Below are 57,671 nucleotides of genomic sequence, written 5' to 3' on the forward strand. Positions count from 1 at the left end.
CCGTCCAGCGCCAGCCAAGCATTTCGCCGTGCGGGCCGTCCCAGGATGCGTCGCTCGGCATTTGCCGGTCGTGATAAGCGCGGATGCGGTCGGCGGCGAGCTCAAGTGCCGCGCGTTCCTCTGGCGACACCTTGGCGATTTCGGTCTCGATCTCGTCTGCGCTGAAGGCGAGCGTTTCGGGTGTCAGCTGCATCCGGTCGAACGTCGCGGTCAGCTCGATCACCGCCGCGTCGCCGCGGGCGCGCACGTCCGCAATAATGTCGGCCACGGTGGCGTCCACATCCGGGCTGTCCTCGCGCTTCATCGTCAGAAGGCGCGCGAAAGCGGCATCAAAATCGGCATCTTTGCTGTTCAAAAACATCGGCATGAGCGTGTCATATAGCGCGCGCGGGCGGGGCTCAACGACCCAAAGCGCGCACCATGAATAAATCGTCTACGCCCACGCCGTCGCGCATCACCGCATTGGGGAGCTTGCCGTACTGGACATAGCCCAGTTTTTCATAAAACCGGATCGCCACTGCATTCTGCCCTTCGACATAAAGCTCAAGCTGGGTGACCCCTTCAAATATCGCATGCGCCTCAAGCTGCTGCATCAGCCGCGCCGCAAGACCCAAGCCACGCGCAGCAGGGCGCACGTAGACCGCGCCAAGCTCGGCCCGGTGGCTGGTCAAGTCCTTCCCGGACTTTCGGCCGTAGGCCACGACCGCCATCAACGCACCGTCGACAAAGCCGCCAAGGACCTGGCCCTTCGCAAGCTTCGCCGCCACGCTCGCATCACTTTCCGCAAGAAATTCGTCCAGCGTCGTCAGAAAGGCGCTTGGGCAAAGGCGCAGTCCCTCCGCGCGGATATCGCGCCACGCGGCGAGATCCTCCGCCCCGAGCCAGCGGATCATTCCGGGTGCTCTGGCGCCTGACCGGAGGGGGCGACATAGGGGCGTGTGACGTCTTGCAAAGTCACGTTGATGCACTCGACATCCAACGCGAGAGCACCGTCGCCCGCCAGGGTCAGCTCGAACCGCCCTGCCCCGTCCTCGCCAGGCAACCATGCTACTGAAAGCAGCGACAGGACCAAGCCCGCATCGGAGCGATCAAGCCCGCTGGACGCAACCTTTTTCACGTCATCAAACGCGAGAACCGAGCGTACACGCTCAAATTCGCGCCCCAATCGTCTGGCCTTTGGCGCGTCCTCCCAGCGGAAGCGATTGAGCAACAGGGCGAAGCGCCGCTTCGACGGGGTCCACGACATCTCACCCACGGGAAACACGGCGTCCTGGATCAGGGAGGATACGACTTTCAGGTCCTCCGCATCCTCAGCCCGCAGCCGCAAGCCGCGCTCCGCACCATCCTCGAACCGGGCGTCATCGCTCATTCGGGCACCCTTTTGATCAAGGCCCCGACCCCGCTCAATTTCTCTTCGATCCGCTCGTAGCCACGGTCGAGGTGATAGACCCGGCCCACCGTCGTCTCCCCCTCTGCCGCGAGACCCGCAAGGATCAGCGAGACCGAGGCGCGCAGATCCGTCGCCATCACCTGAGCGCCTTTCATTTTTTCAACGCCGGTCACTTTCGCATGCCCGCCCTGCACGTCGATCTGAGCGCCCATCCGGATCAGCTCTGGTGCGTGCATGAAGCGGTTCTCGAAAATCGTCTCATGCAGCTCGGAGGTGCCATCTGCCAGGCACAGCGCCGCCATCATCTGCGCCTGCAAATCCGTCGGAAATCCCGGGAACGGCTCGGTTTCGACATCGACGGGGCGCAGACGATCGCCATTATGCGACACCTTAAGCCCGCGATCCGTTTGAGAAATCTCGACGCCTGTGGCCTCCAGTTTATTGCAGAAAGCATCAACGAGATCACGACGCCCGCCGATCAGTTCCACCTCGCCGCCGGCAATCGCCGGCGCGATCATGAAGGTGCCAAGCTCAATCCGGTCTGGGATCACCTCGTGGGTGGCGCCATGCAGACGGTCCACGCCCTCGATTGTGATCTCGGACGTTCCGGCACCGCTGATCTTGGCGCCCATCGCGCTCAAACACTTGCACAAATCAACCGTATCCGGCTCGCGCGCCGCATTCTTGATCACGGTCGTCCCCTTCGCGAGCGTCGCCGCCGTGATCGCGTTCTCGGTCCCGCCCACGGTCACGAACGGGAATTCGATCACCGCTCCGGCCAGCCCATTGGGCGCGCTGCAATGCACGTAGCCTTCGTCCAGCGTAATCGTCGCCCCCAGCTTTTCCAAAGCCATCAGGTGCAGGTCGACCTTGCGCGCGCCGATAGCGCAACCGCCGGGCAGCGACACCGTCGCCTCGTGCTCGCGCGCGACCAAGGGACCCAGAACATTGAACGAGGCGCGCAGCTTGCGCACCATCTCGTAGTCCGCCTTGCGATTAGTGATCTGCCCCGCGGACAGCACCATCACGTTGCCGCCGTTCAGCAAGGCCACCTCGCAACCAAGGCTTTCCAGCAGGGCCGACAAGGTCCCGATATCCGACAGGCGCGGCACATTGGTCAGGGTCAGCGGCTCGTCGCTGAGAAGTGCCGCCGTCATCAGTTTGAGACAGGTATTCTTCGCGCCCGAGATGGGGATTTGCCCCCGCAAGGGGCCATTGCCCGTCACGATGATCTTGTCCATATTTCACTGCCCTTTTTGCTCGTTATTGCCCGCGTCCGCGGGGGATTTTCTGGCCCGTGCCTGCTGCTTGCGCCGCCCCATATTGGCCTTCAGCGCAGCCTTCAGCCGGGCCTTCCGCGCATCCGCCGCGCTGGAAGGTCCCGATTGTGGCTTGGCGGGCCGCTTCGGGGGCGTCTTTTCGCTCATGCGACGGTGTTACCGCAAGCCGCCAAAAGGGTCCAGATAAGGGTTGCACCCAGCCAGATTTGGTCTTATCCAGCCGCTCACACGCAGGTGGAGATGCTGTGGTAGCTCAGTGGCAGAGCACACCCTTGGTAAGGGTGAGGTCGAGAGTTCAATCCTCTCTCACAGCACCATCTCGACCCTCCAATCCTCGAAAATTCTGAGAACTCGCCTGGCTGGCTAAGTTATTGCATTAGCTTAACTCGCCATTAAGAGCCCGGTCGCTATGGGTGTCTGACTGATAGCGACAAATCAAGCGTTTCCATGACCTCCGAGCGTTCCGCACATATGAGCCTCAGGCGCATTTTTCTCATGTACCTCGCGGCCCTGGCCGTTTTGTTTACGAGTGTGACGGCCTCGCTGTTTCTGACCGACAGGGTGACGAAACAAGTCGAGGTCGACGCGTCCGAGATCAATATCAGTGGGCGCCAGAGGATGCTCAGTCAGCGAATTATCTATCTGTCTCAGGACCTTCTGACCTCTGATGGGGCCGATACGGAAAACACGCGCATGGCTTTGCGCACCGCCATCGAAGAGCTGGAGGCAGCCATAGACCTGTTCGAAGCCTCGCATATTGCTCTGAGCACCCGAAGCGATCTGGATGCAGCCCGGGTCGAGCTGTATTTCGCCAGCATCGACGGGGCCACACCTCTGAATGCCCGCGTGAAAGACTACCTCGTGCAGGCGCGCAAGATCGTCGACGGAAACGACACCGCGCAGAGCCTGCAACGCCTCAAAGAGATTGAGCGCGGTGGGCTTTTGGCGGATCTTGATAAGGTTGTCGCGGCAACCGAGGCCGCGTCGCTGCAACGTCTCAACACGATGCGGGACTTGGGGTGGTATTCGCTGATCATTGCGCTTGCGATCATTGTGGTGGAGATACTTTTGGTGTTCCTGCCCGGTCACCGATTGATCCAGGCGACTCTGGACACGTTGCGGGCGCGCAACGTGCAGCTCTCTGACGCTCACAAGAGCCTTCAGGCCAAGACCCAGTCCCTTCTCGCTAAGAACGAGCAAATCGCATCGGATCGAAAGCGTCTCGAGGACGCCTGGCAGGAAAGCGAGGCGCTTCGCCGGGAGCAGTCCGATTTCACGTATGCGGTCTCACACGACCTGAAATCACCCGCAAATACGATGCATCTTTTGCTCAACGAGATGTCGCTCGAACACGCACCGAAGATGGATGAGGACGGAAACCAACTCCTCGAGATGGCGCTCGGCACGGTGAAGCGCATGGAGATGCAAATCGAAGACCTGCTGCAATACTGCTGGGCCACCAATCCACAAAGCGAGCCGGAAACCCTTGACCTGAACGAGTGCGTTTCTGATGTGCTGGTCGAGTTCAACGACGAAATTTCTCAAAGGGATGCCCGCATCGATGTGGAACCCCTACCGCAATTCTTTGGACATCCGATGCAAATCAAGGTCCTGCTGAAAAACCTTGTTCAGAACGCGCTTAAATTCCAACTCGATGGTGCCCAGCCGCAGATCACGATCGGCGTAAATGACCTTGGCCCGAGCGGAGTGATCGAGCTTTGGGTCCGTGACAACGGTATCGGGATTTCGCCAGAGAACCATTCAAAGATATTCGGCTTGTTCCAAAGACTGCACGTTCGCGAGAGTTATCCGGGAACCGGCCTTGGGCTGACGACATGCCACCGCATCGCAAGAAATCACGGAGGCAACATCATGGTCGAGTCGGAAGAAGGCGCCGGAAGCTGTTTCATTGCGACCCTGCGTCCGGCCGCCCTTCGCCCGAGTACGATCGAACTTGACGACGAGCTATCCATAACAAGGAGCGCTGCATGAACTCCAAAAGCGATCCGGGCCTGGGACGGGTGATGCTGGTCGATGACGAAAGCTTCGATCAGATGATGTACAAACGCATTCTCGGGCGCTCGAAAATGGCGCAGGAAATCCTGTCATTCACCTACGCAGACGAGGCTTTGGAGTACTTGTCGGATCCGGCCAACCCACCAGTTGATTTGATATTGCTGGATATCAACATGCCACGCATGTCCGGCTTCGAGTTTCTCGAGGCAGCAGAACTCCAACTAGGTCCCAGGTTTCGCGCGGCTGTTGTCATCATGTTGACGACATCGCTTAGTGTCGCCGATCAGGCACGAGCCGCGCAGTTCAACGCCGTGAAAGCCTATTTCAACAAGCCACTGGAGCCGTCCGATTTGGAGGTCGCCGCGAAACTCGTGCAGGGGGCGATGCCCGCTGCTTGATCGACAAATATTGTGCCTGCGCGCAAATCCAAGGGTCCGGAAAACCGGCCAAGGGGCTGATCAAAGAAAAATGGCCGCGGATCAACGCGGCCATCTCAATTCATTTTTAAATCAGGCAGCCCATTCCCATGGACGGGTGAAGGATCCCAAGACTTCTTTCACCTGATCCTCGGACGCGTCGCCTTTCTTGGCCACTTGTGCGACCAGACCGCGCTTCTTGTCCTCGAGAACTGCGATGACCTCGGCTTCGACATTCGCCTCGTCGAGCGCCGCATTGTAGATCCTCGTGATCGCCCGCTTGCGCAGATCAGGCTTGAAGATTTTGCCCACAGCGGTTTTCGGCAGCTCGTCCATCAATTCGATATACTTCGGATGCGCGGCGCGCTCGTGGACCTTATCCTTCGCGTATGCCATCAGATCATCAATCGACGCTTTTCCGCCGGACACCAGCTCGACATAGACGCACGGAATTTCGCCGGCATGCGCATCGGGTTGTCCAATGGCACCGGCGAAGGCGACGTCGGGGTGGCCGGCAAGGGCCTCTTCGATCTCGGCCGGGTCGATATTGTGACCGCCGCGGATAATCAGATCCTTCGCGCGACCCGTGATCCAGAGGTATCCGTCCCCGTCCAGGCGACCAAGATCGCCGGTGCGCAGGAAGGTCTCGTCATAGTAAAGGTCCGCGTTTTTGTCGGCCTCGGTATATGTGTTCCCTGCGAACACACCCGGGTTGCTCACACAAATCTCGCCGATCTCGTCGACACCGCAGACGGATCCATCGGCGACATTGCGGATCGAGACATCACAATACGGGAATGGGATCCCGATCGAGCCCACCTTCTTCTCCCCCGACGGCGGGTTGATCGAGACAAGGCAGGTAGCTTCGGTCAGCCCGTAGCCCTCGACGATCGTGACCCCGCAGGCTTTCTCGAAGCGGTTGTACAGCTCGACCGGCAGCGGTGAAGAGCCCGAGAATGCGATCTGAAGCGACGAGATATCCGCATCAACCGGCCGCTGCATCAGCGCGGAAATCGCTGTTGGCACCGTGATCATGAACGTCACCTTGTAGCGTTCGATAAGCTTCCAGAAGTTGTCGAACACCCCCTCGCCGCGATAACCTTGCGGGGTCGGGAAGACCACATGCGCGCCCGACGCAATCACCGACATCAGCACCACGTGTGATGCGAAAACGTGGAAGAGCGGCAACGGGCACATCAGCACATCCTGCTCGGTGAAGAGCAGTTTGCGCCCGAGCCAGCCATTATAAATCACCCCGGAATACTTGTGCTGGGCAACTTTGGGCATGCCCGTGGTGCCGCCCGTGTGAAAGTAGAAGGCGACGCGATCCGTTCCGCTGTCCTCGAACATCAGGTCGGTCGATTTCTTCGACGCCTCGGCCACGAAATCGAGCACTTTCGCGTGGTGCGTCGTAGTGGTTTTAGGGCGCAGGAACGGAACGATGAATTTCTTCAGACCACCCAGGTAGCGCAGCAGATCAACCTCCAGAATGTGCTTCACATTCGGGGCGTGGGCGACCGCTTGGGCCACCTTTTGTGCGAGATCGGTTTTGGGAAATGGCTTCAGGGTCACGACGACCTTTGCGCCGGTTTCGCGCAGGATCGCGCTGATCTGCTCTGGCTCGAGCAGCGGATTGATCGGATTCACGATGCCCGCGATTGAGCCACCAAGAAGCGTGTAGGCGGTCTCGGATGCGTTGGGCAGCACGTAGGCCACTACATCGTTCTCGCCGATCCCGAGATCGCGAAACAGGTTGGCGGCCTGCATGCATTTGCCGTGAAACTGCGTCCAGGTCAGCGTCTCGTTCTTGTCGGTGGCGCCCGATGTCAGCTGATAGGAGAACGCGTTGCGCGTCGGAAACTTGTCGCGCGTCGCGGACAAGAATTCGTACATTGTGCGCGGCAGATCCCGCTCCTCCCAGGCACTTTCGGCCTGAATCGCATCACGGTCCGCCTTATTCGCGAAATTTCCCATAGAGTCCTCCCTTGGTGGGCCTTTGTGACCGGCCCTTTTCCTCCGCCCAAAGGTGGGAGGAATTGTCGCGTCGCGCAAGTCTGACGCCACGCCAAAACTCAAAAAAAAGGGGCCAGACCGGCCCCTTTTCGTTGAGATGGTGTCCCGATCAGCCTTGCGGGATGCGCAAAACCTGGCCGGGGTAGATTTTGTCAGGGTGGGTCAGCATCGGCTTGTTGGCCTCAAAGATTTCTTCGTAGCGCGCGCCATTGCCTAGCGTTTTGGCTGAGATCCCCCAGAGCGTGTCGCCCTTCTTGACCGTGTGGAAGACCGGATCGCCGCCCGAGACCTCGTCCTCTACCGCGGCGACGCCTTCGACATTGCCTACTGCGAGAATGATCTTTTCCTTCACCTCTTGGCTGACCGCATCGCCTACGACCTTCACCTTGTCCCCCTCGACCGAGATATCGAGGCCGGTGGCGTCCAGTCCCAGGTCACTGATCTCTTTTTGCAAGGTCTCCGCGTCCGGCTCCGCGGCTTCGGCTGCGCCGAACAGCGATTTTCCGGCGTCTTTCACAAAGCTCCATAGTCCCATGATCTTCTCCCCTTCCTTGTTTTGTTGGCACGGCTATTCCGCGGCCAATCCTTCGGTAAACTGCAATCGGGCCAGCCGCGCGTAAAGCCCGCCCTCGGCGACAAGTGCATCATGCGTGCCGGTGGCGACGATGCGCCCGGCCTCGAAGACCACGATACGGTCGGCCTTTTTCACGGTCGCAAGCCTGTGCGCCACGACCAGCGTGGTGCGGTCCTTCGACAGACGCTCGACCGCCATCTGCACCGCCGCCTCGCTTTCCGCATCAAGCGCCGATGTCGCCTCGTCGAGCAACAGGATCGGCGCATCGCGCAAGATCGCCCGGGCCAGCGCGATGCGCTGCTTCTGCCCGCCCGACAGCATCACGCCGCGCTCGCCCACATAACTGTCATAGCCATCCGGCAGGCCCACCAGGAACTCGTGAGCCGCGGCGGCCTTGGCGGCCTCTTCCACGTCTGCATCGCTGGCGTCAGGCCGCCCGAAGCGGATGTTTTCGCGAGCAGACGCCGCAAAAATCACCGGGTCTTGCGGGACAAGCGCCACGGAGCGGCGGAAATCGGCGCGGTCGATCTCGCGCAGGTCGTGCCCATCCAGCCGGATGGATCCCGCATCGGGGTCATAAAACCGCAAGATCAGCTGGATGATCGTCGACTTGCCCGCGCCCGAAGGCCCGACCAAGGCGACAGTCTCCCCCGGTTTGACCTCCAGCGACACACCATCAAGCGCCGCGACCGTCGGGCGCGCGGGGTAGTGAAAGACGACGTCCTCGAACGTCACACGGCCTTCCAAGCGGCCCAGTTCCGGCGCGTCCTGCGGATCCTGTACCGTGTCTTCGGCCGACAGCAATTCGACCAGCCGTTCGGTCGCGCCTGCGGCCCGTTGCAGCTCGCCCCAGATTTCCGACAGCGCGGCGACGCCGCCCGCGACCATGATGGCGTAGATCAGGAACTGCACCAACTCGCCCGGCGTCATCGCCTCCGACTGCACATCGCGCGCCCCGATCCACAGGACACCGACAATCCCGGCGAAAACCAGAAAGATCACGATCACCGTCATCACCGCGCGCGTCGCGATACGTTTGCGCGCGGCGTCAAATGCAGCCTCGGTGAAGCCTGCGAAATGTGCGCGAGACGGTGCCTCATGGGTAAAAGCCTGAACCGTCTGCACGGATAACAGCGCCTCGGACGCATTGCCCGATGAGGCCGCGATCTGGTCCTGATTCTCCCGCGAGAGCACCCGCAGACGGCGCCCCAGCACGATAATCGGCACGATCACCGCAGGGACGATCAGCAAAACCAACGAGCTTAACTTGGCCGAGGTCAGCAGCATCAGCACCAAACCACCGATGAAAATCAATATGTTACGCAAAGCGATGGAGACAGAAGAGCCAATCACCGACAAGATCAGCGTGGTATCGGTCGTGATGCGCGACAGCACCTCGCCGGTCATCACCTTCTCGAAGAACGCAGGGCTCATCCCGATGGTCTTGTCGAACACCGCGCGGCGGATATCGGCGACGACCCGCTCGCCGAGCCGGGTCACGAGGTAGTAGCGCAGGCCGGTTCCGACGGCCAAGATCGCCGCAATGCCCAGAGCAGCCCCGAAATATTGATTGAGCAGCGTCGCCTCGCGCGCGTCGAAGCTGTCGACGACCCGGCGCACCGCCATGGGCAACACCAAGGACACACAAGCGGTGACCGTCAGCGCCACGAGCGCCGCGATCATCAGGCCCAGATACGGCTTCATGAACGGCCAAAGCGCCTTCAACGCGCCGATGCGCTTGGACTTCGCGCGCTCGGCCTCGCCGCCCGCGGCAGGGCCCATCGCCGGGCCGGATGCGTCTGACATGGTCTCTCCCTTGGTCGTCCTACCGGATTAAAGGAGCGTGGCGACCTCGGCAAGCGCCCTCTGGACGCCACTGGCGCGATGGCGCAGGGTCTGTGCACGAGACGTCCGCCGGAGCCCCCCATGTCTGCACTTTCCCTCGGCCTGATCGCCGCCCTGTGCTGGGGGCTGCACGACGTTCTGGTGCGCCGCGTCAGCCAGTCGGTCGCGATCCTGCCAGCCCTGCTGATGGTCCTGACCGCAGGCACCGTATTGCAGGTCGCGCTCCTGCCCGTCGCACCGGAGCACGGCGCGGTGACAGGACCCGCGCTTGCCGGTGCTTTGCTCGCCGGGGTTTTCTATCTGCTGGCCTCGGTCGGGCTTTACGCTGCCTTTCAACGAGGACCGGTGCGGCTCGTAGCGCCGCTCATTGCCAGCTACCCGATCCTTTCAGTTGGCTACGCGGCGCTATCCGGCGCGCCGGTCTCGGCGCTACAGTGGATGGCCGTCTTCGCGATCATCATCGGCGTGTCGATCGTCGCGGCCATGTCCGATGACGGCGCCATGGATGTGCCATCAAAACCGCGCACGATCGTCTATGCCCTGCTGGCCGCCGTGGGCTTTGCCGGCACATTCGCTCTGGGACAGGCCGCGGGCGAGGTTGCGGGCCACCTGACGGCATCCTTGATCACCCGGGTGACCTCGATTGCCCTGCTGGCGGCCTATCTGACATCCCGACGCCTGCCCTTGTTGCCGCCATCGTCGGCTTGGCCGGTTCTGATCGTGATGGGCCTGCTCGACGGTGTCGCGCTTTACGCGGTGCTGTCGGCGGGCGGTCTGCCCGACGCGCAATATGCTGCGGTGGCGGCGTCTACTTTCGGGCTGCTTACGATCGTCCTGGCATGGGTTTTCCTCAAAGAGCGCATGACTTCACCGCAATGGGCGGGCTGCGCGGTGGCGTTCGGCGGAATCGGCTATCTGGCGCTCTGATCGTTGGTCGCGGCGTCGTCCTCCTCGAACGCGAGAAGCTTGATCTTGCGGCGTGAGCGCATTTTCGACGGCGTCATGCCATATTCGTCCTTCACCGCTTTCGACAGCGTCGCGACCGAGCCAAAGCCCGTCGCCACCGCGATTTCGACCATCGGCATCAGGGTCTGCTCGATCATCGAGCGCGCGCGTTTTGCCCGCACCCGCTTGTAGAACCGCGCGGGGCTGTCGTTGAACACCTGTCGAAACACCCGTTCCAAATGACGCGACGATAGACCTACCTGTGCGCAGAGCTCGGCCATGGACAGCGGCTCGGCAATCGTGTCCTCCATCAGCCGGATCGCCTCGGTCACGCGGTGATCAAAGAGGCTTTTGTCGTCAGCGATGCGCTTGGGCTGCTCGGCATCGCTCTTGCGGATCGACTGCAACAACAGGCGATTGCCAAGCTCTGCGACCTGCGCCGATTTCAGCTGCGGGGCGATCAGGCCGATCACAAGCTCCGGGGTCGCCGCGGCCCCTGCGGCCGTGATGATGCCGTTCGACACCTCCGAGAAATGCGAGGTCAGGTTCGGGTAATAACCGGTCTCTTCCAGTGCGGCGAGATCGCGCCAGTGGGTCGTCACATAGCCTTTGGGCGCCGTCGTGGCCTTGATGTAGGCGGTCGCCGCGTCGGACAAGAGTACCACCGCCCGACCCTGACGCTGCATGGCGCGGGCGCGGCTCAGCCATGCGGGCTTGTCTCCCATCGGGCCGCCGATCACGATCATCACGTCTGAAAATCCGTGATCTGCAATCGCAGGCTCCGCGCGTACCAGCATGCCGGAAATACCCGTGACGAGGCCCGGTGTGTCCGACACGAAGCGCCACGAAAACCGATCTTCCGCCAGCATCAGGTTTGCGGCGATCAGCGTGTGTGTGACGGCGGACAGCTCCATCTCCGTGAAGCGGCGCGACACGTATAGCTCGAAGCTGCGGCGCACCGGCCCCGGCTCTGAACGGTCAAAATCGGCGTCAGGGCGTCCCATCGCGCGCGCATCTCTCCTGAAAATTTCGCAGTCGCAGAAGTTTAGGCCATCCGCGACCGCGATGCCACCACATGCCGCCGCGCGCTGGTCCTGCGCACCCGCGCTAGATCGCCCGACCTTCGCGCACCCGCGCAGCAACCTCGTCGACCTCTGACTGGCTCAGCCCGTAGGTCTGCATGGCCGTCTCGGCTGATATGTAGCCAAGCGCAAGATCGCGCATCACTGCGTCGCGGGGGCGCTCTGACGGGTCGCCGTAGCCCGCCCCGCCCGGGAAAGCCATCATCACTTTGCGGCCATGTGGCACGAACTGCTTTCCCTTGACCTGCATCTTGGCCCCATCGTCCCGCGCGATGGTTGTCCGCGCGCCCGGAAGACCGCCGCGCCTGCCCCTGGCCGGATAGGTGCCGCGGTCGAACATGGCTTGGATGTCGAATTCGTGGCCTTCTTGCGCACCGACCTCCATGTATTGCCCCAAACCGCCGCGCGTCTTGCCCGCGCCGCCGCTATCAGGCCGCAGCTCTTTGCGCCAGATTATGACCGGGCCTGCGTGCTCGGTCGCCTCGATGGGCATGGTCATCACACCGGACGGGAAGGCGGTGGCGTTGAGCCCGTCCACCTCGGGCCGCGCGCCGGAGCCGCCGGAGTTGAACGTCAGCACCTCGGAGCGGCGCGCTGTCGCGGGCGCTGGCGCATCGGTGCGCGGGCGCAGCGAGACCTGGAAGTTGCAAAGGCACCCTGCCCCCTCTGCGGGCACCAGCCCGGGCACGATCTTGTCGAACGCGTCAAACACCGCGTCGGGGACGAAGTGGCCCACGATATGACGCAGGGCTACCGGTGCCGGGTGCAACGCGTTGACAATCGTGTTCTCGGGCGCGGTCACCTCGAACGGGGCGAGCGAGGCTGCGTTGTTGGGGATTTCGGGCGCAATCGCCACTTTGAGCGCGTAGCAGGCATAGGCCTTGGTGTAGACCAGCGGGCAGTTGATGCCTTTCTTGTCGACGGCGGATGTCCCGGTGAAGTCGGTCACGATCCTGTCGCCCTCGACGCTGATATTGACCTTCAACGTGATCGGCACGTCGAAGCCGTCCATAGTCATCTCGCCCGCGGCAGAGGTCTGCGGCAGGGCCGCGATCCGCTCGAGTGTCGCGCGGCGAGAATTGTCGAGGATGAAGGCGGCGATGCCGCTCAAGTCTTCCAGCGCGAACTCGTCCATCATCTCGATAAGACGGCGATGACCGATCTCGTTGCAGGTCGCCAATGCATAGATGTCGCCGATCAATTGATCCGGCTCACGCACATTGCCGCGAATAATGCGGGTCAGTGTCTCGTCGACGCGGCCCCGCGCCGCGAACTTCATGATCGGGATGTAGAGCCCTTCCTCGTAGACAGACTGCGCATCCGCCCCGAAGCCGCGCCCGCCGATATCGACGATATGGGCGGTGCAGGCAAAAAAGCCGACATGCTGGCCCTTGTGGAAGGACGGCGTGACCATGGTGATGTCATGCAGGTGGCCGGTGCCCTCCCACGGGTCGTTGGTGATGTAGATGTCGCCGTCGAGGATATTGTCGCGCCCGATGCGACGGATGAAATGCGCAACCGCGTCGGCCATCGCGTTGACGTGGCCCGGCGTGCCGGTGACGGCTTGGGCCAGCATGCGGCCTTGGGTGTCGTAGACACCCGCCGACAGATCCCCTGCCTCCCGCACGGAGGTCGAAAAAGCGGTCCGCACCAACGCCTGCGCCTGCTCTTCCACAACCGAGATCAGGCGGTTCCACATGACCTGAAACGCAACGGTGGAATGGCTGGTCATGGCGCGACCTCCTTGCGGGTCAGATCGATGCATCCGTCGGGCTGGATCACCGCTCGTCGGCTTGAGGGGATAACGATGGTGGTCTCGGACTCGGTGATCTTGCCGGGGTAGTCGACATGGCAGCCAGGCTCTAGCCCGTCACGATCGTAGCGGTAGCCCGAAACGAAGCGCCCCTCAGCCGGGTCAAAGACCGTGCATTTGCCGCCGATCACGGCTGTTTTCAGCTCAGTGACCTCGTCGATACGTGCAACCGGCGCAGGCGGCGTGCTGGCATTTACCGCCCAGACCGTGATCTCGATGTCCATACCCTCGACGGTGCGGGAGAAGAGCTTGGCGTATTCTTCTTCGAACCGCGCTTTGAAGGTCGCGGCATCGGGGGTCAAAGCCTGCTCTTCGGACAGGGTGATGGGGATTTCCCAGCCTTGCCCCGTGTAGCGCATGTAGACCTTGAAATCGGCCAGGATCGGACTTTCCGCGTCGCAGGTCCGCACGAAGCCAGTGGCCTCGTCACGCAACTCGCGCAGCAGCGTGCTGATGGCCGCGCCATCGAAATCGGACAGGGCCATGTAGACAGAGCGATTGGCCTCGAACGAGAACGGCGCGCGCAGGAACCCGATGGCACTGCCCACTCCGGCGCCGGGCGGGATCAGCAGGCGGTCGATGCCCAACTTTTCGCACAGCCGCGCGGCGTGCAACGGAGCCGCGCCGCCGAAGGCAATCATGGTGTAGTCCGACAGGTCCTCGCCGTTTTCGACCGCGTGTACCCGCGCGGCGTTGGCCATGTTCTCGTCGACCACTTCTGACAGACCGTGCGCGGCCTGCTGGTGATCCATGTCGAGTGCGCCACCGATATGCGCGTTCAGCGCGGCCTCTGACGCGCCGCGGTCCAGCGTCATGGTCCCGCCCGCAAAATCCTCTGCCTCGAGTCGCCCGAGGATCAGGTCCGCATCGGTCACCGCGGGCCGCGCACCGCCACGCCCGTAGCAGGCAGGCCCGGGCTCGGAGCCCGCACTCTCCGGCCCAACCCGGATCTGGCGCATGCTGTCTACATGGGCCAGCGAGCCACCGCCCGCCCCGATCTCGACCATGTCGATCACGGGGATCGAAATGGGCATGCCGGATCCCTTCTTGAACCGGTAGGTGCGAGCCACCTCGAAGACGCGACTGGTCTTGGGGCTCTGGTTCTTGATCAAGCAAATCTTGGCGGTGGTGCCGCCCATATCGAAGCTCAACACCTTGTCGAGCCCGTATCGCGCCGCGATATGGGCGGCAAAGACCGCGCCACCTGCGGGGCCGCTTTCGACCAGCCTGACAGGGAAATCGGCGGCGTTCTGGATCGAAATGATCCCGCCGCCCGAATGCATAAGGAAGATGCGACAGGTCACGCCTTCGGCCTTCAGGCGGTCCTCGAGACGACCGAGATAGGAGGCCATCAGCGGCTTGATATACGCATTGGCCACGACCGTGTTGAAGCGTTCGTATTCGCGCATCTGCGGGCTGACCTCGGACGAGATCGAGACAGCGACATCTGGCAGTTTTTCGGTCAGCACGTCGCGCACCAGCTCTTCGTGGGCCGGGTTGAGGTACGAGTGGATCAGCCCAACCGCGACGCTTTCGAACCCCGCTTCGGCGATCCGGTCCACGACCGCCTCGACCTCGGCTCGGTCGATATCAACCAGAACGGCGCCATTGGCATCTATGCGGCCTTGCACAGTGAAGCGCATATGGCGCGGCAGTAGCGGCTCGGGCAGTTGCAGGTTCAGGTCATATTGCTCGAAGCGCGACTCGGTGCGCATCTCGATCACGTCGCGGAAGCCTTCGGTCGTGATCAGCGCGGTCTTGGCCCCGCGCCGCTCGATCAGCGCGTTGGTGGCCAGCGTCGTGCCGTGGATGATCTGGTCAATGTCGCCCGGCGTGATCCCGGCCTTCGCGCAGACCTGATACATTCCGTCGATGATTGCGGTTTCCGGAGCCGCATAGGTCGTCAGCACTTTGGTTGAATAAGATGCCCCGCCTGTTTCCAGCACCACATCGGTGAACGTCCCGCCGATATCGACGCCCAGACGGGTGGTTGCGGCTGTCATGGAGGCTCCTGTTTCCGAGTGCGCGGTCAGGAAGCCGAACTCCGCGCCGGAAAGCAAACGGATTTATGCGAGCGGTCAGTTTTCGCGCTTAAAGACGATCGACAAATACGTATCATGGGAGCATCGAAAACGATGACGCTGGACCTGCTGGATGCTTTGGAGCGGGTAGCGGGAATCGAACCCGCACCTTAAGCTTGGAAGGCTCTTATGATACCATTTCACCATACCCGCTCAGAGTGGTCCGGTCGTATTTTATAGCTCGGCAGGCGTCAAGGCCGCGCGCACGGCTTGACCGGAAAATCGCCGCTGGCGTCAATGCGCTTCAGCCGACAGAACTCCGTGCAGGATCATGTCGATATGCGCATCGAAATAGCTCTCGTAGGCCAAGGGCTGCGCCTCGCGGAACATCATGTTGTGGATCGAATAGTACACCGCAGGCGCGATGATGACATGGGGGGTCGCTAGCACGGCGCTATCGCGCACCTCGCCCCGCTCAAGCCCGCGGGACAGGATCGCCGAAAGCAAGGTCGATCCGCGGCGGATCGTCATTGCGTGGTAGCTGGCAAGCACGTCGGGGATGCGGTCCCCTTCAGTGATCAGGATGCGGAACAGGGCCTGCGCACGGCCCTCGGCGAAGCGGGCATACATGTTGCGCAGCAGCTTGGTCAGAAGCTCTCGCGTCGTTCCGGCCTCGGTGGCCAGATCGGCCTCGGCCTCGCCCATGACGGCTGCGACATGCTCTTCGATGGCCGCCAGAAAAAGTGCCTCCTTGGACGGAAAATATAGATAAATCGTGCCTTTGGAGATACCCGCCGCCTTGGCGATGCGATTGAGATTTGCGCCAAGGAAGCCGTGCGCCTCGAATTCCTCGATCCCGGCGGCCACGATTTCGCTCGGGCGCGCCTCTTTGCGCCGCCTCGGCCTCGCCCGCTTGTTTTTGCCGCCCGCGTCCGTTTCCATGTCTGACACTTTCCTGAAGGCGCTTTGTGCACTGAGCGACCTATATCATGCGCCGGCCCGGTAAAATCAAATCGATGCCTTGAATTCAGGGGTGAACAACACAGTTTACTTCGTACTGACCAGCTGGTCATTAGCGCGTCACGGAGTACGTGAAATGAAGAAGCTTCTGGGATACATGACGACCGCCTTGCGCGAACTGTTCTGGATCGTTGTGGCCATCGCGATCATCGGCGGCGGTTATGCCGGGTTCCAGTATCTTGGCGCAAATAAGGAGGTGGTCGAGGCAGAGCCCGCCCCCCGCCAGCCCACGCTGGTCGAGACCGCGGATTTCACGCCCGTCTCACGGCCATTGCCCATACGTGGCGAAGGTTTCGTCGAGCCATTTCGCACTGTTGCGGTCTCTGCGCCGACCGGAGGACGCATCGTGATGCTGCATCCCGCGATCACAGACCGCGGACCCTTCGACGAGGGTGACATCCTCGTCGAGATCGACGCGAGCGCCGAGCGCGCGCAGATTGAACAGGCCCGCGCCTCGATCGCCGCAACAGAGGCCCGGTTGGACCTCGTGACGACCCAGCTTGATCGCGCGCAAAGCCTACGGGACCGCAATGCCGTGTCGCAGGCAACCGTGGACGATTTGCTTGGCCAGCAAAACGAAATCCGCGCCAATCTGGAAGGCCAGCGCGCGCAGCTCTCTTCCGCCGAGATTGCGCTGGAGAACAAAATCGTGCGGGCGCCATTTGATGGCTCGGTCCAATCCAAAGAGGCCGAAATCGGCAACGTGGTCGCGGGCGGTACACCGATCGCGCAAATCTACACCGACGACCGCATGGAGGTCAGTATCGCGATCCGCGAACTTGACGCGACCCTGATCCCGGGGCTTTTCGAAGGGAACGCGGCGCCCGCGTCGGTCTCTATCGAATTCGCGGGCGAACAGAAGCGCTGGAACGCGCAGGTCGTGCGGGTCGACCCGGCGCTTGATCCGCAAACTCGCACGCTCACCGTTACCGTCGCCCTGCGCGACCGCATTGAAAGTACAGCGGAATTCGCCGCCGGTGCTCCGCCCGCGCTGATCAACGCATTCGCCAAGGTTGTCATCGACGGGATCGAGCCGGACAACACCTACGCAATCCCCTCAACAGCCCTGCGCGGCGGCGACCGGGTGTGGCTGTTGCGGGATGGCGCGCTGGCCTTTCATCCCGCCGAGCGGATCCATGTGGATGGTGAGACGTCCTATGTGCGGATGACGGGCCTTGAGCCCGAGGACCGCCTGATCCTGACGACCCTCTCCGCGCCGCAACCGGGCGTGGCGTTGCAGGACGTGGCCTCACCCGAGGTCCAGACCACCCTTGTGGTCGACTAGCGGGAGTATGGGGTAATGAACGCAGCAATCAAATGGATGACCGAGCATCCCGTCGCCGCGTGGCTGGCAATGATGTTGATGGTCGGGGCCGGTGCGCTAACGGCGATGAACCTGCCGCAAAAGACCTTTCCGGAATTTGCGCTCGACTCCGTGTCGATCTCGGTCAGCTATCCCGGCGCGTCACCCACGGAAATTCAGGCCAGCATCGTGCGGCCGATAGAGGACGAGCTGAGCGGCGTAGATGGCATCGACGACATCACGGCCAACATCTCCGAAGGGCGCGGCGGTATCACGGTCACCTTCCTTGATGGCGAGGATATCGAAGCCAAGCTCGATGAAGTGAAAACAGAAGTCGAAGGCATCACCGTTTTCCCGGACGACGCGGATGACCCGGTCGTCGTGCGCTCTGACAACTCTACCCGGGTGCTCGAAATCGCAGTCCACGGCGACGCGTCCGAACAGGTGCTCAAGGAAGAGGCCCGCCGCCTCAAGAACGAGTTGATCGCCATCGACGGCATCTCGTTTGCGGAAGTCAGCAATGTCCGCGACTACGAGATCAGCATCGAAATCGACCGCGACACGCTGCGTGCCTACGGCATGACCCTGGGCGAAGTGGCCCAGATCGTCGGGCTGAATTCACTGGAATTGCCCGGTGGTTCGATTGAGACGCAAAGCGTGGCAATCCCGATCCGCACCGTGGGGCGCAACTACACGCAGGCCGATTTCGAAAATATCGTGATCCGCGCCAATGACACCGGGGCGCAGGTTCTGCTGCGCGACGTGGCTACCGTGCGCGACGGGTTCGAGGACAGCGACCTGTCCTCGACCTTCAACGGCGACCCGTCTGTTTCGGTCAATGTCTACCGCGTCGGCGACGAGCAAGTGTTGGAAATCGTGGCCTTGGCAGAGGCCCATCTGGCCCAGGACTTCCGCCCCTCTCTCGAGCAAGGGATCGAAGCGACCATCTGGCAGAACGAGGCCACACAGCTGCAATCGCGCATAGACCTGCTCACCGAAAACGCGGCCATCGGCCTGTCGTTGGTGATCTTGTGTCTTGCGCTCTTTCTCGACATCCGGCTGGCTTTTTGGTCGGCCGTCGGCATCGGTATCAGCTTCGCGGCGACCTTCATCGTGATGGGCATTTTGGGCATGTCGATCAACATGATCTCGCTTTTTGGGTTCATCCTCGCTATCGGGATCGTGGTCGATAACGCCATCGTGGTGTCCGAGAACATCTACAAGAACGGCGAAGACGGCGCGGCCCCGCTGGAGGCGGCGGTGAAGGGCACTCAGCGGATCGCAGTCCCGGTGGTATTTTCCACCCTGACCACGCTCGTTGCCTTTTGGCCGCTTTTGCAGATGCCTGCGCCGCTTGGCTCGTTTCTGGGCGACATCCCGACCGTGGTGATGATCGTCCTGACGCTGTCGATGCTGCAGGCCCTCCTGATCCTTCCGCGCAACCTGTCGAACCTTGATATCGGACCAGACTACCGGCCTAACATCGTCTTTCGCATGATCGGGGCCGTGCGCCGCGTCATCGACCGTGGCTTGCAATGGTTCATTCGCAATCCTCTCGATGCAATCCTTCGCTTCTGCGTCACCCGCTTTCTCGTGCCGATTGCGGGTGTCATCGCGCTGATGACCATCACCATCGGGCTGATCACCCACGGTTACGTGCGGTTCAGCTTTTTCCCAGAGATCCAAGGCGAATTCGTCACCGCCGCGGTCGAGATGAACGATGGCACCACTTTTGACCGCACCGAAAACGTGGCCGAGACTTTGCGTCTCGCCGCGATCCGGGCGGGCGACCGCCTGCAGGAAACACTGCCCGACGACGCGCCAGATGTTGTGATTGGTCAGTATGTCGTGGTCGGCATCGGCGCCGGCGGCGGCGGGCCCACGGGCGATGCCGCCCCCACCGCACCAACGCTCGCGCAAGTCGTTGTCGAAGTCACCAAAGCCTCCGCCCGCGATTGGGAGACCGCCGCCTATGAGGCGCTGTGGCGCGAGGAAGTGGGCCAGATCGCCGGGGTCAACACTTTGACAATCTCGTCCTCGCTCGTCGATGCGGGCGATGCGATTGCGGTGGAGCTGTCCCTGCCGGGCGAGCAGGACATCTCTCCCATCGTCTCCGAGCTGCGCGAGGGGCTGTCCTCGGTCCCGGGCATATTTCAGATCCTCGATGACAACTCGTCGGGCAAGCTTGAATACAAACTGGAGCTTAAGCCCGAAGCGCGCCTTTACGGGTTGACCTTGCAAGACCTCGCCACCCAGACCCGCAACGGCTTTTTCGGGGTCGAGGCCACAACAGTTCAGCGCGGACAGGATAGCGTCGAGGTCGTGGTGCGTTTCCCGTCAGACGACCGCGACAGCCTGTCGGACCTCCTCGACACGCGTATCGCGACCGCGTCAGGCGATCTCATTCCACTTTCCACCGTCGCGCGGCTTGTCGAGGGGCTGTCCCCATCCGAAATTCTGCGCCAGAACGGGCGGCGCGTGACGACCGTCACGGCGGATGTGGATGAAAGCGTCATCACCAATGGCGAGGCCAATCGCATCATCCGCGAAGATCTGCTGCCCCCTCTGCTCGAGGCGAACCCGGGCCTGAACGCCAGCTTCGGCGGCGAGCAGGAAACGCAAGGCGACGCGCAAGCGGCGCTTGGACAGGCACTAGGCATCGCGCTTTTCGTGATCTTTGCGCTGCTGGCAATGATCTTCCGCAGCTTTGTGCAGCCACTCGTGGTGATGATCGCGATCCCGCTGGGCCTGATCGGCGCGGTGACGGGGCATGTGATCCTTGGCATCCCCCTGGGCCTGCTGAGCTTCTTCGGTATCATCGGATTGGCCGGGGTGGTGATCAACAACAGCCTGGTGATGATCGATCTCTACAACGAGTATCTCGACCGCGGCTACGCGGTGAAGGATGCGGTGGTCGAGGGAACGAAGGACCGCTTCCGCCCGATCCTGCTGACGTCGATCACCACTTTCCTCGGGGTCTACCCGTTGATCATGGAAACCTCTTTGCAGGCCCAGTTCCTGATCCCGCTCGCCGTATCCATCGGCTACGGCGTACTGATCGGGACCGGCGTGATCATCCTTGCGATCCCCGCGGTGTTCATCCTCGTGCACCACATCTCCACCGGGGTGGCGTCTGTCTTGGGCGGCCTGACCGGCACGTCGAGGACGCCGCGCAAAGAAAAGGCCCAAGCCGCCGAGTAGGCGAGATACGACGCGCGCCGTGTCGTCGGGTTTCGCGTCACGCGCGTTGATTTCCAACGGCGAATATGTTGCGCTCCCCGCAGTCTAGAGGCCGCAGGAGGGCACATCATGGACATACTGGTCACCGTCGTCCTGCCTCTGTCCCTGGCGGTGATCATGTTCAGCCTCGGCGTCGGGCTGGTGCCCGCAGACTTCCGACGCGTGGCCGAGCGCGGCTGGGTCTTCGCCATCGGGGCGCTGTGCCAATTGGCGCTGATCCCGCTGGTGGCCTATCTCGTCATCATGATCTTCGGGCTGAGCGGCGCAATTGCGGCGGGTGTCATGCTGCTGGCGCTCTGCCCGGGCGGGGTCACCTCCAACGTGGTCTCAAGGCTTGCGGGCGGCGATGTGGCCTTGTCGGTCTCGCTCACCGCGCTGATTTCACTGATATCGATCGTCACCGTGCCGCTGCTGGTCGGCTGGTCGGTGCGCCATTTCATGGGCGAAAGCGCGCCGGACTTCTCGGTCACGTCGCTGGCCCTCGCGATGGTCCTGATCACCGCCCTGCCCGTCGCGATTGGCATGGGCGTACGCGCGCTGGCGCCCGATTTCGCCAACCGGGCCGAGCCTGGGCTTCTGAAGCTCGCAAGCGCGCTCTTCGTGCTGATCATTCTGGCGGCGATCGCGTCCAACTGGGACCTGTTCGTCGAGAATTTCGCCTCTCTCGGTCCGGCCCTGGCAACCTTGAACATCGTCACGATGCTCGGTGGTCTCATGATCGCCGCCGCGCTCGGGCTGACCCGGGCCGAACAGAAGACGATCTCCATCGAGGTCGGCATCCAGAACGGCACGCTCGGCATCACGCTGGCGCCGATCATCGCCGGGGTCGCAAGCGGCATTCCGACCATCGGCCTGCCCTCGGCAATCTACGGCGTGGTCATGTACCTGACGGCAACCCCCTTCGTTTTATGGCTGAGGAGACGCGCGTCATGAAGGCCGATGTCGTCATTATCGGCGCGGGCCTCGCAGGGCTGGCCGCCGCGGCCGAACTGGGCGATCGCGGCAAGTCCGTGGTGATCGTCGACCAAGAGGGTCCGCAGAACCTTGGCGGTCAGGCCTTCTGGTCGCTGGGTGGCCTGTTCATGATCGACACGCCGGAGCAGCGGCGCATGGGCATCAAGGACAGTCATGCGCTGGCTTTAAACGACTGGATGGGATCGGCCGGGTTCGACCGACCCGAAGACGCTTATCCGCGCAAATGGGCAGAGGCCTATCTGGATTTCGCGGCAGGCGAGATGCGCCCATGGCTTCACAAGATGGGCCTGCGCTGGTTCCCTGTTGTCGGGTGGGCGGAGCGCGGCGGAGGCTTTGCTGATGGCCATGGCAACTCTGTCCCGCGCTTCCACATCACATGGGGCACCGGGCCGGGGGTGTTGGAGCATTTCATCCGGCGTTGCAAAGCCCATGAGGATGCAGGCCGGATCACCATGCTCTACCGCCACCGTGTCGACCGCATCGAGATGCAGGGCGGTGCGGCGAAGGGGATAAGCGGTGCGACCTTGGCCCCCGACGACGCCGTGCAGGGCGCGCGTACCAACCGCGAGGCGGTGGGCGATTTTCGGGTCGACGCCTCCAGCGTGATCGTCGCCTCCGGCGGGATTGGCGGCAATTTTGAGCTGATCCGCGAGATCTGGCCGAAAGAGCGTCTGGGCCGCGCACCCGAGACCATGCTCTCCGGCGTGCCAGCCCATGTGGACGGTCGCATGATCGCAATTTCCGAGCAGGCGGGCGGCCAGGCGATCAACAAGGATAGGTTGTGGTTTTACACCGAGGGCGTAAAGAACTGGGACCCCATCTGGCCGGAGCACGGCATTCGCATTCTGCCGGGGCCGTCGGCGATGTGGTTTGACGCGACGGGCCAGCGGTTCGCGCCGCCCGCCTTGCCCGGTTTCGACACCAATGGCACGTTCAAGGCGATCCTCGACAGCGGCTATGATTACAGTTGGTTCGTGCTGACACAGAAGGTGATCAAGAAGGAATTCGCGCTCTCCGGATCGGAGCAGAACCCCGATTTCACCTCCGCCAAATGGCGGGAGGTCATCAAGCAGCGCATCCTGTCCGGCACACGGGCGACCGGCCCGGTCGAGGCGTTCAAGGAGCATGGCGAGGATTTCGTCGTGGCCGACACGCTCGACGAGCTGGTCGCGGGTATGAACGGGCTGGCGGGCGCGCCCCTGATCGACGCGGCGCATCTGCGGGCCCAGATCACGGCACGCGACGCGCAGGTCGACAATCCGTTCAGCAAGGATGCACAGATCACCGCAATCCAAGCGGCCCGTCACTACCGCGGCGACAAGCTGATCCGCACCGCCAAGCCGCACAAGTTTCTCGACCCTGCCAACGGCCCGCTGATCGCCGTCCGGCTCAATCTGATCACCCGAAAGACGCTCGGCGGCTTGCAGACGAACCTCGACAGCCAGATGGTCGGAGCGGATGGCGCCGTGATCCCGGGGCTCTTCGCGGCAGGTGAGGTCGCGGGCTTCGGCGGAGGTGGCTACCACGGCTACAACGCGCTTGAGGGTACATTCCTGGGCGGTTGCATCTTCTCCGGCCGAGCCGCCGGGCGCAGCGAGGCAATCGGCTAGTCGGACGTACGCAAAGTAAGAACCGACCAAACTTCAAAACTCAATGGGCCCGATTCATCAGCGAAGCAACTCGTTTCACCGCCAGACACTCTTGGTCGAACCTAATCCACGAGTGCTTTTGGGTTCCGCAGGATGCAACCGCAGACTTTGCCGCGTTTCGCATTTGGGTGACGTCGCACATTGGCGAGGGCCTCGTCCCACCGGCCTCCTCACGGCGCGCACCTATGCCAAAATCCGTGTGAAACGGCCCACGCCTTGTAGGTCACGCGGCACGGTGTCGGGGTCGGCATAAGCGCGCGCGGTGGGCCACGTAGCGCTCTTGCGTCCGGCGCGGACGGGGCCAAGCTCCGGGAACCGCGCGATGAGGTCCAACGCCGCCTCCTCGCTGAGGGCTTTCAGCGCCTCGGGGCCGGGATACAGGCTCTCGGTTGCGCGGCCATTGGCGAAAATCACCTGATGCGCATCGAAGAGCAGGTGCACGTAGGTCACCTCCCGGCAGCCGCGCATGCGGCGGACCTTGTGGCCAGATCCGCGGGCCAGATGCACCGCACGCACCAGCTCTTCCCGCCCGCCATGGCGCAGCAAGACGGCATGCTGGGGCGAGACGACGAGTTCGCGCGCCTGCCCAAACGCGCCCGCGCCCAGCAGCACTGGCTTGAGTTTAGGATGTGCCGTCAGCTCTGCCCGCCCCAGACGGCGCGACGCGACCCACACAAGCGGTTGCGGTCCGTGATCGAGCGTCTCCACCAGATCGCCCGGGCGCAAACGCTCGACCGATACCTCGCCTTGCGGCGTCGCGATCAGGGTGCCCGCAGCAAAGCAGGCCACGCCGGTATTGTCGCTCGAAAAGCTCTCCCGGCTTGCGCCCTGGAACGTCACACCATCGCCGGAGGCGAATTCAGCATTGTCGGAATAGTCGACCGCATTGCCATTTTCGTCGGTCGTGTTCGACTGGTTCAGTACGCCATCATCGTCGAAATCCGCGCGCAGCTCGCGCATGTTATCGTAGAAGCCCGACAGGTCGATGAAGTCGTTATTGGTCGTATCCCCGTCGCGCAACGCGCCGGTGTTGCCAAAGTTGAAGTCGGTAATCGTATCGGCGCCGTCGCCCACGGCATAGGTGAACACATCGTCGCCGTCGCCACCGGTCAGCGCGTCATCGCCGGTCCCGCCCGACAGCGTATCCGCCTCGACACCGCCATCCAGGCTGTCAGCGCCGGCACCCCCCTGCAACGTATCGTTGCCCGTACTGCCGATCAGCGTGTCCTGACCGTCCCCGCCATCGACGAAGTCGTCACCATAATCGGCATCGATGCTGTCATCGCCCGCACCGCCCGCGATCGTGTCGGCACCCCAGCCGCTTTGAACGGTGTCATTGCCGCCGCCCGCATCAAGATTGATCCCCGGGTGATCCCCGAAATTTCCATTTTCGACGGCGGTGGCATCGACGCTGTCATTCTGGTCACCCAAGACCACGCGCTCGATCTGGGAGAAGGTGACCGTGTCGGTGCCGTCGGTCACCGTGCCCGCTTCCGCGCCGGAATAGGTGACCGTGACAGGGTTGGTCAGGGCGGACAGGTCAAGCACGTCGTCATCGGTGCCCCCTTCGCCGCCGGTGATCGTGTCATTGCCCCCCAGCGTCGTGACCACCTGGGTGTCACCCGACATGGTCATGGTGTGATTGCCGGTCAGATCACGGAGGCCGCCCGTGTCTGCATCGGGAATCCAGCCCGCGACCAAATTGGGGTTGGAGGTGTCCGCCTCGTGGTCGCCAGCGTCCGAGACGACCTCCGCCGGGGTGCGGACATCATCGAAGATCGAGACGTTGTGGATGTCGCCGACGAACACCTGACCCGGATTGAAGCCGCCGCCAAGGCTGTCCTGCTCCTGACCCAGAACGAACGTGCCGCCTTGGTCAATCGTGTCCCCAGCCGCGAGCGTTCCCGAATAGATCGAGGCGCCATCAGCATAGATCTCAAGCGCGCCAGTGGTGCTGTCCCATGTCAGCGCAAGCGTGTGGGGCGCGCCATCATAAAGCGCCGCGACATTGACACCGGTGTTCAGCGACGAGCCCCCGATGACCACCACCAACTCGTCGGAACTGTTCGAGTTGAAGCGGAACTCGTCGGGCTCCGTCGCCGTCGCGTAGGAGGCGAAGGGCGTGGAGGTGCCACTGTCGGTGGAACTGAACTCGATCTCGAAGCTCAGCGCATCCGTCGGAAAATCCGAGAACCCGGTCGTGGTCGCCAGCCCGTCCGTGCCGGTCTGGTTGAACCGGATGCTCTCCGCGCCATGCACATGGAACGTGTCCGCGCCATCGCCACCGTCGGCCACGTCATCACCGAGACCGGTGTAGATCACATCATCCCCGGCCCCGCCGTCGATCAGGTCGTTCTCCGAGCCGCCATCAAGCGTGTCCGCACCGTCGCCGCCCTCCAGCGTGTCGTTGCCCGCGGTGGCAATGATAAGGTCGTCGCCGCTGCCGCCCACAAGGCTGTCATCGCCCGCCGAGTTCATCAGCGTGTCGTTGCCCTCGCCGCCGACCAGCGTGTCGTTGCCAAGGCCGGTGGTCAGGTAGTCGTCCCCCGCACCGCCATCAATGTAGTCAGAGCCGTCGCCGCCCGAGATGACATCGGCACCGTCCCCGCCCGTCAGCGTATCGTCGCCGCTGCCCCCCATAAGCGTGTCGTTGCCAGCGCCTGCATCGATCTCCTGTCCGAGGCTCGTCGCACGGGCATCGACGCTGTCGCCCTGCGCGGTCAGGGTCAGCGCCTCGATCTGCGCAAAATTCAGCGTGTCGGTCCCGTCAGTGGCCGTGCCGGTCTTGTTGGCGGAATAGGTGACATTTATCGCGGTCGTCATGCCCGCGAAATTGACGCGGTCGGTGTCGATGCCACTCTCGCCACCGGCGATCGTATCCGTGCCGAACCCATCTTCGACCAGGAACGTGTCCGCGCCGTCGCCGCCCAGCAGGCTGTCATCGCCGCTGCCGCCCGAAAGGCTGTCATCACCCTCGCCCGCGTCAATCGTGTCGTTGCCCGCGCCGCCGCTCAGCTGGTTCTGGAAATCGCCCGTCGCCGTGATCTCGTTGTTGCCCGCATCGCCGATGGCCCCGGCGGAGCTTTCGATGATTTCAACATTTTCGAACCCCGATAGCTCGTCGCGCACGCTGCCGGAAAAGGTCAAAGCACCGGAGGACAGATCCACGACATGGTCGGACGTAAACACCCCGCCGCTTGAGGCGTCGAGTGCGAAAGTGTCGACACCATCGCCGCCCTCGACCGTGGTTCGTCCGTCGGACCGGGTCCCTTGTGTGTTGGCGATCCAATCGTCGCCCGTGCCGCCCTCCACCCGGTCGGCGTCTATATTGTAGCCGATCGTGTCCTGGCCCGCGCCGCCAAGCACGGTGTCGTCGCCATTGCCGGACACCAGAAGGTCATCGCCATCGCCGCCATCGATACTGTCGGTGCCGTCGCCACCGGTGATTACGTCCTGTCCTGCGCCCGCGAGGATCGTGTCACCGTCGTCGCCGCCCAGCACCGTGTCGTCGCCACCACCGGCGTCGATATAGATGCCAAGCGTGTCGCCATCCGCCGCGGAGCTTACGAAATTGGCCTGATCGTTGAGCACCAGTTCCTCGATCTCCGAGAAGGAAATGACATCGATACCGTCGGTGATCAGTCCCGCCTTGTCACCGCTGAGGCTCACGGTCACCGCGTCAGAGACCTCCGACAGATCAATCCGGTCGATATCCGTGCCGCCCGCGCCGCCCTGCACAAGGTCATTGCCGAACCCGTCATTCACAAAGACCGTGTCCGCCCCGTCGCCGCCGAGGATCGTGTCATCGCCCCCGCCGCCGTAAAGCCGGTCCGCACCCGCGCCGCCATCAAGCGTGTCGGCCCCGCCGCTCCACGCAAGGGCCGTATCGCCCGACAGGGTCATCGGGTGGCTTCCGGTGGAGTCTTCGATGGTCCCCGTGGCGGGGTCGGGCAGCCAGTTGGCCACAAGGTTCAAGTCAGTGCTGTCGGCCACCGGACCTAAAGCCGATGTCGCCATCTCGCCGGGTGTGCGAACGTCATCGTAAAGCCTGACGCCATAGATATCTCCGTGCAGCACCTGGTTGCTGTCGAATTGACCGTTCGAATCCTGCTCTTGGCCCAGCACGAAGGTTCCGCCCGCCTCCAGCGGGCTACCTGCGGCCACCGTCGTCGAATAGACGCTGGTGCCGTCGACATAAAGCTGCAGGCCACCATCGGCGCTGTTCCATGTGACGCCCAGCGTATGAACCCCGCCGTCCAGAATGCCCGAGCCCGCGACCCCGGTATCAAACTCGATGCCCTGGAACTTGATCTGGATGGTGCCACCGGTCTCGAACAAGGCGAATTCGTCGCTCTCGCCCGGGCTGGCGTAGGAGGCGAACATGTTCTCCACAGCCCCGCCGGTGGTCGAGAAGGTGACCTCGATGCTCAGCGCCGTCGTCGGGAAATCGGTGATCCCGGACGCCTGCGCCAGACCGTCGGTGCCGGTCTGGTTGAACGCGATGCCCACCAGATCGCCGCGAAGGTCATCATCGCCATCCCCGCCCAACAGGCTGTCATCGTCGGTGCCGCCGATCAGCGTATCCGCGCCGGTGCCGCCCTCCAGCGTGTCATTCCCCGCAGTCGCCACAATCACGTCATCGCCCGTGCCCCCCACAAGGCTGTCATCGCCCGCGGAGTTCATCAGGGTGTCGGCCCCCTCCCCACCCAGCAGCGTGTCGTCCCCAAAGCCAGTCATCAGCAGGTCGTCGCCGTCGCCGCCTTCGATAAAGTCGGAGCCATCGCCGCCCGAAATCGTGTCGCCGCCGGTGCCGCCCAGCAAGGTGTCCGCCCCCGCGCCCGCCTCGATCGCCACGCCAGAGCCCGAGGCGGACGCATCGACGCTGTCGTCGCCCCCGGTGAGGATCAGCTCCTCGACCTCCGAGAAGGACAACATGTCGGTCCCGTCCGACAGGGCGCCCCGTTCGTCTGCGTCGAAGGTGACAGTCACCGCCGCCGACAGTCCCGCCGCGTTGATCCGGTCGCCGTCGGAGCCGCCCTCGCCCCCCACAACCGTGTCGCTGCCAAAACGATCCTCCAACTCGAACTCGTCAGAGCCGTCGCCGCCCAGCAGCCTGTCATTATCCGTCAGGGAAAGGTCCGGCATCGTCGTCGTGAAGAAGGTCGCCGGATTGAAGATCCCGGAGTGGTAGATCTCGAAGTCCTGCTGGTTGCCGTTGGCGTAGGTCAGCGTGACATCGGTGTAGCCAACCCCCGACGCGAAGGTGATGCCCACATAGGGTTCCTGAAGGATGATGCTGTCCTTGCCCGCCTCGAAATCACCCACCACAAGGTAGGTGTTGTCCGCGGTCGTCTGCATCAGGATGTAATCCGCCTCCCCATCGCCTGCGGCGGCGGACTCGGGGCTGTAATTCAGCCGTATGACCGCGAAGGCCCCCTCCTCCGCCGTAAAAGCGAAAAGGTCCTGCTCTGTCGTGCCATGGATATTTGAGCCATGGCCGATGATCGTCCAATCGGCCTGCCCATCAGTTGATCCGCTCAGGATCGTGTCATCGCCATCGTCGCCGTAAATCGTGTCATCGCCCGCGCCACCCACGACATAATCATTCCCGGCCAAGGCGTGCACCACGTCATTGCCGCTGGAAATGGCCGCATTCGCAAGGCCATTGCCACCGGGCCGCATGTCGTCATCCGCCTCGCTCCCGGTGACGTTGAAGACCTCCGGCAGCCCGTCGATGACGTCGAACGACCACGTCCCGCTGCCGTCTCCGTCGCCGAAATCAAGGCTCTCGTATCCTGCCAAGGCGCCTTCGTCGTTCGAACCGTCCAGCTCATACGTCGCCTTCTTGCCATCGGTGACCCCGACAAAGGCCGGGTTCTGTCCGCTCTCCCCCCACTGGATATCGCCGTAGATATACTCGACCGACATGTTGCCGCCGCCGGTATCGGTCAGGAGAACCTGAAACGAGTTCTCCCCCGTGCCACTGTAGGGTGCGACGCTGTCCCAGGTGATCGTGATCTGCCCGGCATCAGGGTCCAGATCCCAATAAATATCGCCGCCCTTGTTGAGGTTGACGTCGGAATAGAACGGCAAAAGCGCGGGAACGTTGAAATCGCCATCGCCGCTGATGTCGTAATCCGTGCTGCCCCTGCCGAAAGTGATCGCGCCATTAGAATTGATGAACAGCTCAGAGTAGGTCTTGCCGAACAGGCTCAGCCCGTCTGCTCCGAAGACGGACGTCACATCCACCTCGACACAGCCATCAACAAGCGAGCCGGTCGTCAAAGATGCGCCCGAAAAGACGTTCTCGCCAAAGCCCGCAGGACCGCCCAACCCTGTTTTCATCTCCGCCATGGATCGTCCATCCCGAATGCGATCGCTGCCAGCACGGCGCAATCTCCCAAGGGGCACCCTGTCGAGCGAGCGCTAAGGGCGAATTAACCCTTCCGCTTCAAACGCTTAAAATTTCTGATAATTTCTGATTATCGAGCGCGGGCCGAATGGGCGCCACGGCCCGCACCCGGTCTTCGACGCGTATACGGAGAAAAGAGTGGCGCAAGCCTTCCAATGCTACGACGAACGCGCCACGGTGGTTCTCCGTATCTGAGCCTGATCAAGCAATACGACGACCCGCTGGGCGCTCAGTTGGATTACCCCGAAAAGAGCGACCCGATGGCGGAGTCAATGATCGTGCTTACGTCTGATCATGGGAACTAGCTCTGCGATCGTTGGCTGGTGAGAGAGAACTGTTCCGGGCCTCCTTAAGCCGCGCAACCGGGGCTGTCGCCGTAGGATAGCCGCCTCTTCATGGTCTTTGGCGGGCGCTACAAACTAATCCGTGGCGAAGGCGGCATGCGGCCGATGCCGTTCGATCTTGGAACGGACCCAGAGAAGTTTCGCGGCCTCGCAATGACCAAGACACACCAGACCGAGATCTATTGCCTCTACGGCCATCTCTCCCAGTGGGCGCGCCGCATGATCCAACGTTTGACGCGCTTCGATGCGGACGTTTCCGCTGCGCGCCGCCGATCTTCGCGGCGCGGGATCCTCCATCTCTTGCACGATGGGCAGGAAGTGCTAGAGGAGCTGTTCAAGACATGCCGCGGTCTCGCTCCGGAAAGATTCCTCCCCATTCGCGACGATATCGCTCTTGATTAGCGACGTCCCTCACCCCTAGCCCCTCTCCCATTGGGAGAGGGGAACTGCCAGCTGATCGACAAAACGGCATTGAAAGGCATCCATGCGCATTTCTCTGAGGCCGATGCCCCCTTCTCCCTCGGGGAGAGGGGGTTGGGGGTGAGGGCGAGAGATTTCTTCCCAGGGCTCTTCAGTTGTTATTAGGACTTGCATGGCAACCTGAGCCACATGGCGAGACTAACGACACGCAAAGCCCGCACGCTTCGACGATGGATGACCGAACCAGAAGATCAACTCTGGCAGTTGCTCCGGAACCGTAAACTCGACAATCTGAAATTCAGACGAAAGGCTCCGCTTGGCAACTTAGTGGTCGATTTTCTATGTGTTGAGGCAGGTCTGGTCGTCGAGATCACCGGAAAAGGTCAGTTCACGACCCGGCTAGAGAAACGCGATGCGCGTTTGATAGGCATGGGGTTCGGGGTGCTGCGTTTGCCCCGCGAACAATTGGACGCGCGACCAGAGCAAGCCCTGCGGCAGATCGCGCGGGCGGCGCGGCGCAGATGCCATGCCCCAGTGACATAGGCAATCTCGTTCTGGTTCGCACCACCCAGAACCTATACACTCGCGGAGATGTTCAAGCCCACCTCTCTCCCGGACCTTCTCTCAGCCGACGTAGATGCCGTTATCGATGTGCGCAGTCCCGCGGAGTTTGCCGAGGACCACGTCCCCGGCGCGATCAATTTGCCCGTTCTGGACAATGAAGAGCGGGCGCGGGTCGGCACGATCTACACCCAGATCGCCTCGTTCGAGGCGCGCAAAATCGGCGCGGCGCTGGTCTTTCGAAACGCCGCCAATCACATAGAGACCACGCTAGCGGGCTACCCCGGCGGGTGGCGACCCCTGGTCTATTGCTGGCGCGGCGGGCAGCGGTCCGGGTCCTTCACTTGGATGCTGCGCGAAATCGGCTGGCGGGCCGAGGTGATCGAGGGCGGCTACAGAAGCTTCCGCCGCCTTGTGGTCGCCGACCTCTATGACAAGGACCTCGCTCAACCCATGATCCGGCTCGGCGGCTACACCGGAACCGCCAAGACCGAGCTGTTGGCCAAGCTGCGCGCGCGCGGTGTTCAGGTGCTCGATCTCGAGGGGTTGGCGCGTCACCGCGGATCGCTCCTTGGTGCGCGAACAGAGCCTCAGCCAAGCCAGAAGGCCTTCGAGACGGCGCTTGCCGTCGCGCTCAGCGGGTTTGACCCTGCCCGCCCGGTGATCGTCGAGGCCGAAAGCAGCAAGATCGGCGTCCTGAACCTCCCGCCGTCGCTTTGGTCGGCCATGCAGCGCGCGCCCCTCATCGAAGTTCGGGCGCCTCTCGACGCGCGGGCAAAATACCTCGCCGAGGCCTATGCGGACATCCTGTCGGACGGCCCTGCGTTGCGCGAAAAGCTCGAGCCTCTTCGCAAGTATCGCGGTCATGCCACCGTCGATCGCTGGGACGCGCTGATCGCAGCGGGCGACCAAGTCGCGCTCTGCCATGCGCTGGCGGTTGACCATTACGACCCGGCCTACGCCAAATCCGCAGGCCACCTGCAGGCGCATATCGCGGCGCGGCTTGAGACCGACGCGCTCACGTCGGAAGCGCTCGACACACTGGCTGCGCGGATTGAGCAGACGGTTCAGACGATCTCGATCTGACCGGGCGCGTCTGTAACCTCACCGATCACGGCAGCCTCGAAGCCTGCCTGTCGCAGATCGCGGCAGATCGCGTCCGCGTCACCCCCGATGGCCGCCAGCAATCCGCCAGCGGTTTGCGGGTCAAACAGCAAGGCCGCGGGGCCGTCATCCGCCAGATCTTCAAAGCCCGCACGGTTCTGCGCATAAAGGCTGGAGCGGACGCCTTTCTCTGACAGGTCCAGCGCGCCTTTCAGCAATGGAATGTCGCGCAACATGATCCGCGCGCCCACGCCGGAGGCCTCGCAGATATTGCGAAGATGACCGGCCAGCCCGAACCCGGTCACATCGGTCATCGCCGACGCGCCGCGCAACAGCTCGCTCGCCGCCCCCTGCGGTTGCGCCATCCGCGCGAGGCAAGCGGCGATGTCTGCGCCGGGGCCCGCGTGACGCATATGAGCGGCCATCAGCACACCGCTGCCCAGCGGCTTGGTCAGGATCAAACGATCCCCGGGACGCGCTCCCGCCAACGTGATTGGCGCGCGTTCGCACAGGCCGGTCACAGTGAACCCCACGATCAATTCTGCGCCCATCGTGCTGTGACCGCCGACGATCTCGGCCCCTGCCTCACCCATCACCGCCCGGGCGGTTTCCATGATCTCGGCCATATGCCGTTCGGCCAGTTCCGGCGTCTGGCGCGGCAGCGTGATCTGGGCCAGCGCCGCCTGTGGTGCTGCCCCCATGGCCCAGATGTCGCCCAATGCATGCACCGCCGCGATCCGGGTCATCGCCAGCGGATCCGCCAGAAACCCGCGCAGATGGTCCGTGCTGATCACTTGTTGCGCGCCTCCGGTATCGAGCACCGCGCTGTCATCGCCAATCGTCTCTCCCAACGCACTTTGCAACACGGCCCGCCCCAGTTTCGAGCCGCAGCCACCGCAAAGCGGCTTGTCCTCAGACGCCGCGCCCGCCGCGCGTGGCCAAGGCAAGTCAGGAGCCTCTGGCGCAGGCAGATCATCAAATTGCGCCATGAACTTGCGATCAATCCGGTCCTTCCAGCGCCACAAAGCGGGCCCGGCCAGCGCAATCCCGAACTTCTCGGCCTGCGCGGATTTCTCGCCGAGCGAGATCAGCTTGAGGTAATCCTTTTGCGGCACGTAGGGCCGCAGACCGCCCGCGCCCGAGAGCGTCGCGCGCAGGTTGTTGAGCAGCACCGGAGCCTGGCGCACCGCGTAGACCCCGGCCTTGGCGCGCGGCGTCTCTACCATCTCCGCGCAGTCGCCCACGGCGAAGATCGACCCATCGCGCGTGCGCAGCCGTGCGTCGACCTCGACGAACCCGGCCTCGTCCGTGAGGCCGGATTGGGCGAGCCACGGATAGGGATGCGCCCCTGCCGCGCCTGTCACGAAGCCTGCTGTCAACTCGCTGCCATCCTCCAGCTCGACCGCTCCCGAATGAAGTCGCACGGGCGCGCAGTTCTCGCGCAGTGTCACGCCCGCCGCGCGCATCGCCGCCCGCAGCTTCACCGCCGCAGAGCCGCCGACCGCGGTCAAAGCGGTGTCGCGTTCCAGGATCGTGACCTCCGGTGCGCGGCCCACCGCGCGCAGCCCGTGGGCCATCGCCATCGCAAGCTCCACACCAGCCACGCCGCCGCCGAGAATCACGACCTGCGCCGGACCCGAGCCATCGCGGAAGGCCGCCCAGCGCTGCGCGAAGGGGCCCAAAGGCTTGGCGGGCACGCCATATTCTGCAAAGCCCGGCAAATCCGGCATCCGGCTGGTGATGCCCACATCCAATGACAGAACGTCGTAGCCGATATCGGGCAGACCCTCGACCTGGACGACACCGCGTCCGCGATCCACCGCACAAGCGCGCCCCTGCACAAAGCGCGCGCCTGCGAATTGCGACAGCCGCACCAGGTCGATGTCCAGCTCGGCGCGGGTGTAGTGGCCCGCCACATGGCCCGGCAGCATGCCCGAATAGGCGGCAGTGGCGTTGGGATCGATGATGGTCACGCGAGCGCCGGGTAGCGGGTCCATCGCCCATTTGCGCAGCACCAGCGCGTGGGTGTGACCGCCGCCCACAAGGACCAGATCGCGGCTGAAAGGAAGGCTCGTAGATTGCATCTTCGCGCGGTAGCATGACCGCGCGCGCGCGCCTAGCCCGCTCACGCAACTCTGATCACCGCGTCATCCCGGAGCGCCCATGTCCGATTTCACCACCCGCCCCGAGATTGCCGGCACGTTCGGGGTCGTCACCTCGACCCATTGGATCGCCTCGCAGGTCGGCATGGCCATGTTGGAGCGCGGCGGAAACGCCTTTGACGCGGCGGTCGCGTGCGGGTTGGTGCTGCAAGTCGTCGAGCCGCATCTGAACGGCCCCGCAGGCGACATGCCCGCGATTTTCCACGTGGCCGAGACGGGCGAGACGCAGGTGCTCTGCGCCCAGGGCGTCGCACCTGAGGCCGCCACGATCGAACACTACCGCGCCCAAGGGCTGACACTGGTGCCGGGCTCCGGCCTGCTGGCGACGGTGGTGCCGGGGGCCTTTGACGGCTGGATGCTGATGCTGCGCGATCACGGCACGATGTCGCTGGAAGAGGTCATGCAACCCGCCATCGACTACGCCCGCGACGGCCATCCCGTGCTGCCGCGGGTCTCGAATATCATCGCGGGGCTGGTCGACTATTTCGCCGAAGAGTGGCCCAGCTCGGCCGCCGTCTGGACGCCGGATGGGCAGGCCCCTGCCCCGCACTCACTGTTCAAAAACCCAGATCTGGCAGAGACTTACGCAAGGCTTGCCGCCTCTGAAGGCGCGACGCGCGAGGCCCGGATCGACGCCGCCCGCGCCGCGTGGCGCGAGGGGTTCGTGGCGGACGCGATCTTCTCGTATCTGGCGGACGCCACAACGCGGGACACTTCCGGCGCGCATCACAAAGCGGTGCTGGCCCCCGCGGACATGGCCGATTGGCGCGCCACCTATGAGCCCCCGGTCAGCATCGAGTATCACGGCTGGACCCTGCACAAGACCGGCCCGTGGGGCCAGGGCCCGGTGCTCTTGCAGGCGCTGATGATCCTCAAGGGGGTCGACTTGGCCGCGATGGACCCGATAGGCGCGGAGTTCACCCACACGGTGATCGAAGCGATCAAGCTCGCCTATGCCGACCGGGAGGCCTATTACGGCGACCCCGACCATAGTGAGGTGCCGCTCGAACACCTGCTCTCGGAGGACTACGCCGCCACGCGGCGGGCCGTGATTACCCGGGACGCCTCGATCGAGCAGCGCCCGGGCATGGTCCCGGGTTTCGAGCATCTCGCCCACGCCTACAAAGAGCGCAGCGCGCGGGATTTCGGCATGGGAGACGTCGCAGCACAGGAGCCCACCATGGCGCATCTGACCGAGAAGCGCGGCGACACCGTTCATCTCGACGTGATCGACCGCTGGGGCAACATGGTCTCGGCCACGCCCTCGGGCGGCTGGCTGCAAAGTAGCCCGGTGATCCCGGGCCTTGGCTTTCCGCTGAACTCCCGCGCCCAGATGTTCTGGCTCGACGAGGGATTGCCAACCTCGCTTGCGCCCGGTCGCAGGCCGCGCACGACCCTGACGCCGAGCCTCGCCGAGAAGGATGGAATGCGGCTCGCTTTCGGCACACCCGGCGGCGATCAGCAGGACCAATGGCAGCTCATCTGGTTCCTGCGCTTCGTCCATCACGGGCTTGGGATGCAAGAGGGTATGGACGCGCCGCTGTTCCACTCGATGCACTTCCAAGGCTCGTTCTTCCCACGCGACGCGCACCCCGGCGAGATGATGATCGAGCCCGGTGTGGGCGAGGCCACGATTGCCGAGCTGCGACGGCGCGGCCACATCGTGCACGTGGCCGAGCCGTGGTCCGTCGGACGCCTCACCGCCGCCCTGCGCCTGCCCGACGGCCGCCTCCGCGCCGCCGCCACGCCCCGATTGATGCAGGCCTACGCGGTGGGGCGGTGAGTTAATCTTCGCCAAAAAAAATCGAGTTGGACCTGCTTCGCAGAACGAAGTGGCGTGCTTGTAGACGAATTACTTGATCGCACAGCGCCCCAGTAGATGCGCCATCGTGCTTTCAGGTCCGCGCAGTGACGCAGACACTTTGCAAGAATTTTCTTTGCACTCGGCTGACGGAGCCTTAGCGGAAATTACGCCAAATGCGCGCGCATCATCCACGCGAATTTCTCGTGGGTCTGGCCGCGGGCGATGCACAGGTCTTCGGTCAGGCTGTCCTCATGCTCCGCCGCCAAGGCACCCGCGCTGGCGAGCGTGCCGGCAAGCGTTTCCTGCGCCTCCAGCATCGCGGCGAGCATTTCCTTGTCGGTCGCAGTGCCTTCGTGCTCTTGCACCTTCGAGCGCTTCAGCATGCCCGCCAAAGTCGCCTCCGCATGGCCGTTCAATGCCTTGATCCGCTCGGCCAGATCGTCCTGTGCGGTGAAGTGATCCTCGTAGACCTCCTGGAACAATGCGTGCAGCGGGCCGAAGGACATGCCTTTGACATTCCAGTGGAAATTCTGCGCAAGCATCGTCGTCACGGTGGTCTCAGCCACCGATTGGTTCAGCGCATCAACGATTGCGGCGCGGGAGTTGCTGTCGAGCGCGGCTGCGGTCTGGGTCATGGGAGCTCTCCTTCTCAAATGCGCGCCCCGGCGGCGCGTGTCCTCAAAAGACATAACCATGCCGGTCGTGAATCCAAGCCCTAATTTAGAATAATTCTAAAAAGAGTTCAGCCGCGCTGCAGAGTGTTCCCCGGATCGTAGGGGCTGGGCGGTATTACGGTCACTGCCACCCTATCGCCCAACAAATCTGCCTCCAACTTGGAGCCGAGGGCGGCATGTTCCGGCGCGACAAAGGCATAGGCCAGGTTCATGCCAACGCGGTGGCCGAACGCACCGGAGGTCACCGTGCCGACCACGTCGCCGCCCACCATGATCGATGCACCGGGGTGAGCGGGGCGGTCTTGTGCGTCGACCTCCAAGGTCACCAATTTCCGCGCCACCTGCCGCGCGGCCAGCGCATCGCGGCCGACGAAATCGCCCTTATCCATCTTCACGAACCGGTCCAGCCCCGTCTCGAACGGATCGAACTCGGTCAGCAGATCCGCCTTCCAGTGCAGGTAGCCCTTCTCCATCCGCATCGCTTCCACCGCCCGCGCGCCGAACAGGCGTAGGCCATTAGCCTCGCCCGCCTGTCGCAGTGCCAGATAGGCCGCGTAGAGCGACGCATTCGGCACGTGGATCTCATAGGCCAGCTCGCCCGAGAAGCTGACCGCCATCACGGTCGCGGGTGCGATCCCGATGAAGGCCTCGCGCACCGAAAGCCACGGGAACGCCTCTTTCGACCAGTCGGCGCGGGAGACCGCCGACAGCACGTCGCGGGACTTCGGCCCGGCCAGCACAAGGATGTTCTGATCATTGGTCAGGGAGCGCAGTTGCACATCCTCGCCGTCCCACACGTGCGCCTGTAGCCAATCCATATCATGGCTTTCCGAAGCCGCGGCCGAGCCGTACCAGACCCGCCCATCGGGCAGGTTGGCGACCGTCGCTTCCGCCTTCACCATGCCGTGGTGGTTGAGCAGGTAAGCCAGCCCGACGCGCCCCGGCTTGCGCGGGATGCGCGAGCACGACATGCGGTCGAGGAAATCATGCACATCCGTCCCGGTCATCTCGATCCGGTTGAAACCGTTGACCTCTGCCAGCCCGACGCCGTTCTGCACCGCGCGGACCTCGTCCGCGATCACCTGTTCGACATCCGAGAAGCGGAAGGAATGCGGCTCCTCGAAATCCTCCGACGGGCGGATGTAATCCACCCGCTCCCAGCCGTTCACCACGGTGAATTCAGCGCCTTCCGCCGCCAAAACAGGGGTCAAAGGCGTGGTCTTCGCAGGGCGGCCCGCGGGGCGATGCTCGTGTGGGAAGTGGAAGCGGAATTCGTTTTGGTAATCCTCAATTGCCTTCAGCGCGCAAAGCTCCACATTCGTATGGCCCGCAAAGCGACGCGGGTCGAGCACCCAGGTGTCATAGCACGCCTCGCCATGAACGATCTGCTGGGCCAGAAGCCAGCCATGCCCACCACCCTCGCCCAGGCCCGCGCGCAGGCCAATGATGCAAAACGCGTTGCGCTTGCCCGGGATCGGCCCCACCAGCGGCGCGCCGTCAATCGTGTAGGTGATCGGGCCGTTCACCACGTTCTTGATCCCCGCCTCCATCAGCGCGGGCATCCGGGCGAACGCGCCCTCCAGCACATCCGTTACCCGGTCCAGATCATCGGGGCACAGATCGTTGGAGAAATGCGGGTCGATGCCGTCCATCCCCCAGGTCCGGCAGTCCTGCTCGTAGAAGCCCAGCAGCAGCCCGTTCTTTTCCTGACGGCAATAGTAGTCGCTGATCGGGCAGCGCAGCAGCGGCATCCGGTGGTCGGCCGCGGCGATCTCCGGCATCTCGTCCGTGACGAAATACTGGTGCTCCATCGACATGACCGGGTGATGCACCCCCATCATCGCGCCCACCTCGTTGACGCGGTAGCCGCAGGCATTCACCACGATATCCGCCGCGATCTCGCCCTTGGGCGTGCTGACGATCCAGGTGTCGTCCTCCAGCTGCCGCAAGGCGGTCACGGGCGTGTTGCGATGCACCTCGGCCCCCGCCCTGCGCGCGCGCCGCGCCAGCGCCTGGCACAGGCTCGCCGGGTCAATGTCGCCATCATTGCCATCCCACAGCCCGCCCACCAGATTATCGGTCGAGATCAGCGGGTGGCGGCGGGCACATTCCTGCGCATCGACCACCTCGAACTCCACGCCCATGCCGCGCGCCATCGACGCGAAATGGCGGTAGCCGTCCATCTGGGCTTCGGTGTTGGCCAGCCGAATGCCGCCATCGCCGTGGTTGTAGCTGACCGGGTAGTCCGGGTCGTCCCGCAATTCCTGATACAGCGCAATCGAGTGGCTCTTCAGCCCCACCATCGTCTGGTTCATCCCGAAATTGGTGACCTGTGCCGCCGAGTGCCATGTCGTGCCAGAGGTCAGCTCGTCGCGCTCCAGCAGCATCACATCGCTCCACCCTTCCTGGGTCAGATGGTACAGCGTCGAGCACCCGGCGATCCCGCCCCCGATCACCACAACTTTGGTCCGCGTCTTCATGGCACTCTCCGATGCAAATTCGCGCCACCTTCAGCCCAGCGCGGCGCGCAAATCAAGCGCGCAAACGCGGCTTTGGGAAATCTTAATCTGAGTTTTCATCTTGCCGAGCGGCCACATTTTCGGTTGCTTTTCCGGTCCTTGCGCGCCTTGCTCACCCCATGGCATCTCGCAGACGCAGTGGACGGCAAGACAAGCTGGCGCAACGCAGCGCGCCGCCCGCAAACCCGTGTCCGCCGGGCCAGATTGGCGGGCAGTACCTGCCACTGACTCCGTCCGAGCTGCGCGCGATCTATGACACCGCCCTGCGCCTTCTGGCCGAGCTGGGATTGGGCGAGGTGCCCGCCCGACTGGCCGAGGATTTGACCCGCGTGGGCGCACAAATGCAGGGCGGCCGGGCGTATTTCCCCAACGCTTTGGTCGAGGATGCAATCGACAAGGCCGCAAAGCGCTTCCCGCTCCATGGCCGCGACCCCGCCCGCACGATCGAGGTCGGTGGCGACGCCGTGCATTTCGGCACCGGCGGCGCGGCAGTGCAAACCCTTGACCTCGACAGCGGGCTCTACCGCCCCTCGACGCTGAAGGACCTGCACGACTTCACAAGGCTGCAAGACACGCTGACCAACGTCTCGTGGTTCACCCGCTGCTGCGTCGCGACAGATGTGCCAGACACGTTCCAGCTGGACGTCAACACCGCCTACGCGCTGATCCGCAACACGACCAAGCCGGTGGCGACCTCCTTCACATTGGCCGAAAACGTCGCCCCCATCGTTCAGATGCTCGACATCGCCGCGGGTGGCAGCTTCGCCGCGCGGCCGTTCCTGAAGGCCCATATCAGCCCGATCATCTCGCCTATGCGCTTTGGCGAGGACGCGGTCGATGTGCTTTACGAATGCGCCGCCCACAACATCCCCGTCTCCTGCATCACCGCCGCGCAATCCGGCGCGACCGCGCCCGCGACGCTCGCAGGGTTCCTCGCGCAATCTCTGGCGGAAACCCTCGCAAGCCTCGTGATGGTCCACGCGATCAAGCCCGGCCACCCGATGATCTTTTCCAATTGGCCGCTGGTCATCGACCTGCGCACCGGTGCCTTCGCGGGTGGCGGCGGCGAGATCGCGGTGATGAACGCGGCCTCCGCCCAGATCAGCAACTGGCTGGGCCTGCCATCGGGTGTCGCCGCGTCCATGACCGACGCCAAGGCCATCGACGCGCAATACGGGGTCGAGAAAGGCCTGACTGCGCTCGCCGCAGGCCTCGCGGGCGGCAATCTGATCTATGAGAGCTCCGGCATGACCGCGTCCCTGCTCGGCGCCAGTTTCGAGGCGTTCATCCTTGATGACGAGATGCATTCCGCCATCTACCGCACCCTGCGCGGCGTCGAGGTGAGCGAGGAGACCCTGGGCTTTGACAACATCTGCGAGGCGGTGCTGGGCGAGGGCCATTTCCTTGGCACCGCCCAGACCTACGCCGCGATGGAACGGGACTATCACTACCCGACGCTCGCCGACCGCGAGCAGCCCCGCACCTGGGCCGAGAACGGCGCGAAGGATATCTGGGAGATCGCCCGCGACAAGGCCCGCGCTGTGCTCGACAGCCACCACCCGGACTACCTGACCCCCGAACAGGACGCCGAAATCCGCGCGGCCTTCCCTATTCTATAGGCTTCGTTTTGGCAGAAATACTCAAACCCTAGCTCACAGCCAGGCCCGCACTGTCGAACCCATGGGTGCGCGTGGTGTTAAAGATCAGCCCGACCGCATCCCCCGGCTTCAGCTCGGTATCGCCCGCAACCCGCACCGTCAGCTTGCCCGCCTCGCCGCAATCGACCACAACGAACGTGTCCGCGCCCAGATATTCCAGAATATCGACCACCCCGTCTACATGCGCGCCGTCCATGCCAAGCGTGATGTGCTCGGGCCGGATGCCGACATCCACCGTGCCGTCCGCCAGCGTAAGCCCGCGCACATGGGCGGCAGGCAGGATGTTCATCTTGGGCGAGCCGATGAACTGCGCCACGAACAGGTTCGCAGGCCGCTCATAAAGCTCGCGCGGTGTGCCTACTTGCGCGATGCGCCCAAATTCCAGCACCACGATCCGGTCGGCCAGCGTCATCGCTTCGACCTGATCATGGGTCACGTAGATCATCGTCGCCGCCAGCGTCTGGTGCAGCTTGGCGATCTCGTAGCGCATCTCGACCCTGAGCGCCGCGTCGAGGTTCGACAAAGGCTCGTCGAACAGAAACGCCGTTGGGTCTCGCACGATGGATCGCCCGATGGCCACCCGCTGGCGCTGCCCGCCTGACAGATCCTTCGGGCGGCGGTCCATATAAGCGTCGAGCTTCAGAACCCGGGCGGCCTCGTCGACCTTCTCCTTGATCTCGGCGGGTGGCAGGCCTGCGGATTTTAGCGGGAAGCCCACATTGTCGCGCACCGACATATGCGGGTAGAGCGCGTAGCTTTGAAACACCATCGCCAGCCCCCGGCGCGAGGGCGGCTCCGCAGTCGCATCACGATCCCCGATCAGGATTTGGCCGCGCGACGTCTCTTCCAGCCCCGCGATCATGCGCAGCAGCGTGGACTTGCCGCAGCCCGATGGGCCTACGAAGATGACGAACTCGCCCTCCTCGATCTCAAGGTCCACGCCCTTGATGACCTGCACCTCGCCGAACCACTTTTCGACGGCTTTCAATGTGAGCGAGGGCATCAGGCGGCTCCTTGCTGGTGTTGCGGCGCGTGACCAGCCCAACCCAGCCAGACGGCGGCGGTCCAGGTGAAGCTGCCGCCCCCCGCAGGCGCGCTCGTGTGGGGGTCGTAGTATTCGGCGAAGCCGTGCGCCTCCATCAGCCGGGCGGTGTCGCGGCGGATGCGGGCCGCGGGCCCGTCGAGCCCCTGCTCTTCCAGACCGGACCCCACGAGGTAGTTCATGATCGGCCAGGTCGGCCCACGCCAATAGCGCAGGCTCTCGAACCCTTCGGCCTCCGGGTCATAGCTGGCGAGACCATACTCCGCCGCCGCCAGCATCCGCTCCAACGCGGGCAGCGCGCGCGCGTCGTTGATCCCGGCATACCAGCACAGCATCGACGCATTCGACAGCACGCCATTGAACCGCCCCGCTCGCACGTCACGGCTGTCATAGCCACCGATCTCCGGGTTCCAAAGCGTCTCGGCCCCGTCCTCCAGCACGGCGATCCACTCTTCGATCTCGCTGACATCCTCGCCAAAGCGGCGGCCCATCGCGGCCAGATCCCGCTGGGCGCGCAGCAGCGTAAAGGTCATTGTCGGGTCCGCCACCCGGAACGGATTGATCTCGCGCAGCTTCTCGTGATCCCAGCCGACCGAGACCCCGATCTGCACCAGCTTCAAATAGCGATCGTAATCGTATTTCGTGGGCCGCATCGCCGGGTCCACATGGCTGGTGTCGCGGCGGGTGTATTCGCCCACATCATCGGCATCGATGGCGCGCATCGCGCCGTCCCAGTCGGGCGCATTGTCCCGGCCCGCCTCCCACGGATGGGTGACGCAGACCGCGCCGCGGTCCAGCCGCCAGTCCATGAACCAGCGGTGCCAGCGCTTCAACGCGGGCCACATCGCCCGCGCGCGCGCCTCGCCCGTGGGGTCCATCGCCAGCATCTTGGCCATGAAGCTCGCCGCCACCGGCGGCTGGCTGATGCCAGAGGACGGGATCGGCCCGCGCCCCTGCCACACATCGGGCCCCGGGAAGTAACCCGGATCGGGGCGATGGAACAGGATATGGGGGATCATGCCGTCCTCCCACTGGCCCGACATCAGCGTCTCCAGCTCTTGCCAGCCGCGATCCGCATCGAAGGTGGCAAATCCCCAGGCGGCAAAGGCGCTGTCCCAGTTCCACTGGTAGGGGTAGAGCCCCTTGGTGGGCAGCGTGTAGCCGCCGCGATCATTGCCCCGCAGGATGCCTTGGGCCTTTTCGGTCAAATCCATACTCATCCCTTCACCGACCCGGCGGTCAGCCCTTTCGTCATGAAGCGCTCGAGCCCCAAAAAGAGCGCCATGATCGGCACGGTGGCGATCACGGAGCCCGCCATCAGGTGCTGGCGCGGTATCTCGGAGGAATTGAGCGAGGCGATGCCCCGCGTCAGGGTGAACTTGCTGGGGTCATCCAGCAGCATGAAGGCCAGCAGGAACTCGTTCCAGGCGATCATGAACACGTAAAGCGACACGCTGGCAATCGCGGGCAGCGACAGCGGCAAGGTGATCTTCCAGATCACCATCAGGCGCGACAGCCCGTCCATCAGGCCCGCTTCTTCGACCTCGGCGGGCAGTCCGCGGAAGTAGCCCTGCAGCATGTAAAGCGCCACGGGGATCGTGGTGACCGGGTAGATCAGGATGATCCCCAGCAGCGAGTTGCGCAGGCCCGTCATCGAAAAGGCGATGTAGATCGGCAGTGCCAGCACGATCATTGGCACCATGTAGATCAGCAGGATCGAGCGCGAAAACGCCGCCCGCCCCTGGAACCGCAACCGCGCCACGGCATAGGCCCCCGGCACCGCAAACAGCAGCGTGATCAGCACCGTCAGCACCGAGATGCCAAACGAGTTCAGCAGGTAGGTGCCGAAGTTGAACTGGGTGAACAGCTCGTCATAGGACCGGAACAGCTCCGCGCCCTTGGACAGCTCGATGGAGAAGTCGAGCGGGTTCTGGATCAGCTCCGACTGGTTTTTCAGCGAGGTCAGCACCATAACGTAGAACGGGATCAACACGATGGCGGTAAAGAAGATGTAGCCAAAGCCCGTCAGGAACTTGATCACCGCCGCTTCGAACTCGTGGCGGGTCAAAAGCTTGGCGGGCATGTCATCGAGGATCAGATGCATCGACCAGGAGAAGGCGACCGATAGCGCCACAGCCGCGAAAACCCGCGCGAAACTGCTGGCATCTTCGCCCACGACCAGCGGCCCCATCCCAAGCAGGATCAGGATCACCAGCGACGCGGTGCCCATGACCTCGCCCCAGAAATCGCCCAAGCGCTGCGAGATCGTGTAGCCGATAATCGCGCCCCAAAGCAGCGACAGCAGGATATGCGGGCGGAACGCCTCGCCTGTGGCAAAGCTCATCGCGACCGCGACCGTGGTCGACAGCACCACCATCCACAATGCCCCCAGGACAGGGCCGGTGACGAAGCCATAGCGTAGCTTGCTCATGTTGCGCTCCACTGAAACGGGTGCGGCCACATTTGGCTGCGCCAAACGTTTTCCCGCACGCGGTGAAACTTCGTTTCCCCGGTCATAGCCCTTCCTCTTGGCTGATGAACTTGAAGAAGAAGGCCGAGAAGAGCAGCAGGCAGCCGAAGATCACCACCGCCACCGCCGCCCCCGCGCCGATGTTGGAGACCGCGAAGGCCTGCTCGTAGACATTGACCGTCAGGGTCCGGGTGCCCGCGTTGCCGCCCGTTAGCAGGAAGATGTCGTCGAACTTGTTGAAGGTCCAAATGAAGCGCAGCAGGAACAGCACAGACAGGATGCCCAAAAGCTGCGGCACCGACAGGGCCCAGAACTGCTGGAAGGGCGACGCGCCGTCCATATCCGCCGCCTCGTACATATCCGTGTCGATGCTTTGCATCCGCGCGAGGATGAACAGGAAGGACAGCGGGAAGTAGCGCCAGATCTCGAAGATCGTCACCATGATCAGCGCCAGCGGGCGCTCACCGAAGAAGTTGATCGCCTCGCTTGTCACCCCCATCTGGATCAGCAGCGCATTGGCCGAGCCTGAGAACGGGTCAAACAGGATGATCCACGCGAAGGCCACGGCGATGATGGGCGAGACATAAGGAAACAGGTAAAGCCCGCGCAGTATGCCCTGCCCCTTGAAGCTTTTGTTCAAAAGCAGCGCCGCGAACAGCCCGAACAGCAGCGCGCCGACGGTGCCGAAGACGGTGTAGAACAGCGTGACCCACAGCACCTCCCAGAACTCGTCGCCGTCGAAGACGCGGGCGAAGTTGTCCCACGTAAAGGTGGTGTTGGTCAGTACGTTCGACGCGCTTCCGGTGACCTTTGCTTCGCTGTCCTGCGGTCGCAACGCATTGTCGAGGAAGGCTTGCCCGACTGTCACCGGGAAGGTCAGCGTCTCCCGCGCGCCGCCCTCCCAATCGCCCAGATCGCAGGATAGATCGCGACCCTCAAGCGTGCAGCGCGGATCGACCTCCAGCACCTCCAGGCCCTCGGGCACCTCGTCGGTAAAGGTCACACCGATGATCGGCTGATCCTGCGAGGAATTGCGCAAGCGGTAGCGGATCGTGGCCTCGTCGCCCGCCGCCGCCGGGCTGCCGCGCAGGTCCTCGCGCAGTACCACCTCGGGCGCGCGCAGATCGGCCAGCGACACCGGCTTGATTGAGATCCAGAAAATCGCGAGCAGCGGAAGGATCACCACCAGCGACACGGCGGTGATCGTGGGCAGCAGCAGGCCCCAGGCCAGCCGTGCCTCCAGCCGCGCCAGCGGGCCGGTTCCTTTGGGTGGGACAGCGTCAGACATCGCCGAGACCTTCCGCGTTAAAATTCATGCAGTGGTAGGAGGGGCGGCCCCATGCGCACGGGGCCACCCCTGGGAGTGCAGCCGCCGGTTACTCGACGCCTGCAATCGCGCTGTTCAGCTCGGCTACGGTGGCCGCCGCATCACGCTCGCCATCGATGAACTCGCGCACCAGACGGTTGATCACCTGGCTGTTGATGATCTTTGACGCCACAGCCAACTGGCCTTCCTTGACGCCCCAGCGTTGGGCCACGTCCAGGCCGCCTACGATCTCGTCGATCATCTCTTGTGCATAGAGATCACCCAAAGGCGCTTTCCGGTCCACGCCCACATCCAGCGTCGCCCACAGATCGGCAAACTGCGTCGGGTTGTCGGCGGTGCCGCGGCGTACGGGGAACTTGCCCTCGGGCGCGATGGCCAGTGTCTGGCCGTAGCCATCGTTCATCGAGAACTCGACGAACTCCATCGCCGCGTCGGTGGACGCGTCAGACGTGATGCCGAAGTAGCGGATGTCGCCCCAGGCAGCACCATCGGGGTTCGACGGACCAGAGAAGTTGGTCACGATGCCGGTCGCCGCCGCCAGATCCTTGGAGGTCGGATCGTCGTTGATCGTGGGTGGGGCGCTGTCGCGCAGGCCGGCCAGCTCGTCGAGGATGAAGGGCGACCAGATGATCATCGCCGCATTGCCCGAGAAATACAGCGTACGGGACTGATCCCAGTACAAATCACCCGGAGGCGAGGCTTCCGCGATGGCCTTGTAGAACTCCAGCACCTCGATCGTCGCGGCCTCATCCAGCTCTTGGATGCCATCCGCGCCCACGGGCGAGACGCCATTGGCGAGGAACACATGCTCCAGCACCTGAGACATGAAGTTCTCGTCGATCTTGGTGGCGGCCACGAAGCCGTACATCTCTGGCGGGTTGTGCAGCTTCTCGACCGCGGCCAGAACATTTGCGTAGGACGTGGGCGGCTCCAGCCCCGCCTCTTCGAACTTGTCGGCGCGGTAGACCAGCATCTGGGTCCAGCCATCCACCGGGACGGAAGCATAGCCGCCCTCGATCGCCGCCATACCAAGCGCGCCAGAGGCAAAGGTGCCCGCGCCCAGGTTCTCGACCACATCCGTCGCTGCGTCGGTATCAAGGATCCCGGCCTCGGCCCATGGCAGGGCGTATTGCAGCGGGTGGTAGATTACGTCCGGCAGGTCGCCTGCGGCAAAGGCCGCGGTGGCGCGGGTGCCAAGGTCGCTTTCCGTGACCGGGATCACCTCGACCGTGTGACCGGACGCGGCGGCGAAGTCAGCAGCCATCTGCTCTTGGCGGGCGAGACGCTCGGGCTGCTCTTCGGTGGTCCAGAAACGCAGCGTCTCGGCGCTGGCCGCACTGGTTAGCGCCAAGGCGCAGGCCGCGCTCATCAGCAGTTTCGTGTTCAAAGTCAAAGTCATGTGGTTCCTCCCATTGGACTTTCTCGTATTGGTTATCTCGGTGGTCCGACCGACCCGCGATCCATCAGGATCGGTAATGCGGTCTCGCGCAGCTCTTCGGGGGCCGCGCCCTTGATGCGGCGGATCAGCAGCGCGCTCAGGCGCTGGCCTGCGGTCTTGTAGTCGACCGCGTAAGTGGACAATGGCGGCGTCGCATGCGCCCCGTCGGGCGAACCGTCATAGGCCATCACCGACAGGTCCGCGCCGACCGCCAAGCCCCGCTCTTCCGCCGCGCGGTAGACGCCAAGCGCCGCCATATCCACGGCGCAAACGATGGCCGTCGGCGGATCCGTCAAGTCGAGCATCTCGCGCGCCGCCTGCGCACCTGCCGCCCGCGTCACCGCATCCGCGCGCATCAGCGCCGGATCAATTTCTAGCCCGGCATCTGCCATCCCGCGCCGGAACCCCGCCTCGCGCAGGGGCGCGTAGTTGTACTGCATCCCGCCATTGATGAAGCCGATGCGGCGGTGCCCAAGTGCCGCCAGCCGGGTCACCGCATCCGCCATCGCGTCCTCGCCCAGAATGTCGAACCACGCGCAGCCCGCATCCTTGCCCGTGCGCCCGAACATCACGAAGGGCACGCCCGCCGCGCGCAGCAACGCCACACGCGGATCGCGGGTCAATGTCCGGGGCAGCACGAAGCCGTCGACCTTCTGGTCGCGGATCATTTGGCGGAACGTCTCTTCTGTCTGCGCGGGGCTTTCCGTCGCGGCCAGGGTCAGGGTCCAGCCTTCGGCGCTCGCGCCACTGGACAGCCCGGCCAGAAATTCCGCCAAGAATGGGCGTTGCGCGTCGTGGTCGCCAAGCTGGATCACAAGGCCCAGCGACTTGGTCAGCCCGGTGCGGATCGCCTGCGCCTGTGACAGCGGGCGGTAGCCCATTTTGTCGGCCATGCGACGCACCCGCAGGCGCGTGCTGTCAGAGATATCGGGGTAGTCGTTGAGCGCGCGCGACACGGTCGACTTGGTCAGGCCCAGCGCATCGGACACGTCCGAAATCGTGACCCGCCTCGGCGCCTGGCGCAGCTTTTCGGTCCCCGCAAGTGACATGCAGCAACATCCTCCCGGGAATCATGCTGCGCTCCGAAACCGGTTTCGGCAAGGGGTTTTGAAAAAAGAGCTTCTCAGGCGGTCTTCAGGTAAGCCGCAATCGTGGCCTCGACGCCGTCGTCATAGATGGCCGTCAGCCAATGAACAAAGGCGTCCGCAAAGCGCGCGTGGTCAGCCAAATCGCCGTAGAACTGCCGCATGGCAAGCCAGCTCGACGGGGTCTTCTGCGCGGCCTTCGCGGTGCCATTGAGCAGCTCCCAATTGGGATCATTGGCCTCAATCACGCTGCCATCCTCGCGCGTGCCTGCGCAGTAGCGCGCCCACAGGGCAGAGACCAATGCCAGCCCCTCGACGGGCGTCTCCGCGGCCAGACCGTTGCGGATCGACGGCGCGATGAAGCCCGGCTGACGGCTGGAGCCGTCAAAGGCCACGCGCCGTGTCGTGTCGCGGATTTCCGGATTGCCAAAGCGCCGCTCGATCAGGTCCAGATAGGCCTCGGGCGTCATGCCCGGCACCGGGTCCACGTGCGGCGCGATCTCGTCCAGGACCACCTTGCGCAGCAGCCCGCGGATGCCGTCATGGGCCATGGTTTGCGCAATGGTCTCCAACCCCAGAAGATCGCCCGCGCCCGCGATGACCTGATGGCCCCCGTTGAGGATGCGGATCTTCATCATCTCGAAATCATGCACCCTGTCCGAGAAGGTCGCGCCGACGCGGTCCCAATCCGGACGTCCCGCGCAAAAATCATCTTCGATGACCCATTGGCGGAAATTCTCGTGGGTCACCGGGGCCGCATCATCGATGCCGAAGCCGCGCGCCAGCGCAATCTCGGCGGGACCGGTGGCGGGAACGATGCAATCGACCATGGAGTTCGGAAAGCTCGCTTCGGCCTCGATCCAGGCGGCGAGCTCCGGGTCCGACAGGGCGGCAAGCGAGATTATGGTCTGGCGCAGCACCGCGCCATTGCCTTGCAGGTTGTCGCAGCTTTGGCAGGTGAAGGCGCCGTGGCCTGCCGCGCGGCGCCGGGCGAGGGCCGCGATCATCGCGCCAAAGGCGGTGCGCGGCGCATCAGGATTGGCCGCGTCATGCACGATGTCGGCGTGTTGCGCGTCGAAGCCGCCGGTGGCGGGATCGATGAAATAGCCGCCCTCGGTCACGGTCAGCGACACGATGCGGACGTCCGGCTCGGCCATGCGCGCGATCAGCGCGGCGTTATCCGGCTCCACGGGCAGGAAGTCGATCATCGCGCCGCAGATCTCGGCGGAGCGGCCCGACGGGTCCAGCTCGATCAGCGTCGTCAGGCAGTCTTGCGCCAGCAAGCGCTCCCGCTGGGCCGCGTCACCCGCGCGCACGCCCGCGCCGATGATCGCCCAATCGTGGCACAGCCCCTCTTGCATCAGCCGGTGCAGATACCACGCCTGATGGGCGCGGTGGAAGTTGCCAAGCCCGATATGCACAATGCCGGGCGTCAGGCCCGCGCGGTCGTAGCGCGGCACGTCCACGCCCTTGAGCTCGCTCAGCGTTGCCTGCGACAGGGCTACGGGGTTTTCCTTCAGCTCATCCATTGCCCGCCATCCACATTGTAGGTTTGCGCCACGATATAATCCGCATCCGAGGAGGCAAGGAAGACCGCCATGCCGGTCAGATCCTCGGCCACGCCCATCCGTCCGTAGGGCACGACCTCGCCGACCTCGCGCTTCTTCTGGCCCGGGGACTTGCCTTCGTATTTGGCGAAGAAGGCGTCAACCCCGTCCCAGTGCTCGCCGTCGACGACGCCGGGGGCAATGGCATTGACGTTGATGCCGTGCCTGATCAGGTCCAGCCCGGCGGATTGCGTCAGCGAGATGACGGCAGCCTTGGTCGCGCAATAGACCGCGACCAAGGCCTCCCCCCGCCGTCCGGCCTGGCTCGCCATGTTGATGATCTTGCCGCCTTCCCCACGGTCGATCATGCGGCGGGCCACGGCCTGCAGTGTGAACAAGGTGCCGCCCACATTGATGTCAAAGACGCGCGCATAATCCTCGCGCGTGATCTCGACGATGGGGGCGGCGGTGAAAACTGCGGCGTTGTTGATCAGGATGTCGATCCCGCCAAAGGTCTCGACGCAAGCGGCGACGCCCGCCTCGATGCTCTCTTGGCGGGTCACGTCCATCTCGACCGCATCCGCCCCGATTTCGGCGGCGGTTTCGCGGGCGCGGACGATGTCGATATCGGCGATCATCACCCGCGCGCCTTCAGCGATATACGCTTCGGCAAAAGCGCGCCCGATGCCGCGGGCGGCCCCGGTAATCAGCGCGGTCTTGCCGTCCAGTCTCATGCGATGCGCAGCCCGTCTGCTCCGAACTTGTGGAATTGGTCCGCGCGCGGGGTCAGCTGGATCGTGTCGCCATGGGTGAAGCTCACCTCGCCCGGCGCGCGCACGGTCAACATGTCGGCCAGCCCGGTGTCGTGGATGTGGAAGAACGTGTCGGAGCCCAGATGCTCGGCCACGCCCACACGACCCGACCAGGTGCCGGTGCCGCCTTCGGCGACGTCAATATGCTCGGGTCGGATGCCGATGGTGTGGGCGCCGTGCTTGGCAGCCTCTTCGCCCTCGATGAAGTTCATCGTGGGCGAGCCGATGAAGCCTGCCACAAACTTGTTGCGCGGCGCGCGATACAGCTCCAGCGGCGAGCCGACCTGCTCGATATGGCCCGCGCGCAGCACCACGATTTTGTCGGCCATGGTCATGGCTTCGACCTGGTCGTGGGTCACGTAGATCATGGTCGTCGCCAGCTTCTTGTGCAGCTCTGAGATTTCCATGCGCATGCCGACCCGCAGGGCGGCGTCCAGATTGGACAGCGGCTCGTCAAACAGGAACGCTGCGGGCTCGCGTACAATCGCGCGGCCAATGGCCACCCGCTGGCGCTGGCCACCGGACAGCTGCCCGGGGCGGCGCTCAAGGTAGTCGGTCAGGTTCAGCGCGGCGGCGGCCTGCTCGATCCGTCGGTCTTGTTCCGCCTGATCCACACCCGCCATCTTCATCGGGAAGGCGATGTTCTTGCGCACCGACATATGCGGATAAAGCGCGTAGCTTTGGAACACCATCGCCAGGCCGCGCTTGGCGGGGGGCACTTCGGTGGCGTCCTGTCCGTCAATGACGATCTGCCCCGAGGTGGTATCCTCCAGCCCCGCGATCAGGCGCAGCAGCGTGGACTTGCCGCAGCCCGAGGGGCCGACGAACACGGCGAACTCGCCATCTTCTATGGTCAGGTCCAAGGGCGGGATCACTTGGGTCTCGCCGAAGGATTTGGTGACCTGCTGTAGCGTAATCTGTCCCATGAGTTACGTTCCCTATTTCACGGCGCCGAAGGTCAGGCCCCGGACGAGTTGCTTTTGGCTGAACCAGCCAAGGATGAGGATTGGCGCGATGGCCATGGTCGAGGCCGCGGAGAGCTTGGCGTAGAACAGGCCCTCGGGGCTGGAGTAGCTGGCGATGAACGCGGTCAGCGGTGCGGCCTTCGCGGCGGTCAGGTTGAGCGTCCAGAACGCCTCGTTCCACGCCAGGATGAAGTTCAGCAGGATCGTCGAGGCGATCCCCGGCACCGCCATCGGCGTCAGTACATAGAGGATCTCGGACTTCAGCGACGCCCCGTCCATCCGCGCGGCCTCAAGGATCTCGCCCGGGATCTCGCGGAAGTAGGTGTAGAGCATCCAGACGATGATCGGCAGGTTGATCAGCATCAGCACGATGGTCAGGCCGAGGATCGAGTCGAGCAGGCCGAACTGGATGAACAGCAGGTAGATCGGGTAAAGCACGCCCACCGCAGGAAGCATCTTGGTCGACAGCATCCACAGCAGGATGTCCTTGGTCCGGCGCGAGGGCACGAAGGCCATCGACCAGGCCGCAGGGACCGCGATCAGGATGCCCAGCAGCGTCGAGCCGCCGGCGATGAAGATCGAGTTCCACAGGAAGCGCCCGTAGTTGGACCGCTCCTGGACCACCGCGTAGTTCTCCAGCGTCCAGTCGAAGAACAGGAAGATCGGCGGATCGGCGATGGCCTGCGCTTCGGTCTTGAAGCTGGTCAGGATCGTCCAGAGGATCGGGAAGAAGATCAGCAGGCCGATGGACCAGGAGGCCACCGTGTTGATGATCTTGCGGTTGTTGGTGACAGCACGAGCCATGTCTCGGGTCCCTCCTCAGGCGTCCAGGTTCTTGCCGACAATGCGCATCAGGAAGATGGCAATGATGTTGGCGAGAATGACGGCGTAAATACCCCCGGCCGATCCGAGGCCAATGTTTTGGCTCTCCAGCACACGCTGGAAGATCAGGTAGGTCAGGGTCCGTGTGCCGAAGGCGCCGCCGGTGGTGACGAAGATTTCGGCGAAGATCGACAGCAGGAAGATGGTCTGGATCAGCACCACAATGGTGATGGCCCGGGCCAGGTGCGGCAGAATGATGAAGCCGAAACGCTGCACTGGTTTGGCGCCATCCATCTCGGCGGCCTCCAGCTGCTCGCTGTCGAGCGACTGCACCGCGGTCAGCAGGATGAGCGTCGCGAAGGGCAGCCACTGCCAGCTGACGATCATCACGATCGAGGGCAGCGAGGCTTGGCTGAGCCATTCCACCGGCGTCGCCCCGAAGAACTTCCACAGGTGGGCGAACAGGCCGTTGTTGGGATCCATGAACATGTTCTTCCACACCAGCGCCGACACGGTCGGCATGACGAAGAAGGGCGCGATCACCAGGATGCGCACGATGCCCTGGCCCCACATGGGCTGGTCGAGCAGCAGCGCCAGAAGCACGCCGAAGACCACCGTGATCAGCAGCACGCCGCCCACGATGATGAGCGTGGTCTGCACAGAGGGCCAGAAGGACGAGGACGAGACGAAGCGGACGTAGTTCTCAAATCCCACCCAACCCTGGTCGCCGCCACGCAGCGGCAGGTACTTGCGGAACGAGAACCACAGGGTCATCGTGAGGGGCACCAGCATCCAGCCCAAAAGCAGGATCACCGCCGGGGCCATCATGAGCCGCGCTGCAGATCGTGAGTGCTGGGTCGCCATGACAAAGCTCCTCCGGGGGCGGGCCATAGGGCTCCGCCGGATAAGTGGTTCGAAAATGCGAAGATCGTGCGGGGGTCGTCAAGGGTCCGGGGGGCGGCGCAAGGGCGCCCCCCGGTATCTGGTGCGCTTAGCGGTAGCCAGCGGCTTCCATTGCGTCGTTGGTCAGGGCTTGCGCCTTGGCCAGTGCCTCGTCGATGCTCTGCTGACCGGCATAGGCGGCCGAGAACTCCTGGCTCACTTCGGTGGCGATACCTGCGAACTCGGGGATGGCGACAAACTGGATGCCGACATAGGGCACCGGCTTGACGGTCGGGTCCGTCGGATCAGCCGCCAGGATCGAGTCCAGCGTCATCTTGGCGAAGGGCACGTCCTTGTAGTTGTCGTTCTCATAGAGCGACGTACGCGCGCCCGGAGGCACGTTGGCCCAGCCTTCGTTCGCGGCAACCAACTCGATATAGTCGGTGGAGGTCGCCCATTCGATGAACTCCTTGGCGGCAGCCTCTTTCTGGGTACCGGCAGGGATGCCGAGCGCCCAGGCCCACAGCCAGTTCGACTTCTTCTCAACGCCTTCGCTGTTCGGCGCCAGCGCAAAGCCGACCTTGTCAGCCACAGTCGAGTCGTTGGGGTTGGTCACGAAGCTTGCGGCCACGGTTGCGTCGATCCACATGCCGCACTTGCCCTGCTGGAACAGTGACAGGTTCTCGTTGAAGCCGTTGGTCGCGTAGCCCGGAGGGCCCGATTCTTCCATCATGCCGACGTAAAACTCGAGAGCCTCTTTCCACTCGGGCTGGTCGAACTGGGCGTTCCAGTCTTCGTCGAACCAGCGTGCGCCAAACGAGTTTGCGGTCACGGTGATGAAGGCGCCGCCCTCACCCCAGCCGGCCTTGCCGCGCAGGCAGATGCCGTTGATCTCGTTGTCGCGGTCAGTCATGGCCGCAGCCGCTTCGCGGATGAACTGCCAGGTCGGGGCGTCCGGCATTTCCATGCCAGCCTTTTCCATCAGGTCGGTGCGGTACATGATCATTGAGCTTTCGCCGTAGAACGGGGCCGCATAGAGCGTACCTTCGTAGCTCAGGCCTGCGCGCATGGCGGGCAGCAGGTCGTCGACGTTGTACTCTGCCGACAGGTCGTCCAGCGGAACGAGCCAGCCATTGGCACCCCAGATCGGGGTCTCGTACATGCCAATGGTCATGATGTCGAAAGCACCGCCTTTGGTGGTGATATCGGTGGTGACGCGCTGACGCAGCACGTTCTCTTCGAGGGTCACCCACTCGACCTTGTGGCCGGTTTTCTCGGTGAAGTCGTCGGTCAGGCCCTGCATGCGGATCATGTCGCCGTTGTTCACGGTTGCGATGGTCAGCGTGGTGGCGTGGCCGTCTGCCCAGGCGGAAGTGCCTGCGGCAATAGCGAGCGCGCTCGCCAAAAATAGTGGCGTTTTGATAGACATTGTAGTCCTCCCTTGGTGCATCAGATGCTGAATACAAGCCTAGTAAGAATCACGACGCGGCGTCAACCTAAATTTTACGCGCGTAAATTTTGCAGCGCAGCGAAGACGTTGATCAGGCCGACTCGCGCATGATCAGCCGCGCTGGAAAGCGAATCTCGTCGCGGCGCTCGAACCGCCCTCCGCTCTCGATCAGCTTGAACAAAGTCTCCACCGCATGGTCCGACACCGCGGCGTAATCATGAGCTGCCGTGGTCAGTGGCGGGCAGGTGAACCGCGCAAACGGATGATCGTCGTGGGACGCCACGCGGAGCGTGCAGTCCGGTCCGCGCCCGACCTTCACCCCGCGCTCGAAGCAGGCCGACAGGAACCCGATGGCCAGACGGTCATTGCTGCACAGCACCGTGTCGGTGGCCAGCGTGTCCTCATCCAGCAGCCTCAGGGCGCCGTTGTAGCCGATCTCCTCGAATTCCCAGCCGATGCCCTCGATCTGGATCACCTGCGCGCTCAGACCGAGCCGCTGCATCATCTCCAGATAGGCGTGGCGGCGCTTGTTGGCGTTCGGGTTGGCTGGGAATTTCATCTCGAAAAAGCACGGCGGGGTGCCGGATCGGCTGAGATATTCCACCGTCTGCGAGACAAAGCTGTAATTGTCCGAGCCCACGAAAGCCTCGCCCATCCCGTTGATATTACTGTCAAACAGGACCGTTGGCACGTCGCGGCAGAAGCGCTCAATCGCACCCTTGTCCGACAGGCGGCCCAAGGGTGCGAACAGCACGCCTGCAGGCTTCATCGCGCGCAGATTGTCGAGGATGGCGACCTCCTGCTCCGGCTCGCCATGGGCCCCGAAGATCGACGGCGAGAAGCCCGCATCCATACAGCGCCGTTCGATCACACGAACGATCTCGGCAAAGAACGGGTCGGCCAGATACGGCACCACGATGCCGATATTCTTGGTCAGCCGTCGGTTCTGGTTCACCGCGTAGATGTTGGGACGGTAGTCGTAGCGCTCTAGCGCCTCCTCGATGCGCGCGCGGGTGGAGCGGCGCACGCTGGACGGATCGTTGAAATACTTGGAGACCGTTGGACGCGAGACCCCGCACTTGGCGGCGAACTCCTCCATATTTCTGATCTTGCTCTCGTCCATGGTGCTGGCCTGTCTCGGCGTTTGACCTGAACTTTCCGCAAACTTCCCGCACACGAGGTCAAACTTGACGCGCGCAAAACATGCTTCCACCATAGAAAGCCGATTGCCGCCGGGTCAAGGGCTTGGCTCGGATTAAGGCCGCCACCCACCATAAAGCGCGTGATCTTTTGGCAAAGGCAGCGATTCTGGCGCTCCGCCCGCCCGGGCGGAGGCGTAAAGCGCCGTCACCAACTCAACTGACGCGCGGCCCTCGGCCAGCGTCACCGCCCCACTGCCCGACGCAATCGCCGCCAGAAAACCGGTAAAGCCCAAGGGCGGCGCGGTGACCTCTGCCAGCGCCGCGTCGATCTCTGCCGCGCTGCGCGCCCTTGGCGTGATCGTCCACGCGGCGGAGGCCGGCGCGTAGGGCGCAAGCCCGCTTTCGGCCGTGAACCCTTCGAACACCAGCCGCAACCGGGACGTGTTGTCCGCCGCGCCCAACGTGGCCGACGACGTCACCAACGCGCCGCTTTCCATCTGGAATGTGATCGCCGCGCAATCCTCGGTCTCGATCGCGTTCACGCGGGTGTCGAGCATGGCCGTCACCCGCGCCACCGGCCCCATCAGCAGGCAGACCAAATCATGGACATGGATCGCGTGGCCCAGGATCACGCCCCCCTGCTCCCCCGCCCAAGAGCCCCGCCAATCGGGCGCGTAATACTCTGCATCCCGCCGCCAATGGGTCTCGACCGACGCGGCAAAGGCCCGACCGGCCAGCCCGGTCTCGATCAGGTGCAACACCTGCGCGACGCCGACGCCGAAACGGTACTGGAAGACCGGGAAGACGGTGCAGCCGGTCGCGCGGGACACATCCTCCAGCCGGTCCACATCCGCCAGCGAGGTCGCCAGCGGCTTCTCGCAGATCACGTGTTTGCCCGCCTCCAACGCCGCGATCGCGGTCGCGACATGCAGGTGCGGCGGCAGGCAGATGTCGATGAGGTCGACGTCCGAGGCCAAGGCGTCGCCCAACTGCGTGACCACCGGCACATTCCCCGCGATCTCTTCGGCCCGCGCCCGGTCGAGATCGCAGATCAGCGCAACGTCGAAGGCCTCGGGCAAGCGGCGGTAGGCCGCCAGATGTTCCCGCCCGATCCCTGCGCCGATGATGGCGACCTTAAGCACCCGCATCCGCCATCGCCTGCGCCCGCAACGCCAGTTCCATCACCTTGAACGCATGGGCCTGCGGCATCGCCGTCTCGGTCCGGTCGCGGATATCCGCCGCCAGCCGCGCGAAATAGGGCAGGCCCGCGTCCGAGGCATCGATCTTCTCGCAGCGCGTGCCGTTGACCAACGTCAGGGTGTCCGATCCACCTGCGCCGATATCAACGTATTTGCGCAGCTCAATCGTGCCCTCGGTGCCAAGGATCGTCAGCCGTCCGTCGCCCCATGTGGGCAACGCATCGGGGGTGAACCAGTCGACGCGGATATA

General features: G+C 63.6%; 44 protein-coding genes and 2 tRNA genes (2 of these 46 running past the window's edge). 14 read left to right on the forward strand and 32 right to left on the reverse strand.

Annotated elements, in window-relative coordinates:
* The 5 genes in view from hisD to C8N43_RS14760 are tightly spaced (at most 31 nt apart) and all read right to left on the reverse strand, a layout consistent with a single transcriptional unit that may run on beyond the window.
* On the reverse strand, window positions 1-367 hold the beginning of the coding sequence (gene hisD / locus C8N43_RS14740; protein WP_107846532.1) for a histidinol dehydrogenase. The gene continues 938 nt to the left of window position 1, outside the view; the window shows 367 of its 1,305 coding nt (coding positions 1-367); its start codon is at window positions 365-367; its stop codon lies beyond the left edge, outside the window.
* Between the two features lie 31 nt (window positions 368-398).
* Window positions 399-893 carry a GNAT family N-acetyltransferase gene (locus C8N43_RS14745; protein ID WP_107846533.1) on the reverse strand — a complete coding sequence of 165 codons (495 nt, stop codon included), beginning with the start codon at window positions 891-893 and terminating at the stop codon, window positions 399-401.
* Window positions 890-1,369 carry a DUF2948 family protein gene (locus tag C8N43_RS14750; RefSeq protein WP_107846534.1) on the reverse strand — a complete coding sequence of 160 codons (480 nt, stop codon included), beginning with the start codon at window positions 1,367-1,369 and terminating at the stop codon, window positions 890-892. Before C8N43_RS14750 ends, C8N43_RS14745 begins: the two co-directional genes overlap by 4 nt.
* A complete protein-coding gene (murA, locus tag C8N43_RS14755; protein ID WP_107846535.1) occupies window positions 1,366-2,631 on the reverse strand; it encodes a UDP-N-acetylglucosamine 1-carboxyvinyltransferase in 1,266 nt (421 codons plus the stop codon). The genes C8N43_RS14750 and murA overlap by 4 nt, the downstream gene beginning before the upstream one ends.
* Before the next feature lie 3 nt (window positions 2,632-2,634).
* Window positions 2,635-2,817: a hypothetical protein gene (locus tag C8N43_RS14760; protein ID WP_107846536.1), complete on the reverse strand. Its 183-nt coding sequence runs from the start codon at window positions 2,815-2,817 to the stop codon at window positions 2,635-2,637.
* 95 nt (window positions 2,818-2,912) lie between these two features.
* Here C8N43_RS14760 and C8N43_RS14765 point away from each other — a divergent pair.
* From C8N43_RS14765 to C8N43_RS14775, 3 genes are all read left to right on the forward strand, one after another.
* A tRNA-Thr gene (locus tag C8N43_RS14765) sits at window positions 2,913-2,987 on the forward strand.
* Between the two features lie 130 nt (window positions 2,988-3,117).
* A complete protein-coding gene (locus tag C8N43_RS14770; RefSeq protein WP_107846537.1) occupies window positions 3,118-4,662 on the forward strand; it encodes a sensor histidine kinase in 1,545 nt (514 codons plus the stop codon).
* Window positions 4,659-5,084, forward strand: a complete 426-nt coding sequence (locus tag C8N43_RS14775) for a response regulator (RefSeq protein WP_245913041.1) — start codon at window positions 4,659-4,661, stop codon at window positions 5,082-5,084. Before C8N43_RS14770 ends, C8N43_RS14775 begins: the two co-directional genes overlap by 4 nt.
* 111 nt (window positions 5,085-5,195) lie before the next feature.
* Here C8N43_RS14775 and C8N43_RS14780 read toward each other — a convergent pair whose 3' ends face one another.
* The 3 genes from C8N43_RS14780 to C8N43_RS14790 form a co-directional block, all read right to left on the reverse strand.
* The gene (locus C8N43_RS14780) at window positions 5,196-7,076 is read right to left on the reverse strand and encodes an acyl-CoA synthetase (RefSeq protein WP_107846538.1); all 1,881 of its coding nucleotides are present in this window, start codon (window positions 7,074-7,076) and stop codon (window positions 5,196-5,198) included.
* A gap of 148 nt (window positions 7,077-7,224) precedes the next feature.
* The gene (gene lysM / locus C8N43_RS14785; protein WP_107846539.1) at window positions 7,225-7,650 is read right to left on the reverse strand and encodes a peptidoglycan-binding protein LysM; all 426 of its coding nucleotides are present in this window, start codon (window positions 7,648-7,650) and stop codon (window positions 7,225-7,227) included.
* 33 nt (window positions 7,651-7,683) lie between these two features.
* Window positions 7,684-9,495, reverse strand: a complete 1,812-nt coding sequence (locus C8N43_RS14790) for an ABC transporter transmembrane domain-containing protein (protein WP_107846540.1) — start codon at window positions 9,493-9,495, stop codon at window positions 7,684-7,686.
* Between the two features lie 120 nt (window positions 9,496-9,615).
* Between C8N43_RS14790 and C8N43_RS14795 the strand changes: the two genes are divergently transcribed.
* Complete coding sequence (locus C8N43_RS14795) at window positions 9,616-10,461, forward strand: DMT family transporter (RefSeq protein WP_107846541.1); 846 nt, start codon at window positions 9,616-9,618, stop codon at window positions 10,459-10,461.
* On the opposite strand, the gene C8N43_RS14800 is transcribed toward C8N43_RS14795, so the two are convergent.
* From C8N43_RS14800 to C8N43_RS14820, 5 genes are all read right to left on the reverse strand, one after another.
* Entirely contained in the window at window positions 10,446-11,483 is a 1,038-nt protein-coding gene (locus C8N43_RS14800; protein ID WP_107846542.1) for a GlxA family transcriptional regulator, read from the reverse strand. The genes C8N43_RS14795 and C8N43_RS14800 overlap by 16 nt on opposite strands.
* A gap of 103 nt (window positions 11,484-11,586) precedes the next feature.
* Window positions 11,587-13,293 carry a hydantoinase B/oxoprolinase family protein gene (locus C8N43_RS14805; RefSeq protein WP_107846543.1) on the reverse strand — a complete coding sequence of 569 codons (1,707 nt, stop codon included), beginning with the start codon at window positions 13,291-13,293 and terminating at the stop codon, window positions 11,587-11,589.
* A complete protein-coding gene (locus C8N43_RS14810) occupies window positions 13,290-15,377 on the reverse strand; it encodes a hydantoinase/oxoprolinase family protein (RefSeq protein ID WP_107846544.1) in 2,088 nt (695 codons plus the stop codon). The genes C8N43_RS14805 and C8N43_RS14810 overlap by 4 nt, the downstream gene beginning before the upstream one ends.
* A gap of 157 nt (window positions 15,378-15,534) precedes the next feature.
* Window positions 15,535-15,608, reverse strand: a tRNA-Gly gene (locus tag C8N43_RS14815).
* Window positions 15,609-15,689: 81 nt separating this feature from the next.
* Window positions 15,690-16,337, reverse strand: a complete 648-nt coding sequence (locus C8N43_RS14820) for a TetR/AcrR family transcriptional regulator (RefSeq protein ID WP_107846545.1) — start codon at window positions 16,335-16,337, stop codon at window positions 15,690-15,692.
* A gap of 154 nt (window positions 16,338-16,491) precedes the next feature.
* On the opposite strand from C8N43_RS14820, the gene C8N43_RS14825 reads away from it, so the two are divergent.
* From C8N43_RS14825 to C8N43_RS14840, 4 genes are all read left to right on the forward strand, one after another.
* A complete protein-coding gene (locus C8N43_RS14825) occupies window positions 16,492-17,700 on the forward strand; it encodes an efflux RND transporter periplasmic adaptor subunit (protein WP_107846546.1) in 1,209 nt (402 codons plus the stop codon).
* A 15-nt stretch (window positions 17,701-17,715) separates the two neighbouring features.
* Window positions 17,716-20,919: an efflux RND transporter permease subunit gene (locus tag C8N43_RS14830; protein ID WP_245913042.1), complete on the forward strand. Its 3,204-nt coding sequence runs from the start codon at window positions 17,716-17,718 to the stop codon at window positions 20,917-20,919.
* Between the two features lie 108 nt (window positions 20,920-21,027).
* The gene (locus C8N43_RS14835; RefSeq protein ID WP_107846547.1) at window positions 21,028-21,891 is read left to right on the forward strand and encodes a bile acid:sodium symporter family protein; all 864 of its coding nucleotides are present in this window, start codon (window positions 21,028-21,030) and stop codon (window positions 21,889-21,891) included.
* The gene (locus tag C8N43_RS14840; RefSeq protein WP_107846548.1) at window positions 21,867-23,543 is read left to right on the forward strand and encodes an FAD-binding dehydrogenase; all 1,677 of its coding nucleotides are present in this window, start codon (window positions 21,867-21,869) and stop codon (window positions 23,541-23,543) included. The genes C8N43_RS14835 and C8N43_RS14840 overlap by 25 nt, the downstream gene beginning before the upstream one ends.
* Window positions 23,544-23,765: 222 nt before the next feature.
* On the opposite strand, the gene C8N43_RS14845 is transcribed toward C8N43_RS14840, so the two are convergent.
* Entirely contained in the window at window positions 23,766-29,936 is a 6,171-nt protein-coding gene (locus C8N43_RS14845) for a Hint domain-containing protein (protein WP_107846549.1), read from the reverse strand.
* 213 nt (window positions 29,937-30,149) lie between these two features.
* Between C8N43_RS14845 and C8N43_RS19650 the strand changes: the two genes are divergently transcribed.
* From C8N43_RS19650 to mnmH, 4 genes are all read left to right on the forward strand, one after another.
* A complete protein-coding gene (locus C8N43_RS19650) occupies window positions 30,150-30,299 on the forward strand; it encodes a hypothetical protein (RefSeq protein ID WP_158269991.1) in 150 nt (49 codons plus the stop codon).
* Window positions 30,300-30,443: 144 nt separating this feature from the next.
* Window positions 30,444-30,740, forward strand: a complete 297-nt coding sequence (locus C8N43_RS14850) for a hypothetical protein (RefSeq protein ID WP_146174233.1) — start codon at window positions 30,444-30,446, stop codon at window positions 30,738-30,740.
* A gap of 207 nt (window positions 30,741-30,947) precedes the next feature.
* Window positions 30,948-31,301, forward strand: a complete 354-nt coding sequence (locus C8N43_RS14855; protein ID WP_107846551.1) for a DUF559 domain-containing protein — start codon at window positions 30,948-30,950, stop codon at window positions 31,299-31,301.
* A 48-nt stretch (window positions 31,302-31,349) separates the two neighbouring features.
* Window positions 31,350-32,405, forward strand: coding sequence for a tRNA 2-selenouridine(34) synthase MnmH (gene mnmH / locus C8N43_RS14860; RefSeq protein WP_107846552.1), 1,056 nt, complete (start codon window positions 31,350-31,352; stop codon window positions 32,403-32,405).
* Here mnmH and selD read toward each other — a convergent pair.
* Window positions 32,387-34,507: a selenide, water dikinase SelD gene (gene selD, locus C8N43_RS14865; protein ID WP_107846553.1), complete on the reverse strand. Its 2,121-nt coding sequence runs from the start codon at window positions 34,505-34,507 to the stop codon at window positions 32,387-32,389. The genes mnmH and selD overlap by 19 nt on opposite strands.
* Before the next feature lie 79 nt (window positions 34,508-34,586).
* Between selD and C8N43_RS14870 the strand changes: the two genes are divergently transcribed.
* Window positions 34,587-36,368 (forward strand): gamma-glutamyltransferase family protein, encoded by a 1,782-nt coding sequence (locus C8N43_RS14870; protein ID WP_107846554.1) that lies wholly within the window; start codon window positions 34,587-34,589, stop codon window positions 36,366-36,368.
* A gap of 185 nt (window positions 36,369-36,553) precedes the next feature.
* Here C8N43_RS14870 and C8N43_RS14875 read toward each other — a convergent pair whose 3' ends face one another.
* Window positions 36,554-37,024: a Dps family protein gene (locus C8N43_RS14875; RefSeq protein WP_107846555.1), complete on the reverse strand. Its 471-nt coding sequence runs from the start codon at window positions 37,022-37,024 to the stop codon at window positions 36,554-36,556.
* A 107-nt stretch (window positions 37,025-37,131) separates the two neighbouring features.
* Window positions 37,132-39,543 carry a GcvT family protein gene (locus tag C8N43_RS14880; protein ID WP_107846556.1) on the reverse strand — a complete coding sequence of 804 codons (2,412 nt, stop codon included), beginning with the start codon at window positions 39,541-39,543 and terminating at the stop codon, window positions 37,132-37,134.
* 158 nt (window positions 39,544-39,701) lie between these two features.
* Here C8N43_RS14880 and C8N43_RS14885 point away from each other — a divergent pair, with 158 nt between their 5' ends.
* Window positions 39,702-41,201, forward strand: coding sequence for a trimethylamine methyltransferase family protein (locus C8N43_RS14885; RefSeq protein WP_107846557.1), 1,500 nt, complete (start codon window positions 39,702-39,704; stop codon window positions 41,199-41,201).
* A 28-nt stretch (window positions 41,202-41,229) separates the two neighbouring features.
* Here C8N43_RS14885 and C8N43_RS14890 read toward each other — a convergent pair whose 3' ends face one another.
* The 15 genes from C8N43_RS14890 to C8N43_RS14960 all read right to left on the reverse strand — a co-directional run.
* On the reverse strand, window positions 41,230-42,243 hold the full coding sequence (locus C8N43_RS14890) for an ABC transporter ATP-binding protein (RefSeq protein ID WP_107846558.1): 1,014 nt from the start codon (window positions 42,241-42,243) through the stop codon (window positions 41,230-41,232).
* Window positions 42,243-43,496 (reverse strand): MGH1-like glycoside hydrolase domain-containing protein, encoded by a 1,254-nt coding sequence (locus tag C8N43_RS14895; protein WP_107846559.1) that lies wholly within the window; start codon window positions 43,494-43,496, stop codon window positions 42,243-42,245. The genes C8N43_RS14890 and C8N43_RS14895 overlap by 1 nt, the downstream gene beginning before the upstream one ends.
* Before the next feature lie 2 nt (window positions 43,497-43,498).
* Window positions 43,499-44,713 (reverse strand): carbohydrate ABC transporter permease, encoded by a 1,215-nt coding sequence (locus tag C8N43_RS14900; RefSeq protein ID WP_107846560.1) that lies wholly within the window; start codon window positions 44,711-44,713, stop codon window positions 43,499-43,501.
* Window positions 44,714-44,795: 82 nt separating this feature from the next.
* Complete coding sequence (locus tag C8N43_RS14905; protein ID WP_107846561.1) at window positions 44,796-46,040, reverse strand: carbohydrate ABC transporter permease; 1,245 nt, start codon at window positions 46,038-46,040, stop codon at window positions 44,796-44,798.
* Between the two features lie 88 nt (window positions 46,041-46,128).
* A complete protein-coding gene (locus C8N43_RS14910) occupies window positions 46,129-47,478 on the reverse strand; it encodes an ABC transporter substrate-binding protein (protein ID WP_107846562.1) in 1,350 nt (449 codons plus the stop codon).
* Window positions 47,479-47,510: 32 nt separating this feature from the next.
* Window positions 47,511-48,566, reverse strand: coding sequence for a LacI family DNA-binding transcriptional regulator (locus C8N43_RS14915; protein WP_107846563.1), 1,056 nt, complete (start codon window positions 48,564-48,566; stop codon window positions 47,511-47,513).
* Between the two features lie 74 nt (window positions 48,567-48,640).
* Window positions 48,641-50,131 carry a mannitol dehydrogenase family protein gene (locus C8N43_RS14920; RefSeq protein WP_107846564.1) on the reverse strand — a complete coding sequence of 497 codons (1,491 nt, stop codon included), beginning with the start codon at window positions 50,129-50,131 and terminating at the stop codon, window positions 48,641-48,643.
* Window positions 50,119-50,883 carry an L-iditol 2-dehydrogenase gene (locus C8N43_RS14925; protein ID WP_107846565.1) on the reverse strand — a complete coding sequence of 255 codons (765 nt, stop codon included), beginning with the start codon at window positions 50,881-50,883 and terminating at the stop codon, window positions 50,119-50,121. The genes C8N43_RS14920 and C8N43_RS14925 overlap by 13 nt, the downstream gene beginning before the upstream one ends.
* A complete protein-coding gene (locus tag C8N43_RS14930; protein ID WP_107846566.1) occupies window positions 50,880-51,887 on the reverse strand; it encodes an ABC transporter ATP-binding protein in 1,008 nt (335 codons plus the stop codon). The genes C8N43_RS14925 and C8N43_RS14930 overlap by 4 nt, the downstream gene beginning before the upstream one ends.
* 12 nt (window positions 51,888-51,899) lie before the next feature.
* Window positions 51,900-52,730: a carbohydrate ABC transporter permease gene (locus C8N43_RS14935; protein ID WP_107846567.1), complete on the reverse strand. Its 831-nt coding sequence runs from the start codon at window positions 52,728-52,730 to the stop codon at window positions 51,900-51,902.
* Between the two features lie 15 nt (window positions 52,731-52,745).
* Window positions 52,746-53,612: a carbohydrate ABC transporter permease gene (locus tag C8N43_RS14940; RefSeq protein WP_107846568.1), complete on the reverse strand. Its 867-nt coding sequence runs from the start codon at window positions 53,610-53,612 to the stop codon at window positions 52,746-52,748.
* Between the two features lie 127 nt (window positions 53,613-53,739).
* Window positions 53,740-55,059, reverse strand: coding sequence for an ABC transporter substrate-binding protein (locus tag C8N43_RS14945; RefSeq protein ID WP_107846569.1), 1,320 nt, complete (start codon window positions 55,057-55,059; stop codon window positions 53,740-53,742).
* A 112-nt stretch (window positions 55,060-55,171) separates the two neighbouring features.
* Window positions 55,172-56,203, reverse strand: coding sequence for a LacI family DNA-binding transcriptional regulator (locus tag C8N43_RS14950; RefSeq protein ID WP_107846570.1), 1,032 nt, complete (start codon window positions 56,201-56,203; stop codon window positions 55,172-55,174).
* 132 nt (window positions 56,204-56,335) lie between these two features.
* The gene (locus C8N43_RS14955) at window positions 56,336-57,370 is read right to left on the reverse strand and encodes a Gfo/Idh/MocA family protein (RefSeq protein WP_245913046.1); all 1,035 of its coding nucleotides are present in this window, start codon (window positions 57,368-57,370) and stop codon (window positions 56,336-56,338) included.
* Window positions 57,357-57,671 carry the final stretch of a Gfo/Idh/MocA family protein gene (locus tag C8N43_RS14960; protein ID WP_107846571.1) on the reverse strand. Its footprint extends 690 nt past the window's final position, so only the last 315 of its 1,005 coding nucleotides appear in the window; the start codon falls outside the window, past its right edge; its stop codon occupies window positions 57,357-57,359. Before C8N43_RS14960 ends, C8N43_RS14955 begins: the two co-directional genes overlap by 14 nt.

The sequence above is a fragment of the Litoreibacter ponti genome (assembly GCF_003054285.1).
GTDB classification, from domain to species: Bacteria; Pseudomonadota; Alphaproteobacteria; order Rhodobacterales; family Rhodobacteraceae; genus Litoreibacter; species Litoreibacter ponti.

What these genes read in the sequence shown, in the direction of transcription:
- C8N43_RS14745 (WP_107846533.1), bottom strand. Translation starts at nt 893, where the DNA reads ATGATCCGCTGGCTCGGGGCGGAGGATCTCGCCGCGTGGCGCGATATC.
- C8N43_RS14750 (WP_107846534.1), bottom strand. Translation starts at nt 1,369, where the DNA reads ATGAGCGATGACGCCCGGTTCGAGGATGGTGCGGAGCGCGGCTTGCGG.
- murA (WP_107846535.1), bottom strand. Translation starts at nt 2,631, where the DNA reads ATGGACAAGATCATCGTGACGGGCAATGGCCCCTTGCGGGGGCAAATC.
- C8N43_RS14760 (WP_107846536.1), bottom strand. Translation starts at nt 2,817, where the DNA reads ATGAGCGAAAAGACGCCCCCGAAGCGGCCCGCCAAGCCACAATCGGGA.
- C8N43_RS14770 (WP_107846537.1), top strand. Translation starts at nt 3,118, where the DNA reads ATGACCTCCGAGCGTTCCGCACATATGAGCCTCAGGCGCATTTTTCTC.
- C8N43_RS14775 (WP_245913041.1), top strand. Translation starts at nt 4,659, where the DNA reads ATGAACTCCAAAAGCGATCCGGGCCTGGGACGGGTGATGCTGGTCGAT.
- C8N43_RS14780 (WP_107846538.1), bottom strand. Translation starts at nt 7,076, where the DNA reads ATGGGAAATTTCGCGAATAAGGCGGACCGTGATGCGATTCAGGCCGAA.
- lysM (WP_107846539.1), bottom strand. Translation starts at nt 7,650, where the DNA reads ATGGGACTATGGAGCTTTGTGAAAGACGCCGGAAAATCGCTGTTCGGC.
- C8N43_RS14790 (WP_107846540.1), bottom strand. Translation starts at nt 9,495, where the DNA reads ATGTCAGACGCATCCGGCCCGGCGATGGGCCCTGCCGCGGGCGGCGAG.
- C8N43_RS14795 (WP_107846541.1), top strand. Translation starts at nt 9,616, where the DNA reads ATGTCTGCACTTTCCCTCGGCCTGATCGCCGCCCTGTGCTGGGGGCTG.
- C8N43_RS14800 (WP_107846542.1), bottom strand. Translation starts at nt 11,483, where the DNA reads ATGGGACGCCCTGACGCCGATTTTGACCGTTCAGAGCCGGGGCCGGTG.
- C8N43_RS14805 (WP_107846543.1), bottom strand. Translation starts at nt 13,293, where the DNA reads ATGACCAGCCATTCCACCGTTGCGTTTCAGGTCATGTGGAACCGCCTG.
- C8N43_RS14810 (WP_107846544.1), bottom strand. Translation starts at nt 15,377, where the DNA reads ATGACAGCCGCAACCACCCGTCTGGGCGTCGATATCGGCGGGACGTTC.
- C8N43_RS14820 (WP_107846545.1), bottom strand. Translation starts at nt 16,337, where the DNA reads ATGGAAACGGACGCGGGCGGCAAAAACAAGCGGGCGAGGCCGAGGCGG.
- C8N43_RS14825 (WP_107846546.1), top strand. Translation starts at nt 16,492, where the DNA reads ATGAAGAAGCTTCTGGGATACATGACGACCGCCTTGCGCGAACTGTTC.
- C8N43_RS14830 (WP_245913042.1), top strand. Translation starts at nt 17,716, where the DNA reads ATGAACGCAGCAATCAAATGGATGACCGAGCATCCCGTCGCCGCGTGG.
- C8N43_RS14835 (WP_107846547.1), top strand. Translation starts at nt 21,028, where the DNA reads ATGGACATACTGGTCACCGTCGTCCTGCCTCTGTCCCTGGCGGTGATC.
- C8N43_RS14840 (WP_107846548.1), top strand. Translation starts at nt 21,867, where the DNA reads ATGGCTGAGGAGACGCGCGTCATGAAGGCCGATGTCGTCATTATCGGC.
- C8N43_RS14845 (WP_107846549.1), bottom strand. Translation starts at nt 29,936, where the DNA reads ATGGCGGAGATGAAAACAGGGTTGGGCGGTCCTGCGGGCTTTGGCGAG.
- C8N43_RS19650 (WP_158269991.1), top strand. Translation starts at nt 30,150, where the DNA reads ATGCTACGACGAACGCGCCACGGTGGTTCTCCGTATCTGAGCCTGATC.
- C8N43_RS14850 (WP_146174233.1), top strand. Translation starts at nt 30,444, where the DNA reads ATGCCGTTCGATCTTGGAACGGACCCAGAGAAGTTTCGCGGCCTCGCA.
- C8N43_RS14855 (WP_107846551.1), top strand. Translation starts at nt 30,948, where the DNA reads ATGGCGAGACTAACGACACGCAAAGCCCGCACGCTTCGACGATGGATG.
- mnmH (WP_107846552.1), top strand. Translation starts at nt 31,350, where the DNA reads ATGTTCAAGCCCACCTCTCTCCCGGACCTTCTCTCAGCCGACGTAGAT.
- selD (WP_107846553.1), bottom strand. Translation starts at nt 34,507, where the DNA reads ATGCAATCTACGAGCCTTCCTTTCAGCCGCGATCTGGTCCTTGTGGGC.
- C8N43_RS14870 (WP_107846554.1), top strand. Translation starts at nt 34,587, where the DNA reads ATGTCCGATTTCACCACCCGCCCCGAGATTGCCGGCACGTTCGGGGTC.
- C8N43_RS14875 (WP_107846555.1), bottom strand. Translation starts at nt 37,024, where the DNA reads ATGACCCAGACCGCAGCCGCGCTCGACAGCAACTCCCGCGCCGCAATC.
- C8N43_RS14880 (WP_107846556.1), bottom strand. Translation starts at nt 39,543, where the DNA reads ATGAAGACGCGGACCAAAGTTGTGGTGATCGGGGGCGGGATCGCCGGG.
- C8N43_RS14885 (WP_107846557.1), top strand. Translation starts at nt 39,702, where the DNA reads ATGGCATCTCGCAGACGCAGTGGACGGCAAGACAAGCTGGCGCAACGC.
- C8N43_RS14890 (WP_107846558.1), bottom strand. Translation starts at nt 42,243, where the DNA reads ATGCCCTCGCTCACATTGAAAGCCGTCGAAAAGTGGTTCGGCGAGGTG.
- C8N43_RS14895 (WP_107846559.1), bottom strand. Translation starts at nt 43,496, where the DNA reads ATGGATTTGACCGAAAAGGCCCAAGGCATCCTGCGGGGCAATGATCGC.
- C8N43_RS14900 (WP_107846560.1), bottom strand. Translation starts at nt 44,713, where the DNA reads ATGAGCAAGCTACGCTATGGCTTCGTCACCGGCCCTGTCCTGGGGGCA.
- C8N43_RS14905 (WP_107846561.1), bottom strand. Translation starts at nt 46,040, where the DNA reads ATGTCTGACGCTGTCCCACCCAAAGGAACCGGCCCGCTGGCGCGGCTG.
- C8N43_RS14910 (WP_107846562.1), bottom strand. Translation starts at nt 47,478, where the DNA reads ATGACTTTGACTTTGAACACGAAACTGCTGATGAGCGCGGCCTGCGCC.
- C8N43_RS14915 (WP_107846563.1), bottom strand. Translation starts at nt 48,566, where the DNA reads ATGTCACTTGCGGGGACCGAAAAGCTGCGCCAGGCGCCGAGGCGGGTC.
- C8N43_RS14920 (WP_107846564.1), bottom strand. Translation starts at nt 50,131, where the DNA reads ATGGATGAGCTGAAGGAAAACCCCGTAGCCCTGTCGCAGGCAACGCTG.
- C8N43_RS14925 (WP_107846565.1), bottom strand. Translation starts at nt 50,883, where the DNA reads ATGAGACTGGACGGCAAGACCGCGCTGATTACCGGGGCCGCCCGCGGC.
- C8N43_RS14930 (WP_107846566.1), bottom strand. Translation starts at nt 51,887, where the DNA reads ATGGGACAGATTACGCTACAGCAGGTCACCAAATCCTTCGGCGAGACC.
- C8N43_RS14935 (WP_107846567.1), bottom strand. Translation starts at nt 52,730, where the DNA reads ATGGCTCGTGCTGTCACCAACAACCGCAAGATCATCAACACGGTGGCC.
- C8N43_RS14940 (WP_107846568.1), bottom strand. Translation starts at nt 53,612, where the DNA reads ATGGCGACCCAGCACTCACGATCTGCAGCGCGGCTCATGATGGCCCCG.
- C8N43_RS14945 (WP_107846569.1), bottom strand. Translation starts at nt 55,059, where the DNA reads ATGTCTATCAAAACGCCACTATTTTTGGCGAGCGCGCTCGCTATTGCC.
- C8N43_RS14950 (WP_107846570.1), bottom strand. Translation starts at nt 56,203, where the DNA reads ATGGACGAGAGCAAGATCAGAAATATGGAGGAGTTCGCCGCCAAGTGC.
- C8N43_RS14955 (WP_245913046.1), bottom strand. Translation starts at nt 57,370, where the DNA reads ATGCGGGTGCTTAAGGTCGCCATCATCGGCGCAGGGATCGGGCGGGAA.